We start from the raw sequence: 57671 nt of genomic DNA, 5'->3' as shown, positions 1-57671 counted from the left end.
TTGAGATGGCAATTTTATTTGCTACTGGAGCTGATATAAATCGTGTATATTACGGAACGGATACTAGATTCTTTTCATTAGGTTTAGGTGCAGCTTTGGCAGTCATCTGGCCCATTGAAAATATGAATGAAACTTTAAGAAATCTTAGATCGCGTTCCCTAGATTTGGCTGGATTGATCTCATTATTAGGAATGCTATTGATGTTTTTCAGTTCAGCAATGAATCCTCAATCTAAATTTCCTTATTTTGGTGGAATTTTTATTTTCTCTATTTTTACTACTGTGATGGTTGGAATTGTTGGTCATCCAAATAGTCATTGGAATAAAATTCTTACTAATCCAGTATTTAATTGGATTGGGTCACGTAGTTATGGGATTTATTTATATCAATTTCCTGTAATGGTATTTTTTGAAGATAAGTTAACTAATTTGGCTGCTCACCCAATTTTATATCGGATAATTGAGATCGTAATTATTTTACTAATAAGTGAAATTACTTATAGATTAATTGAAAAACCATTTGGTAAAGTTACTTGGCTTAAGGTTAAAAATTATTGGGCTAATTTATCAAACATTGCAAGTTTTTCAAATGCAAGGAAGTTTAAATTAATCTTTTCAAGTTTGATCATTTTAATTGGAACTGCTGGAATTATATATTCTCCAAGAGCCGTTGCTAAAAAGTCACAGCTTGAACAAACTATTAGCAAAAATCAGAAGAGTCAAGCTAGGGAGAATAAAGAACTAATTAAAAAGTACAAAAAGACAAAAGTGAAGGAAGATACTTCAAGTAAGTATGTAAAAAAGGCTCGGAAAGAGGCCAAGAGCCATCCTGTAAATAAGAGATTTACTAAATATGGAATTTCTCAAGTTGATCTCCAATTAGCACAAAATTTACAATTAACAGCAATTGGAGACTCTATTATGGCAGGAACATATGATAATTTAAAAACTTTAATGCCACATGCAATAATTGATGGTGCAGTTTCTCGTCAAATGAAGGAAGCTTTTCCAATAATTGACGGTTATAAACAAAGACAAGTTTTAGCGAAAAATGTTTTAATTGAGTTAGGAACTAATGGACCTTTTACAATGGATGATGTAGATCATCTAATGGAAGATTTGGGTAAGGGTAAGGATGTATTTTGGATAAATGTTTATGTTCCAAGCCGTCAATGGCAAAATCCAGTTAATGATTTACTAAAAAAGGCATCAAAGAAATATCATAATTTACACGTGATTGATTGGTATCAATATGCCAAAGGACACCCAGATTGGTTTGGAGATGATCATGTACATCCAAATATTTTAGGTTCTAAATATTATAGTGCGTTTGTAGTAAAAAGTATCGTAAATGAAATTTACTTTTAGAATAGGATTTTTATGGAAATACAATTTTTAGGAACAGGTGCGGGACAACCTTCTAAGCAGAGAAATGTTTCAAGTCTTGCTCTTAAGTTACTAGATGAATTAAATGAAATTTGGTTATTTGATGTTGGAGAGGCCACACAACATCAAATTTTGAAGACAAATATTCGTTTGAGAAAGGTTTCGAAAATATTTATCTCACATAATCATGGAGATCATATTTTTGGCTTGCCTGGTCTACTTGCTACTCGTTCTTTCCAGGGCGATGTGGGACCTTTAACTATTTATGGACCAGCTGGAATTGAAAAATTTGTTAGAATCGCATTGAAGGTATCTAAAACTAAAGTTTCTTATCCAATTAAATTTGTTGAATTAACAAAAAGTGGATTAATTTATCAAGGCCAAGGATTTAAAGTTTATACTGATAGACTAGATCATAGAGTTGACAGTTTTGGCTACAGAGTAGTCGAGGATTCTCACCCTGGTGAATTATTAATGGATAAGTTAGCTGAATATCATGTACCTAATGGTCCGTTATTAGGTAAATTAAAAAATGGTGAACAAATCGCCCTGGCAGATGGTACTATATTAGATGGAAAAGACTTTTTAGGTCCTGAAAAACCAGGTAGAATAATTACTATAATATACGATACTAGGGCAACTCCAAGTATTGCTAAATTAGCAAAAAATGCTGATGTCCTAGTTCATGAATCAACTTTTGCTGGAAATGAGGCTAAATTAGCTCATGATTATTTCCATTCAACCGCAGTTGAAGCAGCAGAAGTTGCACGCGATAACAATGTAAAAGAGCTATGTTTAGATCATATCTCTGCAAGATATCTGGGAAGTAATGCTAAAAGATTAGAAAAGCAGGCCCAAAAGGTATTTGAAAATACACATTTGGTAAATGATTTTGATCAGATCAATATTCCCATGAAAGGAACAGAAAAATGAGTGACTCATTAAGAAATAAAGTTGTAGTAGTGACTGGTGCTTCAAGTGGTATCGGTCGTTCAATTGCACTTGAAAGTGCAGGACGTGGAGCAACGGTTGTTTTAATTGCTAGAAATGAACAACGATTAAATGATATTGCTGCTGAAGCAAGAGAGTTATCTGGTGCGGATGCATTTGTTTTCCCAACAGATATGGGTAAGTCAGATGAAATCGAGGCTAGTTTTAAGAAAATAATTTCATCAGTTAAACACATTGATTTTTTAGTAAATTGTGCAGGCTTTGGTAAGTTTGATACTTTTATGGAAAGCAACATGCAAGATGCAATGAACATGTTCCAAGTGAATGTATTAGGGCTAATGTATTTTACTAGACTAATTGGTCGTGTAATGATGGAAGAAAAAACTGGCCAAATTATTAATTTTGGTTCAATAGCTGGGAAAGTTCCAACCGTTAAATCAGCTGTATATAGCGCTTCTAAGGCAGCGGTAATTCAATTTTCAAATGTTTTACGTCTTGAACTAATGCCTTTTGGCGTAAAGGTAATGACTGTTAATCCAGGACCTGTATACACTAATTTTTTCAATATTGCTGATAAGACAGGAAATTATATGGCAAATGTTGAAGAATTTATGCTTGATCCAGATGATGTGGCTTGGCAAGTTGTTCACTACTTCGGTAGCAATAAGCGAGAATTAAATCTACCAATCAGTCTTGCTGTTGCAGCAAAGTTATACAACTTATTCCCAACTATTGGCGATCAAATTTCTTTAAAATTCGCTTCAAGAAAGTAGGCTAACATGAATTCTGAAAAGAAGAGACAAGTTAACTTAGTTGTCAGTTTAATAATTGGATTATTAGCTGTAATATTTATCGTCTTAAATACTAGTCCAGTAAGTATTAATTTTGGCTTCTTTAACGTTAAGTTACCTTTGATTATCATTTTAGTTGTAATGGTTATAATTGGAATTTTATTGGGTTGGTTTATGGCCCAAGATAAGCTTTTTCGTAAAAAGAAAGACTAATAATCTTGATTTATGAGGAATTCAATAGTATCATTTAAACATATGAGTGATTCACCTTACTTAAATGTAAGTGTGAAGCTTAAGACTACAATAAAGGAGATCAAATCAAATGGCAGTACCTGCAAGACATACTTCTAAGCAAAAGAAACGTTCACGTCGTGGTCATATCAAGTTAACTGTACCAGCTATGCATTATGATGCAACTACTGGTGAATACCGTTTAAGCCACCGCGTTTCACCAAAGGGTTATTACAAGGGTCGTCAAGTTGCTAACGAAAACAACTCAAACGGCAATAACTAAAAATAAAGACACCCATTTAGGTGTCTTTTTTTATGCAAAAAATTAGAAAGTAGAAATTATGAAATTAGTTTTTTTACACTCTAGTGATACACATGGCTTCTTATTGCCAACAGATTATCAAGATAAAGGAGATTATAATGCTCCAATTAGTTTGAGTAGAGTAAGTTCTGCAATAAAAGCCGAGAAGGCGAAGTATGGAGTAGAAAATGTGGTTGTCACAGATTCGGGTGATTGTTTACAAGGCTCTCCTTTAGCATCTTATGCACATTCTACTGGAGATTACACCGATTTAGGTATTTTTACAGAGGCTTATAATGCAGTCGGTTATGATGCCCGTTGCCTTGGAAATCACGACTTTAATTTTGGTTTAGATTATTTAGCATATTACATAGATAATAATAAAGCACCTATGATTAATGATAATGTTTTGGATGCCGAAACAAATGTACCTGCATTTGGTCAAGAGTATACAATTATTGAAAAAGCCGGTGTAAAAATTGGTTTGTTAGGTGTTACGACTCAATATATACCTCATTGGGAACCAAAAGAAAATGTTGCTGGTTTGAAATTCGTTTCGGCTTATGAAAAAATCAAACATTATGCAGAGATTTTGCGTCCTCAAGTCGATGTCTTAGCGGTTATGTATCATGGAGGATTTGAAAGTGATCCTAAATCTGGAGTTGCTACAGAACCTCATAGAGGCGAAAATGAAGGATATAAAATTCTTACTGAAATTCCTGAGGTTGATGTATTTTTAACAGGTCATCAACATCGTCGGCTAAACTTAGTGACTAGAAATACGGCTATTGTTCAACCAGGTTATAGAGGTGAAGCAGTTGCAGAAGTAATTTTAGATATTGATGATAAGACTAAAAAAATAAAAAATATGTCTACTAAACTGATCGATACTAAAGATTATGATCCTGATCCCGAAATAGTTAAAATTGTTAGTGATCTAGATCAACGAACTCAAAACTGGTTGGATCAACCACTTGCACAATTGAGTGAGTCAGCACCAATTGAAAATGCTATGAAGGGCAGAATTGAAGGGGCACCGTTTATTAATTTATTGCAACAAATGCAATTGTGGTTCACAGATGCCGATGTTTCAGCGACTGCAGTTATGAGTGAGAAAGCTAAGGGATTTGGAAAAGAGGTCACTATGAGAGATGTACTTTTAAATTACCCTTATGCTAATCAATTATGCAGAGTAAAGCTAACAGGAAGAGAATTAAAACACATTATTGAACATAGTGCTGGTTTCCTGAAAAAAGATACCGATGGAAAGATAAAATTTATTGAACGCTGGATTAAACCTAAGCCAATGCTTTATCATTTTGATGTTTTTTATCCAATTGAATATGAAGTGGACTTATCTAAACCTGTGGGAGAAAGAATTACTAAACTTACACTCGATGGTAAGCCTTTAGAAGATGATAAAATATATCATTTGGCTGTTAATAACTATCGTGCAATGGGTGGAGGATTCTATCCAGAGTATAGTATGGATAAGATTGAGTTCACTTTGGATAAAGATTATGTTCAAATGTTTATAGAATATTTAACCAAGAACCAAGTTAAAGTTGATACTAAAAAGAATTATCATTTTTATTAATAAGAAAAAGGCAACCACTCAAACTAAGTAGTTGCCTTTATTTTATTTAAACCAAATTATTTTAAATTTGAATATTTACTTTTATCTTTGTGAGAGTGAGCAGTAATTGTTGGAATAATTATTGCAAATAAAATACCAAAAACGATACCGATAAGAAGGGCTTCTTTTGGTTCAAAAACACTTTGAGTTAAAGGTGCGGCAATAAATCCAATAACCATCATATAGATGACACTCCAAATAATTGTAACAATATATCGGCCCATAATTAATTCCTTCTTTCATTAAGAGAATTTTATCAAAATCTGAGTATGTTTTCAAACTTGGATTTAACTATTTGGTATACTTTATAAAAGAAAGGTGGCAGAGAATATGAAACTTGCAGCATTACAAAATATGAGTACCTTTAGCTTGTTAGAAAGTCCAACAAGAATTAAAGGTTTATTATCTTCTGCCAAGCAAAAAGGCTATGAAGCTGTAGCTCTGACAGATATTAATGTCACATACGGCTTGGTAGGTTTCTATGAATTAGCTCAAGAAGTAGGAATTAAGGCGCTTCTTGGGATGCAGCTTAGATTAAATGGCTTAATTGATAGCACTAATAAGTATAATCTCATTGTTTTAGCTAAAAGCAATGCAGGCTATAAAAATATTTTGCGAATGTCTAGTGCCGTAAATTTACTAACAAATAATGGTCAAAACGATAAAATCATATCTTTAGAAGAAGTAGCTAAGTATTTTAATGATATAGACATAATAGTTCCAGCAAATAGTAGTAGTGAATTATTAATGCTTTTTGAACAAAATGAATCATTAGGGTCAGATTATCTTCGTGATTTAAAGAAAATGATCCCTGAAAGTAGTTCCTTATATTTAGGTGTCTATGCAAATAAAGAAAAGAGAAGTTATATTAACTATCTCAGAAGTTTATCTAAACAATTTGATATTGATTTGGCAGTGACTGAAGATACACAATATCTTGAACCCGAGGATCATTTTTTGCGTAAAACTTTATTGGCTATAAAAAATGGTGACAAGATTGAAGATGTTGAACTGCTGGCTAAGCAAAAAGGTTCACACTATTTGGCTTCAGGACAAGAAATTCTTTCTAGATACCATGAATATGAATTAGATGATGCAGTAAAAAACACATGGAAGATAGCGGATGAATGTAATGCTAAAGTTATTTTTCAAACGCCAAAACTTCCAAAATATCATCAACATGAATATTCTTCCTCTAAAGAATATTTAAAATATTTGGCCCAAACCGGATTACAGGAAAGATTTAAGAATCATCCTATTCCAAAAAATTATCAAACAAGACTAGATTATGAACTTAACGTAATCAATCAGATGGGATTTGATGATTATTTTCTTATTGTTTGGGATGTGATAAATTATTGTCATCGAATTGGAATAACTACCGGTCCAGGTAGAGGATCTGCCTGTGGTTCACTGGTTTCGTATTCATTGAAAATTACAGAAGTAAATCCTTTAAGATACCATTTGCTTTTTGAACGTTTCTTGAATCCATATCGTCATGAAATGCCAGATATTGACCTAGATATACCCGATAATCGCAGGGATGAAGTTATTAAGTATATGTTCGAAAAATATGGTATGGATCATGCTGCTCAAATTTTGACCTTTGGAACTTTAGCGGCCAAACAAGCTCTACGAGATACGGGTCGTGCATTCGGCTTAAGTACTGTAGAACTAAATAAATGGGCAAATGCAGTACCTTACTCAAAGCAGAAGATGACCTTAGATACTTCCTACAAAGAATCAAGGGAGATGAGATTACTAGTTGATTCAAGTCAATTTAATAAATTGCTGTTTCAAACTGCTCAATCTCTTGAAGGATTACCTAGACACTATTCGATTCATGCAGCCGGATTGGTGATTAGTGATGATTCGATTGCAAGTATTTCCGGTTTACAGGCTGGACAATTAGGTATTCCAGTTACTCAACAAACTAAAAAATACGTTGAGTCATTAGGTCTGCTTAAAATCGATTTTTTAGGCTTGAGAAATCTTACTATTTTGGGGAATACTATTGATCTAATTAGAAGTCAAGGTATTAATATCAATCCGAATAAAATCCCTTTAAATGATCCGAAAACAATTGAACTTTTTAGGAAAGGTAATACTGATGCTGTTTTTCAATTTGAATCTAGTGGGATTAGAAACGTTTTAAGAAAATTACATCCAGATAACTTTGAAGATCTCGTAGCGGTTAATGCATTATATAGACCGGGACCAATGAGAAATATTGATTCATTTATCGCCAGAAAGAAAAAAGAAGAAAAGGTAGTTTATCCTGATAAAAGTTTAGAAAATATTTTAGCTTCAACATACGGTATTTTGGTGTATCAAGAACAGGTTATGCAAACAGCCCAAATATTTGCTGGATTCTCATTGGGAGAGGCCGATATTCTTCGTCGTGCGATGTCTAAAAAAGATCAATCGGTAATTGATCAAGAAAGAGAAAAATTTATTTCAGGGGCCGTATCTAAAGGACATAAAAAAGAAGTTGCTGAAAAAATTTATAACTATATTGAACAGTTCGCAAATTATGGTTTTAATCGATCACATGCAGTTGCATATACGAAAATTGCCTTTTGGTTAGCATATTTGAAAACGCACTTTCCTGCCGCTTTTTATACTGCTTTATTAAACTCATCGGGGGCAAGTAAATTAAAGGTAGAAAGTTATATCATGCAGGCTCAAGAAGCTGGAATTCAGATTTTAACACCAGATATTAACCATAGTAGTGTTGATTTTACTCTTGATAAAGGTAGGATTTTAGTTGGTTTAAAGGCAATTAAAGGTTTGCGTACAGATTTTGTTAAAATAATACCTACTCTGGACAGGCCATTTAAATCTCTTGACGACTTTTTGAGAAGAATTGATCCTAAATATTTACAGTTAGATCCAATAAATAACTTAATTAAGGCGGGCTGCTTTGATACGTTAAATGAAAATCGAAATGAATTATTGGCTAATAGTAAGGACCTAATCGAAAATATTCAGTTAACTGGTCAAAATCTTTCTTTATCTCAAAGTTTAGGTGGGGTGCCAATAAAAGAAGTTGAAATGCCAACAAGTGCGGAGAAAGCAGCAATGGAAGAAGAGGTTTTAGGATTTTCAACCACTGCAAGTCCTCTGATTGCTGTACAAAAATATGCTCAAAAATTTAATGCCAAACCATTAAATGAATTCGCTATTAATGATTCTGGCATTGCAGTTGGAAAGCTAATGAGTTTAAAGCCAATAAAAACCAAAAAAGGAACAACAATGGCTTTTTCAAGTTTTGCTGATTCAACTAGTCAGCAAGAAGTTACAATTTTTCCGAATATTTATGAAAAAATTCATTCATTATTAAAAGAAGGGCAAATCTATATTTTAGGTGTTAGAATTCAAGCCGATCGATACGATCCTAATAAAAAACAGTATTTGTTAACCAATTTAAAATTAGTTAATTTCAAGGAATAAAAAGAAAGTTTGAAAAACTCAGACGTATGAAAGCGATAACATTGAAAAACCTTGATAAAAGCGAAAATAAAAGCATTTTTTATGAGATTTTTCGCTCGAAAAATGGTAATATTTAAGTGATGTGAGAAATTACACAAATAATCATGATGAGGTGAATTCATGAAACGGATTGGTATTTTAACTAGTGGTGGAGACGCCCCTGGTATGAATGCAGCAATCAGAGCCGTTACCAAGACTGCTATCCACCATGGATTAGAAGTTGTTGGTATTCGTTATGGTTTTGCCGGTTTAGTTGCTGGTGATTTTATTCCTCTTACCGCAGAGGATGTAGACCATAAGATTAGTCATGGTGGAACTTTCTTATATTCTGCTCGTTTCCCAGAATTTGCACAAGAAGAAGTGCAAAAGAAGGGTGCAGAACAATTAAGAAAACATGGTATTGATGCCGTTATCGTTATTGGTGGAGACGGTTCATACCATGGTGCTTTAGCCTTGACTCGCCTCGGTATTAATTCAGTAGGTTTACCAGGAACTATCGATAATGATATTCCTTATACTGAATATACTATCGGTTTTGATTCTGCATGTCGTACCGCAATGGACGCAATCGATAAGATTCGTGACACTGCAAGTAGCCACCACCGCGTATTCGTTGTTAATGTAATGGGTCGCGACTGTGGTGATGTTGCTATGCGTGTCGGTGTTGCAAGTGGAGCTGATGCAATTGTTGTTCCAGAACGTCCATACGATATGGAAAAAATTGCTAAAACTCTTAAGCGCGGTTTTGCAGAAGGTAAAGATCATGGCCTTGTAGTATTAGCTGAAGGTGTCATGGACGCTGAAAAATTTAAGAATGAACTCTTGAAGTATGGTGACTTTGACGCTCGTGCAAATGTTCTTGGCCACATGCAACGTGGTGGCTCACCAACTGTTGAAGATAGAGTAAATGCTACTAAGATGGGTAACTTTGCTGTTAACTTACTTCTTGACGGTAAAGGCGGTTTGGCTGTTGGTTTGGAAAATGGTCAACCAAATACTCACGACATTCTTGATTTGTTCGATGGTAAGCACGAAGGTGACTACTCATTGCTAGATGTTAATGAAGAAATGACTAAAGATTAGTCAGTTTTTTGGAGAGGATTTTTTTAATAATGAAGAAAACTAAGATTGTTAGTACTTTAGGACCAGCTTCAAATGATGTTGAAACTATTACTAAGTTAGTAGAAGCTGGTGCAAACGTATTCCGTTTCAACTTCTCACACGGTGACCACGAAGAACACCGTTCACGTATGAACATGGTTCGTGAAGTGGAAAAGAACACTGGTAAGCTTCTTGGTATTGCTCTTGATACTAAGGGTGCTGAAATTAGAACTACTGACCAAGAAGGTGGTAAGTTCACTATTAACACTGGTGATACTATCCGTATCTCAATGGACGCAACTAAGCCAGGTAACAAGGACATGATCCACGTTACTTACGATGGTTTATACGATGATACTCACGTTGGTGGTCACGTATTGATCGATGACGGTTTGGTTGATCTTTTGATCAAGGAAAAGGACGATTCAAAGAGAGAACTTGTTTGTGAAGCTCAAAACACTGGTTTAATCGGTTCTAAGAAGGGTGTTAACGCACCAGGTGTTGAAATTCGCCTCCCAGGTATTACTCAAAAAGATACTGACGACATTAACTTTGGTTTGAAGGAAGGTATCAACTTCATCTTTGCATCATTCGCACGTAAGGCTCAAGATATCTTAGATATTCGTGAACTTTGTGAAAAAGCTGGTGCAGACTATGTTAAGATCTTCCCTAAGATTGAATCACAAGAAGGTATTGACAACGCTGACGAAATTTTACAAGTTTCAGATGGTTTGATGGTTGCTCGTGGTGACATGGGTGTTGAAATTCCATTTATGGAAGTTCCATTTGTACAAAAGAACTTGATCAGAAAGGCCAACGCACTTGGTAAGCCAGTTATTACTGCTACTCAAATGCTTGACTCAATGCAAGAAAACCCACGTCCAACTCGTGCCGAAGTATCTGACGTTGCTAACGCAGTTCTTGATGGTACTGACGCAACTATGCTTTCAGGTGAATCAGCAAACGGTTTATACCCAGTTAACGCTGTTAAGGCAATGGCTGAAATCGATGAACGTACTGAAAAGCAAATGCTTAAGCGTAATACTTTAGCACTTCAAAGATTTGAAGACTACAAGGGTTCAAACGTAACTGAAGCTATCGGTGAATCAGTTGTACGTACTGCTCAAGAATTAGGCGTAAAGACTATTATTGCAGCTACTAAGTCAGGTTACACTGCTCGTATGATTTCTAAGTACCGTCCAAACGCTGATATCGTTGCTATGACTTTCGATGAAAAGATCCAACACTCATTGTCAGTTGTTTGGGGTGTAACTCCAGTCTTGACTGAAAAGCCAAACTCAACTGATGATATGTTTGAAAAGGCAGCAGAAGTTGCTAAGGATAAGGGTCTTGTAAAAGACGGTGACCTTGTAATTATCGTTGCTGGTGTTCCAGTTGGTGAATCTGGTACTACTAATGTTATGAAGTTACAAATCATCGGTAACAAGCTTGCTCAAGGTTTAGGTGTTGGTAACGGTTCTGTTGTTGGTAAGGCAGTTGTTGCTAACTCAGCTGAAGAAGCAAACTCAAAGGTTAAGGAAGGCGACATCTTAGTTTCTAAGGTAACTGACCCTGACTACATGCCAGCAATCAAGAAGGCTTCAGGTTTAGTAGTTGAAGCTTCTGGTTTGACTTCACACGCAGCAGTTGTTGGTTTATCATTAGGTATTCCAGTTGTTGTAGGTACTACTGATGCAACTGAAAAGATTTCTGATGGTTCAACTATTACTGTTGATGCTCGTCGTGGTGCTGTTTACCAAGGCGAAATGGCAAATCTTTAATATAAAGAAATTTAATTAGTAAAAAGGTCAGTGTTTAACACTGACCTTTTTCTTTTATCAAAAATTCTGGTGAAATATGAAATCTATTTTTGAAACTGGAAAAAAGGAAAGTATTCAAGATGTTCTTGAAGGTAAAGACAGAAGAGTAGAATTTCAGCAAAAAGTTTTTGCAGCTTATCCTGAGCAAATTTTAGTTGATATAAAAATGAATATTCCGGGTCCGATAAAGAATAATCAATTTATTAAACGACTTTATGATACAGGAATTAAAAATTTTGAAACTTTGCTGAACAATTCTAAAATTGATTTTCAATTGATCAAAGAGTTGAATAAGGCAAGTGGACCTGAAAATTTTTATTTAATGAATACAACAGATATTCAAGTAATAAAAAAAATCTCCATTAAATTTGAAGATACAACTTCATTAGGGAGATTATTTGATGCTGATGTTTTATCTGCTAATAGAACTGATGCTTTATCTAGAAAAGATTTGAATTTACCTGTAAGAAAATGCTTTATTTGTAATCGGCCAGCGAAAGAATGTGCGAGGTCACGACGACATTCTGTGAAAGAACTACAAGATTATATTTCTGGTATATATTGGAAATATTTTTGTTAAAATTCTTGATTGATTTCAGAAATTATTCTCTTAGCAATTCCTTCATTAATGATTAGGTGAGTAATAATTCCACTTCTTAATGCTCCAAGTAATGCCTTAGTTTTAAATCTATTTTTTACAATAGTAAAACGAACAGGAACATTTTGAATTTCCTCTAAAGAAATTCCACAGATATTTTTATTGAGATCGTCAAAAAAATTACCATTAATATCATAAGGGTGACCATAAATCATTCCAGCAATTTCTTTGGTATTAACATTTTTAAATAAACTTTGTTTATAATTTTCTCTCATATAATTACTGGTAATAAATGAATCGAAAGTTCCAATACTAGAGAAAATCAAATCTAAATTTTTATAATAGTTATCTAGGGTTTGATAAAATGGTTCTTTTTTAATTTCATCCAATAAATGAGAATTTAAAACATATAATGGTGCGGGTAGTGAAAAACTATCTGCGCCATATTTTTTTGCTGCTAGTTGAACAAGGCTGTTTTTTCTTTGATCGGAATTAATTGGTTGTCCTAATAATTGAACAAAAGTTAAATCGGGTTGCTTTACTTCATTAAAGTTATCAATGATATCGCGTAAAAGTGTCCCCCAAGTAGTACCTATGACTTTTGAAGATTGGATATATGTTTGAATTTGCTTGGCAGCATAAGAAACTATTGCCTCATTATCTTGATTGGTTGTTTCAAGATTATTTAATACAATTGCATCTTTCAAGTTAAATTTTTCTTGAAAATATCTCTCCAAATCTTCACGTCTTTGAAGTCCTTTACTAATAGTTATTTTTACTATTTTTCTTTTTTCTGCATTTTCCAAAGCCTTAGTAATTAGATATCTTGAAATATGATATTTTTTTGAAATATCACCAATATTAAGTTTACTTAAGTAAAAATCATGAGCGATATTTGCTAGATCTTCATCAGTTAATTGTGCCATATTTTATTCTTTCCTTTCTCAATAGTTAAATGCAATCAGACATATTTACTTATTATTATATAACTAAGTCAAAATAAATAGACAGTTTAAGCTTATACACTACCTGATTTTTATTCAAAAAAGCAAAATAAAGCGAATAAATTTAATATTTTTTAAAAATGTAACCGTTTTTATACAAAAACGTGTATAATGAAATTGTGCAATAAGTAACAATGTTTTGTATTGAATGGTGATTTAATATGGCGGTAGGAAAAAGAATATTTTTAAAACGCAATCTACCAGATCCTGAAGTTGTAAAAGGATTTTCAAAAATCCCAGCTTCAAATACTGCAGATTGCATGGAACGAAATTGTGCGATGAATCCTCGTGTTAAATTAATGTCGAATCCTGATCATGAGATGGTTGGACCTGCATTTACGGTTCATACAAGGGCCGGTGATAATCTTGCAATTTATGCAGCTTTAAGATATTGCCAAGAAGGCGATGTAATTGTCATTGATGATGAAGGAGATAATACACGTTCACTGATTGGTGAAGTAATGATGTCTTATTTAAGAGATCAAAAGAAAATTGCAGGAATTGTTATTGATGGCCCAATTAGAGACATAGATAATTTACAAACTTGGAATTTACCAATTTACGCAAGAAGTACTACTCCTGGAGGACCTTATAAAGAGGGTCCCGGTGAATTGAATGTACCGGTCTCATGCGGAAATGTGAGTGTGAACCCTGGTGATATAATTTTGGGAGATTCAGATGGTGTAATTTGTATTCCTCGAAAAGATGCTCCGGATATATTACCGAAGGCGCAGGAATTTCATAAAAAAGATAATGAAAAAGCAATTGCTTTCAGTAGAGGTGAAGTAGACCTTAGTTGGGTTGATGAAACCTTAGAAGAAAAGAACTTTGAAATTATCGATGACGTTTATCGTCCATAGTGTGGAAGAGGAAAAAGATAATGAAAACACTAGAAAAAGTAAATTATAAAGGGTTTATCTGGCCATTAATTGTCGGAATTATTTTGTGGTGTATTACACCTTTAAGACCATCAGGATTGTCACCACAAGCTTGGGAGATGTTTGCAATCTTTGTTGCAACAATTGTAGGATGTATTACTAAACCACTTCCAATTGGAGGCACTACCTTAGTTGGGTTGGTTTTTACAGTTTTGCTTGGTTTAGCTCCCATGAAGGATGTTGTAAACGAACAAACTGGTGCAGTAATTAACAAAGGTGTTTTGAGTTCTTTTGGTAATTCTGCAGCATGGTTAATCGCAATGGCATTTATCATGGCCCATGGAATCAGTAAGACTGGTTTAGGAAATCGAATTGCATATCTTATGATTGAACGATTTGGTAAAAAGTCTTTAGGTATTGGATATGCTTTAACTGGACTTGAACTTGTTTTAGGTGCCTTGGTTCCATCAAACTCAGCTCGTACGGGTGGTGTTGTCTGGCCAGTAGTTAAATCAGTTTCTGAAGATGGTTACGATTCAAGTCCTGATGAAAAGAGTCGTAAAAAGATTGGTGCATACTTGGACTTTACTGCTTTCCATGCAAATATCTTGTCAACTGCATTATTCATCACAGGTGCCGCTCCAAACATGGTTGCTCAACAAATGGCTTCTCAAAAAGGATATAACATGACTTGGGCAGGTTGGTTCTTTGCTGCAGTTATTCCTGTATTGGTGGGTGCGATTATCGTACCCTGGGTTATTTACAAAATGTATCCACCTGAAATCAAAGAAACTCCAGATGCTAAGAAGTGGGCAGAAAAAGAATTGGAAGAAATGGGTCCAATGTCTAAACCTGAAAGAATTATGGGTGCAACATTTGTCCTCTCAATTATTCTTTGGGTCTTATCTGGATTCTTTAAGATTCCTCAACTTGATGCAACCTTTGTAGCATTCTTAGCAGTTTCAATTCTATTAGTTACTGGTGTTCTTACAATGCAAGATGCTTTAAAAGAAACCGGAGCTTGGAACATTTTGATCTGGCTTTCAATTTTAATGTTTATGGCAAGTAAGCTTATCTCATATGGCTTTATTGATTGGTTCTCAAAACTTGTTGAAGGCGGACTTCATGGAATTAGCTGGGGGTTAGTATTAGTAATTTTAGTATTATTGATGTTCTATACTCACTACTTCTTTGCAAGTGGTACAGCACATATGACTGCTTTATACTTACCATTTCTTTCAGTTGCAGTAGCAACTGGTGCACCTTTAGGTCTTTCAGCAATGCTTTTAGCCTTTACTGGTGCAATTAACGCCTCAACTACTCACTATGCGAACGGTCCTGCATCAATTCTTGCAACAACAGGGTATGTAAAACAAGGTGAATGGTGGAAGATGAACTTTGTTCTGGGTATCATTTATATGTTAATTTTCGGAATTGTTGGTACTCTTTGGATGAAAGTTATCGGAGTTTGGTAATAAATAGTTAGTGTAGAAAGGATCTAATTTTCAAATATGATTAATTAGATCTTTTTACTTTTAAATTCTTATTAGGAGAAAAATGTACTTTTATACAAAAGATAAAACTAAGTTACATTACACGGATACTGGAGATATAGAAAAAATACCGATTATAGCAATTCCTGGTATCGGTGGTTCCGCAAAAATGTGGCTTAAAATGATTGAATTATTTAAACAAGCTTATCGCGTAATTGTTTTAGATCCAAGAAACCAGGGACGTTCACAACGAACTTATAAAGGTGAGAGAATTAGTACTCATGCTGCAGATGTTGAGGACTTGATAAATTATTTGAAGATCAAGAAATTTATTGCGATTGGTAATTCAATGGGAGCAGCTAATTTTTGGTCTTATCTATCGATTTTTGGTAGCGAAAAGATGCTTGCAATGGTCGATTTAGATCAATCGCCAAAAATGATTTCTGATGATACATGGAAATTCGGTTTTAAAGATTTATCCTGGAACAATTATCCAGAATATTTGAAATTGGATTTTGGCAAAGCTTTTTATGCTCATATTGATGATGAAATGTTTTTGGCAGCAAAACAGGAATATCAAAAATATCCATATGATCCAGAAAAAAATTATAATTGTTTAATTGACCATTCTTTGCAGGACTGGCGAGATATTATCATGGATGTACAAATTCCAATGTTGATAATTGCTGGAAAAGAATCACCATATTTTGACTATCATTTTGTTGATGCAGTTAAGTTACTTAATAATAAGATTGAAACTAGCATAATTTCAAATTGTGGACATTTGATTCAAGCAGAACAGCCTGATGAAATGTACAGAATAGTAATTAAATTTTTGAAGGCTAATTTAAATATTTAAAAAATACCTATAAAATTTGAAATATTTAAAATACCAGAGTACACTGAAAGTGCTTAAATAATTTATATATCAAGCTTAGGAGGTGTTGTATGGACAAGGTTGTAGATCTCTATCTTAACCAAGTATCTACTCGTAAGAAATGGAAGAGCTTTCTTGAAACCAAAGGGATTCATGATTTTTCTGATCGCGAGATAGATGTGATCGATCATACTTTGGGATTGATTGATGATGAAGGTAATCTAGTTGCTACAGGAAGTATAGCAGGCAATGTCTTGAAATATATTGCTGTATCAAATGATGAAGTTATAGCAGGAGCTAGATTTAATAAAATTGTTAGTTCCTTACAACAATATTTATTTAGTAATCAAATATTCCACTGCTTTGTTTTTACAAAAGCAAAATATTCAAGTAGCTTTAAGCATTTGGGATTTAAAGAATTAGCATTAAGTGAGCAAGCAGCATTTTTGGAATATGGAGATCCAAATATTGAAGATTATCTAAATAATTTGCCACAAGTACACGATCAAAAGAATAAAAAGGTTGCAGCAGTAGTAATGAATGCCAATCCTTTTACTCTTGGTCATCGATACTTAGTTGAAAAAGCAAGTAACGAGAATGATTTAGTTTATGTCTTTGTAGTAAAAGAAGATTTATCTTTATTTTCAACAGCTGAAAGAATGAAACTGGTAAAAGAGGGGACCCAAGATTTATCGAATGTTGAGGTAGTAAGTGGAGAAGAATACATGGTTTCTAGTGCAACTTTTCCAGCTTATTTTCTTAAATCTGCAGCTGAGTTGATTGATGTTCAGACAACTATCGATGCAAAAGTTTTCAAAAACTTTGTAGCTCCCAAATTAAATATTAAAAGTCGGTATCTTGGTGAAGAGCCGTTTTCTAGAACAACTAATTCATACAATAAAAAACTTCAAGAAATACTTAGTCCAGAAGTTAAGGTTATTATTATTCCAAGACTGAGAGAAAAAGACAAAATTGTCAATGCGACCGAAGTAAGGAAGTATATAAAAACAGGAAGCTTAGATAAAATAGAGGCTTTTCTGCCTAAGACAACTTATGACTTTATTAAAAATAATCTTCTTGAATTGCAAGATCGAATAAAGAAAGGAACGAATGTTAATGGAAATTAAAAAGACTGGCGTTGCTGGCACATTGGAATCATCCGATATTCAAGTTATGATTTCAAAAGGTTCGAATGGGATTGAAATAGAACTCGATTCTGAAGTGAAAAAGGCTTATGGAGATCAAATAGAAAAAGTTATTACTGAAACTATTAAAAATTATGGCCTTAATGATGTCAAAGTTAAAGCGGTTGATAAAGGGGCTTTGGACTGTGTAATCAAGGCTCGTACTTTAGCTGCAGCGCAAAGAGCTACTGAAACATCTGATCAACCTGATTTGGAGGTGCTATAGATGACTTATATTAAAAACAGAATTAGAAGAACTATGATGTTCGTTCCAGGAAATAATCCTGCCATGATTAAAGATGCGGGAATTTATGGTGCTGATTCAATCATGTTGGATCTTGAAGATTCAGTTTCATTAACTGAAAAAGATGCTGCAAGAATGCTTGTTTATGAAGCAATAAAGACGGTTGATTTTGGTAATTCAGAAATTGTAGTCAGAGTTAATGGTCAAGATACACCTTTTTACGATGAAGATGTTAAAGCGATGGTAAAGGCTGGAGTTGACGTTATTAGATTACCTAAGACTGAATCTGCAGCAATGATTCAAAAACTCGTAAAAGATATTGAACATTGGGAAGATGAATTTGACATCGAAAAGGGATCAATTGGTGTAATGGCAGCTATCGAAAGTGCTAAGGGTGTTCTTCATGCCCCAGAAATTGCGGAAAGTTCATCATTAATGATGGGGTTAGCTGTTTCTGGAGAAGATTACACTGCGGATATGCATACTCACCGTTTCCCAGATGGTAGAGAATTAGAATTTGCCAGAAACATGGTACTTCAAGCAGCTCGTGCAGCAGATGTATATGCTTTTGATACAGTATTTTCAAATATGAAAGATACAGAGGGCTTTTACCGTGAGACTAATTACATTCATGAATTGGGATATGATGGTAAATCATTAGTTAATCCTCGTCAAATCGAAATGGTTAATAAGGTATTCAACCCAACTAAAGAAGAAATTGAAAATGCTCAAAACGTTCAAAATACAATTCGTGAAGCAAAATTAAAGGGCTCAGGAGTTATTTCTATGAATGGTAAAATGGTTGATAAACCAGTTGTAGAAAAAGCTAATAGGGTATTAGAAATTGCCAAGGCTTCAAATTTAATTGATGAGGAGGGTAACTACATTGGAGAATAAAGTAAAACGTAATTTACCAGATGATTTAATGGAAGAAATGGATTTGAAACCATTTGAAAGCGCAAATATTGGACATCCTGAAGTACAACGTGTAGCACCAAAGGTCAGAGTTACTACAGGTCAAAATAAAATTGCAGATTCCTTAGAAGAAGTTATTAAGGAAAATTTGAAAGATGGAATGACAATTTCATTCCACCACCATTTTAGAAATGGTGACTTTGCCTTTAATAAGGTAATGGATTTGATTATTAAATTAGGATACAAAGATTTAACTTTGGCACCATCTTCATTAACTGGAGTAATGAATGACAAAATTATTGAGGCTATCAAGAAGGGAGTAATTACTAATATTACTTCTTCAGGTATGCGTGGTTCATTAGGTGATTTTGTTTCTCATGGTGGATTAAAGAATCCTGTAATTTTCCGCTCACACGGAAATCGTGCGCGTTCAATTGAAGAAGGCGAAATTAAGATTGATATTGCCTTCTTAGGTGTACCAATTAGCGATCCAGCTGGTAATGCAAATGGTCAAGAAGGGGATGCAGTATTCGGCTCTCTAGGATATGCGTTAATGGATGCACAGTATGCTAACAAAGTAGTCCTTTTGACTGATAATGTAGTTCCTTATCCAAATACTCCTGCTTCAATTAAGCAAGACCAAGTTGATTATATAGTTAAAGTAGATCAAATTGGTGATCCCGATAAGATTGGTTCTGGTGCAACAAGATTTACCAAGGATCCTAAAGAATTAAAGATTGCTCAAATGGTAAATCAAGTAATCGTAAATTCACCATACTTTAAGGAAGGTTTTAGCTTCCAAACTGGGTCAGGTGGTGCTGCCCTCGCAGTAACGCGTTATTTACGTCAGGCAATGCTTGATAAAGGTATTACTGCATCATTTGCAGTTGGTGGTATCACTAAGCCTACTACTGATCTTCTTGAAGAAGGATTGGTAAGAAAAGTAATGGATGTACAGGACTTTGATAAAGGTGCTGCCCAATCTATGGCTAAGAATCGTGACCAACAAGAAATTGATGCATCTTGGTATGCTGATCCTCATAACAAGGGTGCTGTAGTTAATAACTTGGATGTATCAATTTTATCAGCTTTGCAAATTGATACAGACTTCAACGTTAATGTAATGACTGGTTCAGATGGTGTGATTAGAGGTGCTGTTGGTGGACACCAAGACTCCGCTGCAGGTGCTAAAATGACAATTATTACCGCACCACTTGTTCGTGGTAGAAATGCTACAGTAGTTCCTAGTGTTGAAACTGTAGTTACTCCAGGTGAATCCATTGACGTTTTGGTAACTGAACGAGGAATTGCTATTAATCCTAAGCGTCAAGATTTAATCGAATCATTCCAAAAGGTTCCAGGTTTAAAGATTTTAGATATTCATGATTTACAAAAGATGGCAGAAAAGCAAGTTGGTGTACCAAAGCCACTTGAATACACGGATAGAACGGTTGCTTTAGTTGAATATAGAGACGGTTCAATTATCGACGTTATTAAACAAGTTAAAGATTAATAAAAATAGTCGGCTTAAAGCTGACTATTTTATTTTGTTCAAATTTTGCGTATACTTATAATCAGAGATATGTAAAGTAGGAGAAAGTTATGCTTGGAACAATTGTAACTGGAAAAGTTATTGATCAAAATGAAAATTCTTTTTATGTCCAAATTGATGGAACAACTTATGAGTTAAAACATCAGGAAATTACGCAAGATGAACCGATAAAGGTTGGCGATGAAGTTACTGGCTTCATTTATGATAATCAAAAACATGAACGTGAAATGACACAATTTCTGCCTTTTGCAGGTCCAGATCAGTATGGCTGGGGAAAAGTAACAGAAGTACGTTATGGCTTAGGTGTATTTATTGATATTGGCTTGCCTGATAAAGATGTAGTTTTGTCGATGGATGATTTACCACTTGATAAGGAGGTTTGGCCAAGAAAAGATGATCGTTTATTAGTTAAACTTGAAACTGATGAAAAAGATCGTATTTGGGCAAAATTAGCTGATGAAAATATATTTGATCAATTATCAAGTAATTTTCCAAATAATATGAAGAATAAAAATGTATTTGCCACCGTTTATGCTAGTCGTTCAATTGGTGCATTTGTAATTACAAATGATTACTATCTTGGCTTTGTTCATGAATCACAAATGGGTAGACGTTTACGTTTAGGAGAACAATTCAAAGGCCGCGTAGTTGGAATTAGTCAATACGGTCGATTGAATTTAAGTAGTTTGCCAAGAGCTTTTGAAGAAATTGATGATGATGCTCAAATGATTCTAATGAGTTTACGTAGAAAAGCAGATAAGACTTTACCATTTTATGATAAGTCTGATGCGCAGGAAATTAAGAATTACTTTGGCATTTCAAAATCTGCTTTTAAGAGAGCAATAGGACATTTACTTAAGGCTAAATTTATTACTGAAGATAAAGAAAACGGTACTATTACTTTAGTGAATGATCCGGAAGAAAATGACAATGAGTAAGTTAAACGAACAAATTGAAGATTATTTACGTTTTGTGCAGTTAGAACGAGGATTAAGTAATAATACGGTTGTTGCTTATCGTCAGGATCTATCAGAATTTTTGGATTTTTTAAATCAAGAGGGTTTTAAGACATGGCCAACTGAAGCAACTGACATTGATGCTTTTCTTGCTAGACAAAAAGACTTACATAAGGCTACTAGCTCAATTAGTAGACTTATTTCGAGTTTACGTAAGTTTTATCAATGGCTTGCTAGACAAAATATTCAAAAGTTAAATCCAATGATTGAGATTGATCCTCCAAAAAAGGAAAAGAGATTACCTGTCGCTTTAACTGAAAAAGAAATTAATGATCTTTTAAGTCAGCCAGATACAGATAAAAAACTTGGAATTCGTGATAAGGCTTTATTGGAAACTTTATATGCTACGGGGATGCGAGTTAGTGAATTAATTAATTTGAAACTTGAGAATATCCATGATGATTTAAGATTGATTAAAGTATTCGGTAAAGGTTCAAAGGAACGGTTGATTCCAATTAGTAATGTCGCTTTAGAGTGGATTAATGTTTATGAAGAAAAGGTTCGAGATCCTTTATTGTTGAAAAAGGGTAAAAGTAATGAATATTTATTCCTCAATAATCGAGGAACTCAATTAACTAGACAAGCAGTATGGCAGATTATCAAGCGCTATTGTTTGCTTGCTGGAATTGAAAAGGATGTTACTCCTCATACTTTAAGACACACATTTGCAACTCATTTATTAGAAAATGGTGCAGATCTAAGAGTTGTACAAGAAATTTTGGGGCACTCGGATATAAGTACTACCCAAATTTACACGAACCTCACTCAAAAGCATATTTTGAAGGTATATCAAGAAACTCATCCAAGAATTTAGGTGAAATAAATGTTAGTTCAATATAAAAAAGATTACGAAAAAACAGCTATGGGATTGTTGTCTTTTTTACCTGATTTTAAAAATATCGATAATTTAAAAGATGAAATAAGGTTGAATCAAGAAGATGACGATTTTCAACTTTATTTGTATAAAGAAGAGGATTCTAATGTTGTAGGAGTTTTAGGGACGCAAATTGATCAAAATTTTGTGATTATCAGATATCTTTCACTTGCACCTGGGTTTAGAGAAGAAAAATATTTGAAAGAAATTTTGACAGATTTGGCAAATGGACATCCCGATAAGAAAGTTACGGCCGTACCTGAGTATACGTATTTAATCAAATTATTAAAAAAAGACAATGACAAATAAAGATGATTTAACATTAGAATTACCTAATTTTGAGGGTCCTTTGGATTTGCTTTTACATCTCATCCAATCTCAAAAAATTGATATCTATGATATTCCAATTTCTCAGATTACAAGTCAATATTTGGATTATTTAAAGAAAATGCAACAACTCAATTTACAAATTGCAGGTGAATATTTTGTAATGTCATCAACTCTTTTACGAGTGAAATCACAATATTTATTACCTCAAAATGACTTCGTAGAAGAAGTTGAGGAAGATCCTCGTGATGAGTTAGTGCAACAATTAGTTCAATATTCGATCTTTAAGAAGATATCTGAATATTTTAAAGAAAAAAATGAGACGGTCCCAATTACTATCGCTAAAGAAGCTAGTGTATCAACTACTAACAAGATTCAACCTCTCCCGATGGGACAAATAACCTCAGAAGAATTGGCAAAGACTTTCTCACTGATTGTGAAAAAAATGAAATTGAAAAAACCAGAAATCGTTTCAATCAAAGTTAAAGAAATTTCTATTAGTGAAATGATTGATTACTTAAAACTTAAATTACACAAGTATAAAGAAATAAGTTTTTTTACTTGTGTCAAAGATATGAACAATCTTTCGGATGTGATTGGACTTTTCTTGGCAACATTGGAATTATGTAAAAATAAAGAAATAAATGTAAAACAAACTCAAGATTTTGGTGATCTGGAGTTAAGAGGAGTAGAAGATGACGTCTAAAACAGCTGAGCTTGAGGCATTGTTATATGTAGCAGGAGACAATGGAATTGAGAGAACTAATTTATTACATCTACTTTCTTTTACTGATAATGAATTAGATTCAGAAATTGATAAGCTAAAGAAAAAGTACAAGTCTGAAGACTCAGGACTACAGGTTATTCATATTAATGATTTGTATAAAATGACAACTAATCCTCAAACAGGCCAAATTATTCAGAAATATTTTTCAAAAGATTTAAGTAAAAATTTGAGTCAATCTGCATTAGAAATTCTATCAATTATTGCATATCATCAGCCGATTACTAGAGTTGAGATTGACGATATTAGAGGAGTGAACTCTTCTGGTGCTATACAAACGCTAATATGGCGTGGTCTGGTTGAAACTAAAGGAAAAAAGGATGCTCCAGGTCATCCCAATTTATATGTAACAACGGAATATTTCTTACAATACTTTAATTTTGAAAGCTTGGCAGATTTACCATTAATTGAAGATTTTGAAGATGATAATTTTGAAACAGAAGATGAGGAAAATTAATAAGAGGAGAACTTTATGGCTTTAGAAAGATTGCAAAAAGTAATTGCTGAGGCGGGAATAGCTTCTCGACGTAAGGCAGAAAAAATGATCGTTGACGGAAGAGTACGCGTAGATGGTAAAGTAGTAACTAAACTTGGAACAAAGGTTGATACTTTCAGTAACATAACTGTTGATGGCGATCCAATTGAAAGAGAAAGTTTACATACATATCTTTTTTATAAACCTCGCGGCATAGTTTCAACTGCCAAAGATGAAAAAGGTAGAAAGACAGTTGTTGATTATTTTGAAGATATCCCATACCGCTTATATCCAGTTGGTAGATTGGATTATGATACTTCAGGATTATTATTAATGACTAACGATGGAAAGCTTGCTAACAAGCTTATGCACCCAAAGAATGAAGTTTCTAAAGTTTATGTAGCCAAGATAAAAGGAATTTTAACTCCTGAAGAGATCATGAGCTTAAAAAAGGGTGTAAAATTTGATAAATATAAAAGCTCACGTGCTAAGGTAAAAATCCTAAAAACTGATAAAAGGAAAAATACGCAAATTGTTCAATTAACAATTCACGAGGGACATTATCATCAAGTTAAGAGAATGTTTAAGGCTGTTGGACATTTAGTAGAGAAATTATCAAGAGAAAGATATGCATTTTTGGAACTTGGTAATTTAGCTTCTGGACAATATCGTGAGTTAACACACGAAGAAATTGACAGGTTAAAACACTTGAATTAGAATGAAACTAGGTTATATAGAGTTTGTTGTCTTCAGGGCAGGGTGTGATTCCCGACCGGCGGTTCAAGTCCGCGAGCTATGAAAGTAGTTGAATTTCGAAAGAATACCGATAGTTAAAGTCTAGATGAGAGAAGACAGGCCAATCTTAAAAGTAATAAAATACTTATCTTTTAAAAGAGTCTGTTGCTGAAGCAATAGACCCTTTTGTGTATAAAAAGGAGAGATAAGTATGGATCGATTAAATAAAAAATCGAGTAATTTATCCAACATTATTGCTTATGCATTAATTGGAGCAATTTCATTTGTAGTAATGAAAATTGAGTTTCCAATTATGCCTGGAGTTGGCTTTTTGAAGTTTGACTTTTCAGATGTTGTGGTTACAGTTGGAACTTTTGTTTTTGGAGCAGGACCAGGTGTTTTTATAACGTTTATCAGAACGTTAATTAGTCTGATTTTTTCTGGGTTCTCACTACCTAGCGTAGTTGGATAGATAGCTGCATTCTTGGCTACATTATCATTTGCTCTGCCATTTTATTACACAGCTCGCGGTATTAATAAATCTAACAGTAAAACTACCAAAGGACGTCTTCTTCCAATCTTAGGTTTATTAATTGGTATCATAGCAATGACGATTGTAATGGCTCTTACAAATGCATTTATCTTAACTCCGGTATATGCTGTAACATCTATAGCTAATGTTCCAAGTATTTCAAGCTACAGTGCTTTATATAACTTTACTGTTAAAATGTATTTAGGACAGTTGCTTCATCTTCCATCAATGGGAGCATATATTTTCGGAATTATAGTTCCATTTAATTTATTAAAAGGGTTAATCAATTCAATTGTTGTATATATTTTATTCCAATCTGTGCTGAAGAGTATTAAACCGTTTGTGGAAAGAAAATTTAATTTAAATAAATAGCAAAAAGAGATGTTAAACATCTCTTTTTTTATGTTACTGTTCATTTATCTATGCTAAAATTTAACTTAGTCAATAAATGGGAGGAATTCAAATGGACAATAATTCAAATGGTCCATATAAACATTATGAACGTCCTGATAAACCAAGAACTTCAAGGACGCCCAAAAATTCAGGTAAGGGCTGGGGTACTGTAATCTGTATCCTTATTTTGGTATTAGTTGTAATGATTCCAGTTGCTCACAAACTATCATCAAATAATCACCAAGAAAAAGCTAAAGAAGTTGAAACTGTAAAAAGTAGCAAAAATTCAACTGAAGTAAAAAGTAGCACAAGCTCCAAGAAAGTGAAGAAGATCAAGAAGAATACCAATAAAAATAAGGTATCTTCAAAGGTGAATACTCAGATTAGTTCATCAAGCTCATCATCTTCTGTAGAAAAAACCTATGTTGTAAAAGAAGGAGATACTCTTTCTGGTATTGCTAATAGTCACGGAATGACTGTAGCTCAATTAGCAGAATTAAATGGTATTAGTGATTCTGAATCAGTTGATGCGGGGCAAACTCTTAAACTTAAATAAATCTCAGGAAAGGTATGGAAATAAAACAAAATATGCAAGTAGCAATTGATGGTCCTGCTTCAGCAGGAAAAAGTACAGTAGCTAAAATTATCGCAAACAAATTATCTTTTGTTTATATTGATACAGGAGCCATGTATCGAGCATGTACTGTTATTGCGAAGAGACATGGAATTGATTATGGTGATGAGGAAAAGATTTTACAAGCCATAAATGAAGACGGTATCGAACTTAAATCGGAAAATGGTGAACAAAAGGTTTATTCGGCTGGAGAGGATATTTCATTAGAAATAAGAACACCTGAAATTTCAGCAAATGTTTCTCAAGTTTCTGCGTTGCCAAAAATTAGGAAAAAAATGGTTGATTTGCAAAGAAAAATGGCAGGAGAAGTAAGTGTCATTATGGATGGCAGAGACATTGGTACAACAGTGCTTCCAAATGCTGAAGTTAAAATTTTCTTAATTGCGTCTGCAAGATCACGAGCTGAAAGAAGAATGTTGGACTTTAAAGAGCGCGGAATTAAAACAGATCAAACAGTAGAAGAGATAGAAGCCGACATTGCTGAGAGAGATTATAAAGATTCTCATCGAAAAATCTCACCATTGAAAAAGGCAAAAGATGCAATTGAAATCGATACAACTAACATGACAATCGACGAAGTTGTAAACGAAATTTTGATGAAAATTCAACGAAAAGAAAAAAGTTTAAAAAAATAGTAGAAAATAGTAGAAAAAAATCTAAATATAATTTAAAATTAGACATGATATTGGGAGGTACATATGTCAGAAAACAGTAATCAATTTTTAGACGCATTAAAGGAAATGCAAGGAGTTGAGGTCGGAGATATTGTCGATGTCGAAGTATTAGACGTTGAAGATGGTCAAATCGATGTTGGTGTTATTAACGCCGGTGTTGAAGGTGTAATTACTCACCGTGAATTTACTTCAGACCGTAACGCAAACTTGCGTGAATTAGTTAAGCCCGGTGATACTTTTAAGGCTTTAGTATTAAGAAGAGCTGGTGGCGATAAGGAAAATGGTGAATTTTTCTTCTCAGTTACTCGCTTGAAGGAAAGAGAAGCATTTGACAAGTTACAAAAGGACTTCGAAGAAGGTAATCCAATTGAAGGTACTGTAACTTCATCAGTACGTGGTGGTTTACTTGTTGATGTCGGTACTAGAGGTTTCTTGCCAGCTTCATTAATTTCAAATCGTTACGTTTCAGATCTTAAGCCATACATTGGTAAGACCATGAAACTTAAGATCACTGAAATTGATCCAAATAAGAACCGTTTGATTCTTTCACACAAAGATTTAGTTGAAGAAGAACGTGAAGAAGCATTCGATAACGTAGCATCACAATTAGTTGTTGGTGACGTTGTTGAAGGTAAGGTTTCTCGTTTAACTAACTTTGGAGCATTTATTGACGTTGGTGGTGTGGATGGTTTAGTTCACATTTCAGAAATTTCTTACAAGCATGTTGACAAGCCAAGCGATGTTTTAAAGGTTGGTCAAGATGTTAAGGTTAAAGTCATTGGTATTGACAATGACAGACATCGTATCTCCTTGTCAATCAAGCAAACAGAACCTTCACCATTTGAACAAGCTACTTCAGGCTTAAATGAAGGTGACATTTTTGAAGGTGAAGTTAAGTCTTTAACTAACTTCGGTGCCTTTGTTGAAGTTACTGACGGTATTCAAGGTTTGGTACACGTTTCAGAAATTTCAACCAAGCATGTTGACAAGCCAAGTGATGTTTTGAAAGTTGGTCAAACTGTTAAGGTTAAGGTATTAAACGTTGACCCTAGCGAAAGAAGAATTTCACTTTCAATCAAGGCTGCTGACTCAAACGCTTCTTCAGAAGAAAGTTCTCGTCCACGTCGTCCACGTAACGATAACTCAGTAAACAAGAAGTACATGAGCAACGATGACAATGGTTTTGCCTTGGGTGACATTATTGGTGACCAATTAAAAGACCGTAAATAATCGTAAGAATTAAAGCCGACTTTGTCGGCTTTTTTTGTTGAGAAGGAGGCTGAAATCTATGGTTTTACCAGTCGTAGCAATTGTGGGTCGACCTAATGTTGGTAAATCGACTCTTTTCAACCGGATAATCAATGAACGATTAGCTATCGTAGAAGATAAACCAGGTGTAACACGAGATCGTAATTATGCCCCAGCAGAGTGGCTTGGACATAAATTTAATTTGATTGATACAGGTGGTATTACCTGGGAAGGCGGAAAGATCGAAGAAGAAATTCGTGCTCAAGCCGAAATAGCTATTGAAGAAGCCGATGTAATTATCATGTTGGCAAGTGTAGTAAATGGAATTACTGACTTAGATGAAAAAGTTGCTCAATTATTATATAGAACAAATAAGCCGGTAATATTAGCAGTAAATAAGGCGGATAATCCAGAACAAAGAGCAAATATTTACGACTTTTATAGTTTGGGCTTAGGTGATCCAATTCCTGTTTCAGGAAGTCACGGTACTGGTATTGGTGATTTGCTTGATAAAGTAGTCGATAGTTTTCCAGATGAAAAAGATAGTAAGACAGATGATACTATTTCTTTCAGTGTAATTGGTCGACCTAATGTTGGTAAATCTTCAATTGTGAATAAGTTGTTAGGTGAAGATAGAGTAATTGTTGCTAATGAAGAAGGAACAACAAGAGACGCAATTGATACTCCGTTCACAGATGATGATGGAGATAAATTTAGATTAATCGATACTGCTGGAATTCGTAGACGTGGAAAAGTATATGAAAAAACTGAAAAATATTCAGTCATGCGTGCTCTAAGTGCTATTGAACGCTCAGATGTGGTTTGTTTGGTTCTCGATGCAAGTACAGGTATTAGAGAGCAAGATAAAAGAGTAGCAGGGTATGCTCATGAAGCAGGTAGAGGAATCATTATTGTTGTAAATAAATGGGATTTACCAAAAAAAGATAGTGGAAGCGCCAAAGACTTTGAACAAGTCATTAGAAGAGAATTTCAATATCTCGATTATGCTCCAATTTTGTTTGTTTCTGCGAAAACTGGTCAAAGATTAGATTCTATACCAAAGATGGTTAAGAAGGTTAATAAAAATCAAACGCAAAGAATTCAGTCTAGTGTTCTCAATGATCTTTTGTTTGAAGCAAGCAAGTTAGTGCCTACTCCAATGATAAAAGGTAAGCGATTGAGAGTTTACTATATGACGCAAGTGGCTATTAATCCACCGACTTTTGTTGTATTTGTAAATGATCCTGAACTAATGCACTTTTCTTATGAGCGATTCCTAATTAATCAATTAAGAGATAATTTTGATTTCGTTGGAACCCCAATTAAAGTTATTGCTAGAAAGAGAAAATAAATTGATAGAAAGCTTGTTGTATCAGGGCTTTTGTGATATTTTATTTTTTAGGAATTAAATAAAGTTCCGTAAAAGTTAGAATTTTAAGTTCAAACTGGAGGTGAAATACAGTGGCAAATAAAGCTGAATTAGTTTCTGATGTAGCTACAAAGACAGAATTAACCAAAAAAGATGTTACTGCTGCAGTTGATGCAATTTTTAGTTCAATTCAAGATGAACTTACTAATGGTAACAAGGTTCAATTAATTGGTTTTGGTACTTTTGAAGTACGTCATCGTGTTGCACGTAAGGGCCGTAACCCACAAACTGGAAAGGAAATTGAAATTCCAGCAAGTGAAGTTCCTGCATTTAAGCCAGGCAAGGCACTTAAGGACGCAATTAAGTAGTTATTGTATCAAAAATGCATTGATCTTTGATCAGTGCATTTTTTTGTGTAGAATAATAATCTGGAGGTTAATATGACTTATTCAGAACAATTATTAGATGCGATTGAAAAACATGATTTTTCACAAGATAAAATTTTATTAAAAAAAGCTTTAGATAATGATGATCCAGATATTCTTGCTTCTTTGGCTGAAAATTTAACAGACTATGGTTTTACTGATCTATCAAAAGAAGTATACCGATTCTTAATTGCTAAGTTCCCTCAGGAAGATATTTTTAAGGTATATTTGGCCGAAATTTTATTAAACGATGGTAATGATGATGATGGTCTTACTTTATTATTTGATATTGATAAGACATCTTCTGCATATATCGATAGTTTGTTAGTCCAAGCAGATTATTATCAAACAAATGGCTTTATTGAGACAGCTAGAGCAAAATTACAACAGGCGCTTAATTTGAATTCTAATGAAGATGCAATTAAATTTGGCTTAGCAGAGTTAGACTATATGAGTGGTGATTATGATGCCGCTTTGGCATTGTATAAAGATCTAATCGAACGTCAAAAGACCTTTGGGGAAGTAAACCTTATTCAGCGATTATTCCAAACGGAAGCAAAATTAGGCCATTACGAGAAAGCTAGTGAAGTAATAAAGGATAATGACACAAGTATTATCGATATAGATAGTAAATATCAGGCTGGTCTTGTCATGCTAGCAGTCGGTGATGTTGACCAAGCAATTAAATATTTGGACGAGGTGATTGATCAGAGTCCGGATTATGTTAATGCATACCCATTACTTGCACAAGCCTATGAACAAAAGAATGATAATGAACAAGTATTACGTTCTGCTCAAGCTGGCTTGGCATATAATGAATTAGACGAAGTTTTATATTCAAAGGGTGCAAAGGCAGCCGCAAATCTTAATCAATTAGATATTGCTGAAGAGCTATTGAAAAAAGGGTTAGAAGTTGCTGGTGATAATAACGATTTAAGACTTCAACTATCAAATTTATACTTACACGAACATAAATATAAAGAAAACCTTGAACTTTTTTCGAATTTAGATGATGAAGATCTTGAACCACAGGTTCACTGGAATTTAGCTTTATCATATCAACATTTGGAGAATGATGAAAAATCTAAGAGTGAATTTTTGCTTGCTTATCCGGAATTTCAAGATAATGAAGATTTTCTTCGTCAAATGGCAATATTCTTTAATACTCAAGCTAAGAGTGATGAGATTGTAAGGCAAATTTTAGATAAATATCTAAAATTAGTTCCAGAAGATGAAGAAATGCAAGAATTGTATAATCAAATAATGTAAAAAGCTTGGAGGATTTATATGTAATTAAACATATAAATCTACTCCAAGCTTTATTTATATGAAAATAAATATCTTTGTTTTAATTGTAATCAAAGACTTCACTAAGTTCTATTAAGGCGATAAATAGTCAAATAAGAAATCATCCCAGTTACCGATAGGAAGAGGTCGTGATCTAAGTCTAATTGCGGTATAATTGATATTAATCGCTAAAATGCTAAGAAAAATGAAAGTGATAAAGTGCCCCACCGGTATAAGCTAGCAGTTTCTTTACCATAAAGCGATAACCTATGAAAACTAAAGGAACAGTAAGGTTTAAAGTGGTTAAACCTATATTAAATTACCCAAAAGTGTCGAAGAGATATTAAGGCTTAATGCATATATAGCATATCCTAAAGCAATCATAAATAATTCGAAAAAAGTAAATAAGTACTTTGTTTCACTTAAATCCTTCCTTCACTTTAAACTACCACAATGAAAATGAGTTGATTAGATTATGAAATTAAAAGAATTACCAGAAGTATTTAAGGCAGCATTGCCAGTATTAGAGAGATTAGAAAATGGCGGATTTGAAGCCTACTTTGTAGGTGGATCCGTCAGAGATATTTTATTAGGTCGTCATATTCATGACGTTGATATTGCTACTAGTGCGTATCCTGAAGAAGTAAAAAAATTATTTGATAAAACCATTGATACAGGTATTCAACATGGAACGGTAACAGTTCTATATGATGGTGAAAGTTATGAAATTACAACTTTTAGAACTGAATCTGGTTATCAAGATTTTCGTCGCCCTGATCATGTGACTTTTGTTCAAAATCTTGATGAGGATTTAAAGAGAAGAGATTTTACAATTAATGCTCTTGCAATGAATACCCAAGGTGAAATTATTGATTTATTTAATGGATTAGAGGATTTAGAAAATAAAGTGATTAGAGCTGTTGGGGATGCGGAAACGCGTTTCCATGAAGATGCTTTAAGAATGATGCGAGCAGTTAGATTTATGAGTCAATTAAAATTTAACTTAGAAGAAAAAACTGAACAAGCTATTTCCGATAATCATCAATTGTTACAAAAAATTTCTGTTGAAAGAGTGCGCGATGAATTCGTCAAGATGGGCTTGGGTCCTAATGCCAGAAAAGCTTTTGATGTTTTCTTAAAGACACACTTAAGTGAAGATGTACCAGAATTTGCTGGGAAAAGAGACTTATTAGAAATATTTCCAAAGCTTAAATTCAGTCCAACGATGGAGACTAGTCTTTGGTCAATTGTTATTATTCTATTGAAAATTCAAAATAATCAAATTGCTAGTTTTATGAAAAAATGGAAAAATTCTAATGCGATGACTAATCAAGTTGAACAAATTATAGCTTGTTTTGATTTATTGGCCGATCGTGTCCCTAGTGATTACGAAATTTTCAAAGTTGGAAAACAGGTTCTTTTTAATACAATTGATGTGGCAAATATTTTAGGTCAACCGATAAATTCGAACGCATTAATTGATCGATACTTTGCTTTGCCGATTAAATCTAATGATGAGCTTGTTATTGATGGAAGATTCTTAATTGAGAAGGGAATTAATCCTGGACCAAAATTAGGAGAAACTTTAGATAAAGTAAAAAAAGAAGTAGTTTCAGGAAATTTAAGAAATAGCCAAGATGCAATTTCTGAGTATTTAGAAAGTTTATAATAAAAAAACTTATCCAGTTGGATAAGTTTTTTTAGACATACAGTAAAACGGAAAAGTACATTAAGATTGAGCCAAGCATTACAAATAGATGCCAGATAACATGAATATAAGGAATTCTTCGCATGGTATACATAAGTGCACCAACTGTATAAGCAATACCTCCACCAACTAAAAGCCAGAATCCAGTTGGGCTTAATCGAAGGTATAAGTAAGGCCCGGATAAAATTACTAACCATCCCATAAATACATACATAATGGTATCAAAGATAGTATGTTTACCACGATTAAAAATATAATACACAATACCGATAACAGTTAATCCCCAGACTAAGCCGAATAAAGTCCATCCCCAGGCACCACCAATTGCTACTAGAGAATATGGTGTATATGATCCAGCAATCAATAAAAATATTGATGAATGATCAAAAATTTGAAAGACATTTCTAGCTTTAGTAAAAATAAGGCTATGATATAGCGTGGAAAATAAATATAATAATACTAAGCATGAACCATAAATGGTAAAAGTTACAACTTTCATTGGACTACCACTTGATGCAGCAGTAACAATTAAAACTACTAATCCAGCTACCGCTAGTCCAAAGCCGATACCATGTGTTATAGCACTAAAAGTATTATCTAAAATTTGATAAGTTTTAGACATTTCATCTGGCTCATGCCATAAATTTAATTTTTTCAATATACAACAGTCCAATCATTCTTTTTTCTTATTAGAATTTTTTGATATACTAACTATATGTTTACTTGTCCATATTTTAACATAAAAAATAAATGGGCATTTTAGAATTGAGGGCGAAAATTTTGTCAAAGATAAAAGTTATGACCGATTCCTCTGTTCAATTGACAGCGGAAGAAGTAAAAAAATATGATATCACAGTTGTACCATTAACTATCACAATTGATGGAAAAACTTATATTGATGGTGAAGATATTTCCCGAAGTGACTTTGTCAAAAAGATGAATGAATCTAAAGAGTTACCTAAAACTAGTCAACCATCAATTGGTCGCTTTGTTGATGTAATTGAAGATTTGACTGGAGACGGAAGTGAAATTATTGGTATCTTTTTAGCGCGTACTTTAAGCGGTACTATTGATGCAGCAAGACAAGCTGCAGAAATTGCCGGAAAAACTAAACAAGTACATATTGTTGATTCAGAACTAACTGACCGTGCAGAAGGTTTACAGGTTTTAGCAGCAGCTAAAGATATTGAAGCAGGAAAAAGTGTAGAAGAAATCTTAGATCATATTGAAACTATCAAAAAGAATCAAAAATTACGTATGATGGTGGTTGATCTTAACAATCTTATTAAAGGTGGACGACTTGGTGCATTGACTGGGAAGGTTGCTACACTTTTAAATATCCGAATTGAACTTCATATGCCTCACGGTAATTTAGAAGTTGCTAAAAAAGGGCGTGGCAAGAAATTTTCTAGAGCATTTGATAGAAGAGTGTTGGAAGATATTGCTAAGAATAAGGATAGAATTTCTGAAGTTGGTATTTCATATGTGGATACACCAGAAGCAATGTTTGAATTAGCAGAAGATATTAAAGATATCGATCCAAGCATCAATGTATTAGTTCAGGAAACAAGTCCAATTATTGCAACCCATGCCGGTAATGGTGCATACGCTATTTTATATTATTTGGAGTAATTATGCCTTATAGAGAAAGTTTTTATCGCTATTTAATGACACAAAGAGATCCAGATTCAACTGACGATGTTGCCCAATTTGCCAATAATGCTCAGAATGATCCAACTTTTCCAAGACAAGAGCAAGACTATGAAAAATTGTCAGAATACCTTGAATTGAATGCTGGATATTTACCTAGTATGACAATTTTTGATCAAGCATATAAAATGTATCAAGAAAAAATGAGTTATTAATTAGTCCCAGTTTTGGGGCTTTTTTGCATAGTAGGGAGATGAGATGTATGAATGCCGTTATCTTAGTTATTAGTCTCTGCTTGTTAGCTAGTTTAGCAATGATTATTCAAAGTGTATTTTTGAGAAAGATCTCTGTCAATTACATTTCTTTAGTTATTGGCTTTATTGGAGTCTTACTGGTTAGGGGAAAAATTATGTCCTTTGAACCAGAGTTGTTTATGGGGCTAATTATAGCTCCTTTACTATTTTTTGAAGGTCAGCAAAATAGGTTATATAATATTGCACGAAGTTGGAAATCAATTGTAAGTATAACTGTTATAATGATTTTGATTGCTACAATTGTAGCTAGTTTTAGTTTAAGGGGTATTTTAGGTTTATCTTTACCGCTTTGCTTTATTTTGGCAGCAATTTCTACTCCTACTGATGCAACTGCGACTGAATCTGTTGTTCATGGTTTAAAAGTACCTAAGAAAATTAGCCGATATTTAAAAAATGAATCATTGTTTAACGATGCTTCTGGTATTATTCTTTTAAATATGGCCATAGGTTGGTATTTGTCGAAAAATTTGCAAATTGGTTATACTTTTGTTCAATTTATTTATTCTGCTTTAGGTGGAATTATTTTTGGATCAGTTTTTTCAATACTTTTAATTTTAATCAGACAAAAGCTCTTAAGAAAAAATTTGCAATTTGTATCAAATAATTATAATCCTACAACAGCAATATTGATTTTTTATTTGTTGACACCAATCTTGCTATATTATTTTGCAGAAGAAATAAATGTTTCAGGAATTATTGCTGTAGTTGTAGCAGGTTTAATTCATAATGCAGAAGCCGAGAGAAGTAAGTTAACAAATGTAGCTTTTATCTACAATAATTTTCAATCTGTTAGAATTTTAAGTGACTTATTGAACTCGATAGTTTTTGTAGGTTTAGGCGCAAGTTTAGTTTTAGTACTAAAAGGAAATTTGTTACCAAATAGAATAGATTTAGCAATTATTATTGGTATAATTTTATATCTAGCCAATGTAATTATTAGATATTTATATAGCTTTTTTGTTTTGAGAATAAACAATAAAGATTCATGGATCTTCGCTTTAGGTGGAATTCATGGTGCTGTAACCTTTGCCTTGGCGTATACTATCGATCAGACCCTAATTAGTAGCAATAACTTTCATCTAATTTTATTTAGTGAAGCTGTTTTAATTATAATTAGTATGATTGTGCCAACCGTGATCTTTCGATTTGTTTTACCAAAAGAAAAGTCCGATGAGGAAAAAGAAGAAGAAATAAATCATATTAAAGAAAATATGGTTAATTATGCATTAAATGAATTAGATAAAATCTATTTACCTAAAAAAATACATAAACAATTAAAATTTGATTTAAAGGCTCAAATTGATGAAACATCTATGAAAGATTTTCTATTTGAATTACGTAAGTCAATTAACATTCCAGAAGGTAGTCCAGATGAACTGGAATTTCGGGATGAGATTTATCGTTATGCTTTTAGATTGGAAAGAAATTATCTAGGACAAATTTCGCAGCAAAAGCAAGAATACAGGGATGAATTTTTATCCTTGTATCGCGAAATTTTACTTGCTGAAGTTTTGTTTTTACATTCAGAGGATTAATAAGTATATTTTTGGAGGAAAAAATGGCAAATATTCAATGGTATCCAGGTCATATGAACAAGGCTAGAAATCAATTAGAAGATAAAATGAATCTAATTGATGTAATAGTCGAAGTACTTGATGCGAGAATTCCTAGATCTTCGAGAAATCCTATGATTGAAGATCTAGTTGGTAATAAGCCTCACCTGATTATATTAAATAAAGCAGATTTAGCGGATCCTGTGCTTACAAAGATGTGGCAAAAAAAATTACAGCAGCCAGGTAAGTTCGTAATGGCAATGGATTCATTGCACAATACAAACATGCAGGCCTTGATTGGATTAATCAAAAAAGCTGCAGCCAAAAAAACTGAAAAGTTAGAATCAAAAGGAGCTTCTAACCCGACTATTAGAATTGCCCTAGCCGGAATTCCAAATTGTGGGAAGTCAACTATTATCAATCGCTTAGTTGGTAGAAATGTTGCTGAGGTTGGTAATAAACCAGGTGTCACTAAAGGCCAAACCTGGTTAAAAACTAACAGTAATATTCAAATTTTGGATACTCCAGGTATTTTATGGCCTAAATTTGAAGATCAAGAAGTTGGATATAAATTGGCAGCATTTGGTGCAATTAAAGATAGTATTTTCCATGCTGATGATGTTGCGCTTTTTGTTCTTAAAGATTTAAGAAAGTATTATCTAAGTGATTTAGTAAAGTTTGCTCATGCTACTAAAGAGCAGATTGAAAATATCAACGATACTGATTTATTATTAGCCATGACAAATCAGTATGGGATGCGTGAAGATTATGATCGTTTTTCTTTATACATGTTACAACGTTTACGTAAAGGAAAAATTGGAAGGATTACATTAGATAGATAATGACCATCAAAGAAATAAAAGAACTTCTTGCCTCTGATGATTTGGATAATGACCGGCTTAATGAACTAAAAAATGATGAGCGAGTAGGCGTTCAGAAGTTAGTAAATTCATATCTTAAACGACAAGAAAAACAAAAGCAAAGAAAAGCGGAGTTTTTGAATCGTTTTTCATATGAACAAAAATTTTGGAAAGAAAATAAAATTGTAGCTGGTGTTGATGAAGTTGGCCGTGGACCACTTGCTGGGCCAGTAGTAACTGCAGCAGTAATTATTGATGACAGTTTTGATTTAATAGAGGTAAATGACTCTAAAAAGTTAACACCCAGTCGTCGTTTAGAGCTATATCCAGAAATATTGGAGAAAGCAGTTAGTGTTGCAGTTGGCGTTAAAAGTTCTCAGATCATCGATCAGGTGAATATTTATGAGGCGGATAGATTGGCTATGGCTGAAGCAGTCATGAATTTAGATCGAAAACCTGATGCCTTATTGGTAGACGCTATGGATGTACCTGTGGACATTCCTCAAGTAAAATTGATTAAAGGGGATGCAAAGTCCAATTCAATTGCTGCAGCATCAATAATTGCAAAGGTCTTTAGGGATAAATTGATGGATGATTATGATACAATTTATCCAGCTTACAAATTTAACAAGAATGCAGGATATGGCACTAAGGATCATCTTTTAGCCTTGGAAAAATATGGTCCTACGCCGATTCATAGAAAGACATTCGAACCAATAAAAAGTATGTTAGAAGCTTAAAAGGGATGCATTTTGCATCCTTTTTAAAATTTTCACGGAAAAATCTCGATTTTTTACGTATATATAAATGGAGGGATTTTTTAATGATGAATAAAACAGACTTTTTATTAAAATTAAAATTGCAAAAAGGTATTGGCTATGTGAAAATGTTGCAGATAGCTAGTAAATTGGATACAGAAGAAATAGATCCGATTCAGATAGATTCAATGGATTTACCGCTTAAGATTCGTGAATTATGTTTAAAGGCTTATAGAAATGATAAATCTGATCTGGCAGTGGAAAGAATTAAAAGTCAGTGTACGATCATTAGTTTCTTTGACGATGAATATCCAGAACAATTACGCCAAATTTATCAGCCACCGTTAGTTTTATTTGCTAGAGGGGATGTTTCTTTGTTGAAACAAAATATCGTTACAATAGTCGGTGCAAGATTGGCAACGACTTACAGTAGGCAAGTTATTAATCAAATTGTCCCAAATCTAATAAATGATAATATTGTTATTGCGAGTGGTTTGGCTAAAGGAGTAGATTCATTTGCTCATCAAGCGGCACTAAAAAATAATGGAAAAACGATTGCTGTAGTTGGTAATGGTTTGAATCATTATTATCCAGTGCAAAATCATACTTTACAAGATGAAATCATTAATAAAGGCCTGTTAATCAGTGAATACTTACCAGATACTCCGCCGCGTCCATTTAGATTTCCTGAAAGAAACAGAATTCTTGCAGGTTTGAGTCAAAGTGTTATAGTTACAGAAGCAAAAGAGAAGTCTGGTTCATTGATAACTGCTAATATTGCTTTACAAGAGAATCGAGATGTTTATGCAGTTCCAGGTCCAATTACTAGTAGACTATCAGATGGACCTAATAAACTCATTGAAATAGGAGCTAGTCCGATTATAAATTTTGAAATTCCGAAAGAAAGATTTGACAACTCCGATCATAATACTTTATTCTCTGATTAGAGTTTTTAAATAAATAATATAAGAGGAGGCAGTCAATGCCTACTAAAGCAAAGACAAAGAAGACAAGAGCGAAAGCTAAAAAGACCTTAGTTATCGTAGAATCACCTGCTAAGGCGAAAACAATTGAAAAATATTTAGGACGCAATTTCCACGTTATTGCATCTAAAGGACATATTAGAGATTTACCAAAATCACAAATGGGAATTGACTTTGAAGATGACTTTAAGCCAAAATATATCTCTATTCGTGGTAAAGGTGAAACCATTAAAGAGCTTAAAAAAGAAGCCAAGAAAGCTAAAGAAGTTTATCTTGCATCCGACCCCGATCGTGAAGGAGAAGCAATTGCTTGGCACGTAGCTCATGTACTTGATTTGGATGAAACTGCTAAGAATCGTGTTACTTTTAACGAAGTTACCAAAGATGCAGTTAAAGAAAGTTTTAAGAATCCAAGAACAATTGATATGGATACTGTTGATGCTCAACAAGCTAGACGTGTATTAGATAGAATTGTTGGATACTCACTTTCCCCAATCCTTTGGGCTAAGGTAAAGAAAGGTCTTAGTGCAGGGCGTGTTCAATCTGTTGCATTAAAGCTTGTAATTGATCGTGAAAAAGAAATCAAGAACTTTAAGCCTGAAGAGTACTGGACAATTGATGCTGAATTTTCACGAGGTAAAGAAAAATTTAAAGCAACATTTTATGGCGTAGATGGTAAGAAGAAAGATTTGCCAAACAATGATGCTGTAAAGGCTGTTCTTGCTAAAATTGATAAAAAATCTGACTTCGAAATTAAAAATGTTGTTACTCGTGAAAGACGTAGACAACCAGCAGCTCCATTTACTACTTCAACAATGCAACAAGAAGCTAACAAGCGCTTAGGCTACAGAACCAGAAGAACTATGAGCATTGCTCAGCAATTATACGAAGGTATTAGTTTGGGTAAAGAAGGAACTGTTGGTTTGATTACTTATATGAGAACTGACTCTAAACGTACTTCACCAGTAGCACAGGCCGAGGCTTCTAAATTCTTACATGAAAAGTATGGTGCAGAATTTGCTGCCAAAAGTCAAAGACACTTTAAAAACCAAGGTGATGCTCAAGATGCCCATGAAGCAATTCGTCCAACTAGCGTCTATCGAACACCTGAATCATTAAAAAGTGTTCTTACAACTGAGCAATATCGTCTATATAAATTAATTTGGTCAAGATTCTTGGCAAGCGAAATGACACCTGCTGTATATGACACAATTAGGGCTGATATTGTTCAAAATGGTGTAAGCTTCAGAACAACTGGATCTAAGTTGAAGTTTGCTGGTTTTACTAAAGTTTATGACAACCAACAAGAAAAATCTGTTGAGTTACCTGACCTTAATGAAGGTGATTTAGTTAAAATGACTAAGTCTGATAACAAGCAACACTTCACTCTTCCACCAGCAAGATATACTGAAGCTAGCTTAGTTAGAGCACTTGAAGAAAATGGTGTTGGACGACCTTCAACTTATGCTCCTACAATTGATACTATTCAAAGAAGATATTATGTGAAGCTTGAGGGTAGATCGATTGTTCCGACTGAATTAGGTGAAATAGTAGATAGTTTAATTGAAAAGTTCTTCCCTGATATTACTGATGTTGATTATACTGCTCGCCTTGAAAGTGAACTTGACGGAGTAGAAGACGGTAAAAAGAATTGGGTTAAAGTAGTTGATGAATACTATCAACCGTTTAAGAAAGAACTGGAAAAAGCAGATAGCCAAATTCAGAAGATTCAAATTAAAGATGAACCCGCTGGTTTTAATTGTGATATCTGTGGGGCTCCAATGGTAATTAAGATGGGACGCTATGGGAAGTTTTATGCTTGTTCTAGATTCCCAGATTGTCGAAATACTAAACCAATTATTAAAGAAATTGGCGTAATTTGTCCAAAATGTGGTAAGGGACAGGTTGTAGAAAAGAAATCTAAACGAAATCGTAAGTTCTACGGCTGTTCACGTTATCCTGAATGTGATTTTGTTTCTTGGGATCAACCGATTGGACGAAATTGTCCAAATGATGGGCATTTCTTGGTACAAAAGAAAACTAAGAAAGGTTTAGTTGTTTTATGTCCTAATGGTGATTACAAAGAGGAACCACAGTCGGACGAAAAGTAAAATATTGATAAATATTAAGTTGTATCATCAAACTTTTATAGGGTTTGATGATATATTTATATGTAGGTTATTTTAAATTAGTAAAGGATGAAATTAATGCCTGAAAATGTAACAGTTATTGGTGGAGGTTTGGCTGGTAGTGAGGCTACTTGGCAATTAGCTAAGCGTGGAATTCACGTTGACTTATATGAAATGCGACCTCAAAAAATGACACCTGCTCATGAAACGAGTGAATTAGCAGAGCTTGTATGTACTAATTCTATGAGATCAAATCAATTATCTAATGCAGTAGGCTTATTAAAAGAAGAAATGCGTAGAATGGATTCTTTAATTATGGAAGCTGCTGATAAGACACAAGTACCTGCTGGTGGAGCCTTAGCAGTTGATCGTGATAGTTTTAGTCAATATGTTACAGATAAGATTCATAGCTTAGACAACGTGACTATTCATGAAGAAGAAATAACTGAACTTCCTAAGGATGGAATTTGTATTATTGCGACTGGTCCATTGACCAGTGAAGCTTTAGCAGAGCAAATTAAAAAGTTCTCAAGTACAGATAGTCTCCATTTCTTTGATGCTGCAGCTCCAATTGTGGCTGCGGATTCAATCAATATGGACGTTGTTTACAAGAAATCTCGCTATGATCGAGGTGAGGCCGCATATCTCAACTGTCCAATGACTAAAGAAGAATATGATAACTTTGCTAAAGAATTAGTAAAAGCTGAAACAGCTGAAATGCATGGTTTTGAAAAGGACGATGTTTTTGAGGGATGTATGCCAATTGAAGTTATGGCTGGACGTGGAGAAAAGACAATGCTCTTTGGTCCATTAAAGCCAGTTGGTTTGGAAGATCCACATACTGGAAAGACACCTTATGCGGTTATTCAACTCCGTCAAGATAATGCTTCTGCATCAATGTATAATATCGTTGGTTTCCAAACTCACTTGAAGTTTGGTGAACAAAAACGTGTATTTTCTATGATTCCAGGTCTTGAGAATGCAAGATTTGTAAGATACGGTAAGATGCATCGAAATACTTATATTGCATCCCCAGAACTTCTTACAGCAAGCTATGAATCAAGAAAGCAAAAAGGTTTATTTTTCGCTGGTCAAATGACTGGAGTTGAAGGATATGTTGAAAGTGCTGGTTCAGGTTTAGTTGCGGGTATTAATGCTGCAAGAGAAGCATTAGGTGAAGACACTGTTGCTTTCCCTAAAGATACCGCATTAGGTTCAATGGCCAACTATATTACCACTACCAGTGCTAAACATTTTCAACCAATGAATGCTAGTTTTGCACTTTTACCACCACTAGAAGGTAAAAAGATTCGTAAAAAACGTGATCGCCACCTTAAGGTGAGTGAAAGAAGTTTGGAAAGCTTAAAAACTTTCGCTGAGTCAGAATTAAACTAATGCCTGAGAAAGAAAAAGATCAGATTTTAGAGCAATTTATTTCCTACTTGCAATTTGAAAGACGTTATAGTGAAAAGACTATTGAGGCTTATCAAAAGGATTTACTTGAGGTAAAATCTTTTTTAAAAGCTAACGGTGGCTTTTCAGGATGGGAAAATGTAGAGGCTCGGGATGTTGAAGTATATCTTCAACAACTTGCTTCGAATAAATTGGCCCAAACAACGCAACTTCGTAAAGCATCTAGTTTAAGATCATTTTTTCGATTTTTAACTAAACGAAAAATTGTCAAAGTTGATCCGACACAAACGATTGCTTTACGAGCATCTGGAAAACGCTTACCGCAGTTTTTCTATGGATCTGAAATTAAACAAGTGATCGAAACTATGAAAGATCAAACTCCTTTAACTATCAGAAATCTCGCATTATTTGAATTGTTTTATACAACAGGAATGCGAGTTAGTGAAGTTAGTTCGTTATTGATCAATCAAATAGATTTTGATTCAAAATTAATTTTGGTTCATGGTAAAGGAAATAAAGATCGCTATACTGCCTTTGATGAAAATACATATAAGGCGTTAAAAGATTATCTAGAAAATAGTAGACCGAAACTCTTAGGGAGAAAAGAAGATCAGAATATTTTATTTTTAAATAATTTTGGGGATCCAATTACTGATCGTGGAATTGAATATGTAATGAAAAAGGTCTTTAATAAGGCTGGGATTAGTGGAAATGTACATCCCCATGAATTAAGACATAGTTTTGCAACTGCGATGTTAAATAATGGTGCTGATTTGAGAACAGTGCAAGAATTATTAGGCCATAGTAACCTATCAACTACTCAAATTTATACGCATGTTACAATGAAGCATTTACAATCAGAATATGAAAAATTTTTCCCAAGAAACACAGAAAAGGAAGATGATTAATAATGACAACTATTTGTTCAGTAAAATTTGATGGAAAAACAGCTATTGCTGGTGATGGTCAAGTTACTTTAGGTGAAAAAGTTATTGCAAAAGCCACTGCAAAAAAGATTCGTAGAATTTATCACGATCGAGTAGTAATTGGCTTCGCTGGCGGTGTTGCAGATGCTGTTAGTTTGCAAGATATGTTAGAAGGTAAGTTAGAAAGCTACAGTGGTGACTTACGTAGAGCAGCCGTTGAAATGGCACAAGCTTGGAGAAAAGATCCAACTTTGCAAAAATTAAACGCAATGCTTATTGCTTTTGATGAAAAAGATTTATTATTAATTTCAGGTAATGGTGAAGTACTTGAACCTGATGAAAATGTAGTTGCTATTGGTTCAGGTGGTAACTTTGCTCAAGCAGCTGCTATTGCGATGACTAGACATGCAGATGGTATGTCAGCCGAAGAAATTGCTCATGAAGCGGTTAAAATTGCTTCTAGCATTGATGTATTTACTGATGATAAAATTCATACAGATGTACTTTAGGAGATAAAAATGGCTATTAAAACCCCAAAAAAAATAGTTGAAATTTTAAATCAATATATTATTGGTCAAGATGAAGCTAAAAAATCAGTTGCCATTGCACTTTATAACAGATACCGTAGAATGCAGCTAAGTAAGGAAATGCAAAAAGATATTACTCCAAAGAATCTTTTGATGGCTGGGCCTACTGGTGTTGGTAAAACTGAAATTGCTCGTCGATTAGCTGATATTGTTGAAGCACCTTTTGTTAAAGTCGAAGCTACCAAGTTTACTGAAGTTGGATATGTTGGTCGTGACGTGGAGTCGATGGTTCGTGATTTAGTAAGTGAAGCTGTTCGTATGGAAGAAAAGGATGAATTTGCTGACATTCGTCCGCAAGCGGCCAAAGAGGCCAATAAAAAACTTGTTCGTCTTTTGGTTCCTGGTGTTAAGCGTGAAAATCGCGAAAGCCAAATGCAAGAGATGATGGGTATGCTTATGGGCGGACTTAATCAACAGGCTCCAAATAATGATAATGAAGAAGTTACTGATGAAATTAGAAATCAACGTTTGAGCGTATCAGAACAACTTGCGAAAGGATTACTTGAAGACCGAGAAGTTACTATTGAAGTTGAACAAGCTCCGAAAGTAAATCCAATGAATGATATGATGGGTCAAATGGGAATGGATATGAGCTCGATGCTTAATAATCTTGTTCCTAAGAAGAAGGTAAAACGTACTTTGGCAGTTAAAGATGCTAGAGAAGTTTTAATTCAGGAAGAATCTCGTAAGTTAGTTGATTACGATTCTTTATATCAAAAGGCAATTGAACGTACTGCTAACAACGGAATTATCTTTATTGACGAAATTGATAAAATTACTGCTGGCAATAAAAAGACTTCAGGAGAAGTTTCTCGTGAGGGTGTTCAACGAGATATTTTACCAATCGTTGAAGGATCAACTGTCCAAACTAAGTACGGTGCAGTATCTACAGATCATATTTTGTTTATTGCTGCAGGTGCATTTGCTGAAAGTAAGCCAAGTGATTTAATTCCAGAATTACAAGGTCGTTTCCCAATTAGAGTTGAACTTAATGCTTTGACAAAGGATGATTTTGTAAAGATTCTCAAGGATCCAGAAAATTCATTATTAAAGCAGTACATTGCATTGATGCATGCCGATGGAATCAAGTTAATCTTTACACAAGAAGCCGTAGATAAGATTGCTCAAATTGCTTTTGATGTAAACCAAGGAACAGATAATATTGGTGCTCGTCGATTATCTACAATTCTTGAAAAACTTTTAGAGGATGTTTTGTATGAAGGTCCAGATATGGAAATGGGCGAAATTACAATTACTGAATCATATGTAGAAGATAAATTGAAAGATATTATTACTAATAAAGACTTAACTAAGTTTATTTTATAATCAAAAAAGGCATTCAATTTGAATGCCTTTTTATTTACATTTTTTAACAATAAAAGCGTATACATTGGTATAATGAATATCAGAAGAATTATGTATTAAAGGAATAATGATATGAATTATACGATTAAAAATAATATGTTAGAAGTAACGATTTCTAGCATGGGAGCAGAAATTCAAAGTGTTAAAGGTGTTCATACTAATCATGAATATATGTGGCAAGCAGATCCAGAAATTTGGGGTCGCCATGCACCGATTCTTTTTCCAATTGTTGGTCGTTTAAAGAATGATGAATACACTTATAAAGGTAAAACTTATCATTTAGGTCAACATGGTTTTGCTAGGGATCAAGAATTTGAAGTTGAAAAGCAAACAAATGAAAGTATTACTTTTCTTCTTAAAGACAACGAAGAAACTCGAAAAGTTTACCCATTCAAGTTTGAACTAAGAGTTAACTACAACTTGATGAATAATTTACTTGAAGAAAACTTTTCGGTAATTAATAAGTCGGATGAAGAAATGATCTTTGGAATTGGTGGACACCCAGGATTTAATGTTCCAGTTTCAGACACTATTAAGAAGTCAGATTATTACTTCAGCTTTCAACCTTCTAAGCCAAGAGTTCGTATTCCACTAAATGGATCATATCTTGCATGGGATGAACGGTCACTTGCATCAACTGATAGCTTAATTGAATTAAGTGATAATCTATTTAAGGATGACGCATTAATTTTTGAATTACGTGGACATGATAATAAGGTTTCTTTGAGGACTGAAGAAAGCAAGTTTCATGTTAACGTATGGACTAGGGATGCTCCTTTTGTGGGTATTTGGTCACAATATCCTAAGACCGCAGATTATGTATGTATTGAACCTTGGTGGGGGATTGCAGATCGAGAGGATGCAAGTGGAAAATTAGAAGAAAAATATGGTATGAATCGTTTGAAGCCAGAAGAAAAGTTTACAGCCGGCTTCAGTATTACATATCATGGTGATGAAAATTAAAAAATTTATAACTCTGCATTTGCAGAGTTATTTTGTTAGGAAAAGGAAAATGAAGAAATTAAAAGTTGGCTATTTTAAAAATTTTGGAAGTAATGAATTAAATCTAACCAAAGAAAAATTTGAACAAAATTTTACAGATTGTACTATTGAGTTAAGAGCATATTCTCAAGCAGGTTTAAAAGATGCTTTGGAAAATCATAAAGTAGATATAGTATACACAGACATTCGTGATGAGTCTTTCTCTGATAAGAAGATAGAACCGATAGTAAATATTGGTTTAATGGCACTATTACAAGCCGGTAATTTTATGTCTGGCCAACAAACAATAGAATTAGAACAATTAGAGAACATCCCTTTACTTTTAGTTTCTGAAGAAGATGATGAGGCCGATGAGTATCATTATTATAAAGATTTATTGCATATTAATAGTCCCTTTCTTGCAGTAAACAGCTTTAATGAAGCTGCGCTTATGGCTCAATCTGGTTCTGGATATTTTATTTTAAATGAACTAGCCGCGAAGCTTATTTATAATGATCAGTTACAAAAGTTATTTTTACTGAGGGATGGTAAACAATTAAGGCAAGAATGTGTATGTGTGTATAATCAAGAAGGTAATAAGTACATTAATGAATTCATTAAATTGCTGAAAGAGAATGTAAAATAAAAACCACATTAATTAATGTGGTTAAAGTCTTTCTTGCGAACTAATGTTTGAAGAGATATAATATTTTTATGTAAAAGCAACGAGTTTGTTGCTTTTATTTATTTTAGCTATTATGATGAGACCTTTTCTTATACCAATATAGAAGCCCGAATGGTACCATGTTTTCTTCATGCTTTTCAATACGTTTAATATTGCTACGATGACTCCAATAGATTAAGATTACCAGTAATCCGCTGATAATACTTAATGCAATATCATGGAAGAAAAATGAGGCAATAAATATTAAGACGATCGAGATTAAACTTGATAAAGATACCATACTGGTAATAAGTAAAGTTGGAATAAAGATAACAGCACATATTAGAAAGAAATGTACATTATAGCCTAATAAGAAACCAGCAGAGGTTGCGACAGCTTTACCACCCTTAAATTTAAGGAAGATTGAAAATGCGTGACCTAAGATTGCTGCCAATCCAAAGACTAGACATAAATAATGCGGCCCAAGTTTAAAGATTACTGGAAGTAATGTAGCAAGTGTTCCTTTAAAGAAATCAATTAAAAATACTACAACTCCAGCTTTTGGTCCTAAAACTCTAAATGTATTGGTTGTTCCGATATTTCCAGAACCGTAGTTTCTAATATCCTTATGAAAAAATATTTTTCCAATTATTACACCGGTAGGAAATGCACCAATCAAATATGCTAAAATAAATAGCGATGCGATTTTTATTGCAGACATGTATAACAACTCCTATTAAGTCTATGGCTATTTTAGCAAAATTTAACTTATAAATATATGGAGTTGCAAAAATAAAGAGTAAGTGGAGGAATTTTAGTGGTTAAGGCTAATACTTATGATGATTCTTCAATTCAAATATTACATGGCCTAGAAGCTGTCCGTAAACGACCTGGTATGTATATCGGTTCAACAGATATACATGGACTAAATCAGCTTGTTTATGAAATTGTCGATAATTCAGTCGATGAAGCAATGGCTGGATATGGTAAAGAAATAGATGTAACTATCCATAAAGATAATAGTGTTACTGTCCGAGACTTTGGTAGAGGTATGCCAACTGGGATGCATAAATCCGGTAAACCAACTATTGAGGTCATTTTGACAGTTCTTCATGCCGGAGGTAAATTTACCGAACAAAATTATAAAACATCTGGTGGCTTACACGGGGTAGGTTCTTCAGTTGTGAATGCTCTTTCCAGTTATATGAAAGTTAGAGTGGTTCGTGATGGAAAAGCTTATGAAGAAGAATTTGAAAATGGTGGACATCCGGTTGGTACTTTAAAATGTGTTGGATCTACAAAAGAAAAGACAGGTACAACAATTACCTTTAAGCCAGATCCAACTGTTTTTTCAACAGTTAAGTACAAATATGAAACTATTCAAGAAAGAATTCGAGAGTCTGCATTTCTATTAAAAGGTGTAGAATTTAATCTGACGGACGAACGTGAACCAGAGCATCATGATACATTTAAGTATGATGACGGTATCAAGTCATTTGTTAAATATTTAAATGAAGGTAAGGGCACTATTAGTGATATTTTTTATTTCCAAGGTGAACAAGATGGAATGGAAATTGAATTTAGTGGTCAATACAGTGATGGATATTCAGAGAATCTAGTTTCGTTTGTAAACAATGTTAGAACTGCAGATGGTGGTAGTCATGAAGCAGGAGCTAGAAGTGGTTTTACGAAGGCTTTTAATGACTATGCTAAAAAACAAGGCTTACTTTCAAAGAAAGATAAAAATATTGATGGTTCGGACTATCGAGAAGGTTTAAGTGCAGTTTTATCAATTAAAATTCCCGAAGAATTGCTTGAATTTGAAGGTCAAACCAAGGGTAAGTTAGGAACTCCTCAAGCTCGTTCAGCAGTAGATTCACTTGTTTATGAGAAGATGTCTTATTACTTGATGGAAAACGGTGAATTAGCTCAAGATCTCGTTAAGAAGGCACAACGTGCTAGGGATGCACGAGAAGCTGCTAAAAAGGCTCGTGATGAAAGTAGAAATGGTAAAAAGCGTCGAAAGAAAGAAGTTCTTTCGGGTAAATTAACACCTGCTCAATCACGTAATCCAAAGAAAAATGAATTATTCCTCGTCGAAGGTGATTCGGCCGGCGGATCTGCTAAGCAAGGAAGAGATCGTCGTTTCCAAGCAATTTTGCCTCTTCGTGGTAAGGTATTGAATACTCAAAAAGCTAAGCTTCAAGATATTTTTAAAAATGAAGAAATTAATACCATGATCTACACAATCGGAGCCGGAGTCGGAACTGAATTCAATGTTGAAGACTCAAATTATGATAAAGTGATCATTATGACGGATGCCGATGATGATGGTGCACACATTCAAATTTTGTTGTTAACTTTCTTTTATAGATATATGAGACCCCTTATTGAACAGGGCAAGGTTTATATCGCGTTGCCACCTTTATATCGTTTGCAAAAGGGTAAAGGCAAGAATACTAAAGTTGAATATGCTTGGACTGATGAAGAATTAGCTGAAGATGAAAAAGCTATGGGTCGTGGATATTCACTCCAAAGATTCAAGGGTTTGGGTGAAATGAATGCTGAACAATTATGGCAAACAACTATGAATCCTGAATCTAGAATGTTGATTCGTGTTCGAATTGATGATGCCGCTCTTGCAGAAAGACGTGTTACTACCTTGATGGGTGATAAGGTTGCTGCAAGAAGAAAATGGATTGAAGAAAATGTTAAATTTAGAATGGGTGAAGATGGTTCACTTTTAGAAGCTGATAACGAATAAAGAGGTTTTATAACTTAATGGCTACAAAAGAACGAATTCGTGAAATGCCACTTGAACAAGTAATGGGAGAACGATTTGGAAGATATTCAAAATATATTATTCAAGAACGTGCCTTACCAGATATTAGAGATGGTTTAAAGCCCGTTCAAAGACGTATTCTCTATGCTATGTATCAAGATGGAAATACATATGATAAAGCATATAAAAAAGCCGCTAAGGCTGTAGGTAATATCATGGGTAACTATCACCCTCACGGTGATAGTTCGATCTATGGTGCTCTTGTTCACTTATCTCAAGATTGGAAGATGCGTGAACCGTTAATTGAAATGCATGGTAACAATGGTTCTATGGACGGTGATGGTCCTGCTGCCATGCGTTATACTGAATCACGTTTAAACAAGATTTCTAATCGATTATTACAAGACATCGATAAAGATACAGTTAATATGGTTCTTAACTTTGATGATACAGAATATGAACCAACTGTATTACCTGCACAGTTTCCTAATCTTTTAGTTAATGGATCAACTGGAATTTCTGCAGGATACGCAACAGAAATTCCACCACATAACTTAGGAGAAGTTATTGATGCAACAATTTATTTATTGAAGTATCCAGATGCTAGTCTTGAAGATTTAATGCAATATATCCAAGGCCCAGATTTTCCAACCGGTGGAATTGTAATGGGCACTAAAGGCATTAAAGAAGCTTATGAAACTGGTAGAGGCAGAATTCAAGTCCGTGCTAAGACTTCAATTAATGAGATTCGCGGCCACCGTCAAGAAATTGTTATTACAGAGATTCCATTTGAAGTTAACAAAGCAATGCTCGTTAAGAAAATAGATGAAATCCGTTTGAATCGTGAAATTGATGGAATTGCGGAAGTTCGTGATGAAACAGATAGACACGGATTATCTATTGTTGTTGAATTAAAAAAAGATGCTGATGCACAAAATATCTTAAATTACCTCTTTAAGAATACAGATTTGCAGGTTTCTTATAACTTTAATATGGTTGCAATTGATCATATGACTCCTGTTCAAGTTGGATTGAAGCGGATTTTATCTTCATACTTGGAACATGACGAAGATGTTATTACGAAGCGTACTAAGTACGACTTGAATAAGGCTGAAACTAGACTTGAAATTATTCAAGGATTGATTCATGCAATGGATATTCTTGATCAAGTTATTAAGACTATTCGTTCTTCTAAAAATAAAGCGGATGCCAAGAAGAACTTGATGCAAGAATACAAGTTTACTGAACGCCAGGCAGAAGCAATTGTTTCCTTGCAACTTTATCGTTTAACTAATACGGATGTTGATGCATTAGTAGCAGAACAAACTGATTTAAATAAAAAAGTCGCAATTTATAAAGAACTTTTATCAAACAGAAGTGCCTTAGAAAAGCAAATTATTAAAGAGTTGAGATCCGTTAAGAAGGAATTTGAAAATCCTCGTCGTACACAAATTTCAACTCAAAGCGCGAAAGTACAAATTGATGAAAAAGCTCTTGTAGCAGATGAGCAAGTTCGCGTGTTAGTAAGTAAAGATGGCTATTTAAAGCGTTCTTCTTTACGTTCCTATCAATCAACTGATAATGGTGAAAATGGGCTTCCAGATGGTGATAAGATTGTTTATGAACAGACTTTATCTACATTAACTAATTTGTACTTGTTTACTAATTATGGAAATGTAATTTATCGTCCGGTTCATGAATTAGTAGAAACCAAATGGAAAGAAACGGGTCAACACTTATCACAAGAACTTGGTTTAGAGAATAACGAAAAGATCATTAGAGTCTTTGCGTTTGACGATTTAGATGCTGATATCAATTTCTTACTTGCCACAAATGATGGTTATATTAAACAATTGAAATTAGCTAATATTCAACCAACTAGAACTTATAAATCTAGGGCTATGACTGCTATGAAGATGAAAACTGCAAATAGCCGAGTTTTAAATGTTGACATTCTTAAACCAGATTCAAATAAGGAAATTATTTTATTTACTAATCAAGCATATGCACTTAGATATGACGTTGCTGAGATCCCTGAATCTGGTTCTAAAGCTGTTGGAGTTAAGGCAGTTAACTTAAAGGACGAAGATTTTGTTGTTAACTACGTTCTTGTTGCACCTGAAAATATTGATTTGATTAAAGTTGGTATTATAACTCAACGTGGTGCATTTAAGCAATTTGAAGTTAAGTTGGTTAATAAAGTATCTAGAGCTAAGCGAGGAGTCCTAGTGTTAAGAGAACTTAAAGCTAACCCTCATAGAATTGCTGCATTGGTGGCATATGGTCAAAACCATATCTTGAAGGTAACAACTACTAGCGATCGTCATATGAATATCAAGACTAATGAATTCCCATTAGGTGATAGATATTCAAATGGATCATTTGTGATTGATCCTAAAGTGGATGGTACTCCTATTTCTCTAGAATTAGGTAAGCCTTTAAGTGATTCAAGAGACGACGTTACTAATTTATTTGAATAATTAATTCTATATAAGAGTGTTAAATATATACATGCGTATATTTTGACACTCTTATTTTTTAGGTAGATAATGAGATACAACTTATTATTGAATAATTATTAGAAAGAAGATAATTATCATGCCCAGAACAGATATAATACTTTCGGCAAAATCATTGAGGTATTTTCTCCAATTAATTGATACTATGAATTACACTCAGGCAGCTCAAATTTTTGGAATTACTCAGCCCGCTCTAACTCAACAAATAAAGAAGTTGGAAAAAGCAATTGGAGCCCCGCTGTTTGGTCAAATGGGTAAGAAACTATATTTAACAGAAGCAGGTAAACAAATGCAATCAGCAGCTATTGTTTTACTTGATACAACTAATTCTGTGGTAAATAACATTCAAGAATTTACACAGATAGATAAAGGACATATTTCGATTGGATGTTTAAGAAGCATTGATTTAAATATTGTCACTGATTTTTTGATTGCATTCAATGAAAAGTACCCTAATATTACTATTGATGTTAAAAGCTTTGATAGAAAAGATTTATGGCACCAGCTTGATAATAATTTGATCGATGTTGCAATCATGTATTTACCAGATAATACTAGCAGTCAAACTTCAGGCCTTCAAAAGCAATATGGGCATATCGATCTTTATGAAGATAGATTGGTAGTTTTAACCCATAAAGATGATTTCGAATCTGAGCAAGAATATCTTGTGTCAAAGTTCGCTAATAATGAGTGGGTTTTATATCCAGATGGGTATTATGCAACCGATATGTTGAGAGAGGTTATGGCAACAAAGAGGAGTTTAAATGTACCAATTAGAATATCTTCAGATAGACAGTTGGTAAATATAGCGGAAAACACCAATTATGATACCTGTGTTACTAAATCTTTTTATGATAAAAATAAATCTAAGATAACACTAAAACCAATCTATCTTAAAAATGATAAGAAATTCACAGCATCTATAGTATACAGAAAGGGAAAGTTGGAAATTCCAAGAATCGAAAATTTCTTAACAAACTGGAAGAGCTTTTTGACTGAAAGGGCTAGTATAAATTAAATTATTTTAGTAGACTATAATAAGAAATAATTTAATAGAAAGAAGAATATGAATGAAAAAAGAACTAGTTTTTGGTCACCAAAATCCAGATACTGATGCAATTGGTACCGCAATTGCGTATTCATACTTCCAAAACCAAAATGGTTTTGATACTGAAGCTGTAGCTTTAGGTGAACCAAATGATGAAACTTCATATGCATTAAACAAATTTGGTTTTAAGGCACCTCGTGTCATTGAAACTGCTGCAAATGAAGTAGACAGTGTCATGCTTGTTGACCACAATGAACCACAACAAAGTGTTTCTGATATTGATAAAGTTAAGGTATCTCATGTTGTAGATCACCACCGTATTATGAACTTTAATACTGCTGATCCTTTGTACTACCGTGCTGAACCTGTTGGTTGTACCAGTACCATTATGTGGGAAATGTTTAATGAAGCAGGAAAGGAAATTCCTAAGAATTTAGCAGGCTTAATGCTTTCTGCAATTATTTCAGATACTTTATTGCTTAAGTCACCAACTACTACAGATAAGGATAAAGCAGCAGTTGAAGCTTTAGCTAAGATTGCGGGTGTCGACTACAATGAATATGGTTTAGCTTTACTTAAGGCTGGTACTAATATTGCCGACAAGTCTGAAGAAGAATTAATTGATTTGGATGCTAAGAGTTTTGACCTAAATGGTCACAATGTACGTATTGCTCAAATCAATACTGTTGATTTACCAGAAGCAATGGCAAGAAAAGCTGCTTTTATTAAGGCCATGGAAGATGCAAGTAAAGCAAATGGCTATGATATGTTTATGCTTGTAATTACTAATGTTTTGGATTCAGATTCAGAGGCTATTGTTGTAGGTAGTGATGAAGCTAAAGCAATTTTTGAAAAAGCCTTTGATAAGAAACTTGAAGATTCAAGTGTAGCTCTTCCAGGTGTTGTATCACGTAAGAAACAAGTGGTTCCTCCATTGACAGAAGCTTTTGAAGGTTAATAATACTTTTAAACATCCCATATGGGGTGTTTTTTTTGATTCGAGGAAAATATGATGAACCAATTAGCTTTGATGTTGATCCTTCAGCAATGATTAAGGATTATGAAAAACAAGGTTATGTCTTGGTAAGTAATAATTATACAAATGATAGTATATATACAACTACTCCTTCGTCGTTTGAAGTTCACTTAAAGCATGGCGTAATTAAGGTTGATCCAGAAAATCCAGGAAAACCAGATCAACCAATTAATCCTGGTGATCCTAATAAACTTGATGAACTAAAAATTCCGCCATTGTTATGGGAACCAATCAAGAATTCTGGAGATTGGTTCCAAACAAAATAAATTTCACTTTATCTTCAAAGCCATATTTTTAAATATGGCTTTTTATTATGACTAAAAGACTCTTATAATAATAACCAGTGTTAGAATGTTTAGTGAGAGAAAAGTAGAAAGTGGAGGAGAAACTATGAACTTACCTCAATTAGATTTAGAAAATATTCAGGGGCCAAAGGCAATAATCGAAACTAATCATGGAAAAATTGTGGTCCAATTATTTGAAAAACAGGCTCCTAAAACCGTAGAAAACTTTATCGGTTTGGCTAAAGAGGGTTACTATAACGGAACTATTTTTCATCGCGTAATTAGTGATTTCATGATTCAAGGCGGAGATCCTAATGGTGACGGAACTGGTGGTGAAAGTATTTGGGGCGGCAATTTTGAAGATGAATTTTCAGATGAGCTCTTTAATATTCGTGGTGCGCTTTCAATGGCCAATGCAGGTCCTAACACTAATGGAAGTCAATTCTTTATTGTGCAAAATAAAAATATGCCTAAACGCTATATTCGTGAAATGGCACCAGCTGGTTATCCTAAAGAAATTATTAAACGTTACAAACAAGGTGGTACTCCTTGGCTCGATCAAAAACATACTGTTTTCGGTCAGGTTATTGAAGGAATGGATGTAGTTGACGAAATAGCGAAAGTGCCGCGTAATAAATTAAATGACAAACCAAAAGAAGATGTCATTGTTGAAAAAGTAACGATTGAAGATAACTAAGGATTAAAAGTGGATTTAAAAAAATTATTTAATGAAAATAAACCTTCAGAATCACGAATTTTAGCTAGTGCTTTAACTTTTTCAGGTGGATTTGTTGATGCGTATACTTACATCCAACGTGGACATACTTTGTCTGCTGGACAAACCGGTAACGTGATTTTTTTTGCTAATTCACTAGCTCAAGGTAATGTTCGCGGTATGCTCACACGTGGGACAACATTTTTGGCTTTTTCTTTGGGATTACTAGTAGTTGGATTATTTCATAAATACGTCAAAAATAATTATTGGCGTGTCTTTTGTCTTTTTCCAATTTTGCTAATTTGTGGGATTGTAGGCTTTTTACCAAAAGAATTTCCTAACTACTATATTGTGCCAGCGATAGCATTTTGTATGGCCATTCAAAATGCCTCCTTCAGCAAAATTGAGGGACTAGGTTATAACAATGTTTTTACAACGGGTAATTTAAAGAAGTCAATGGTTGCTTGGTCAGCCTACTTTTTTGGTGAAGATAAGACGAAGTATAATGCAGCAGTTAACTATATGTGGCTGGTTATTTCTTTTGCTTTAGGTGCTATTGTCTCGGCGTTACTGCAGAACTATTTTTATTTAAGAACTATTTGGTTTGGCGTAGTACTCTTGGGAGTCATAAATATAGTTTATGTGTACTTATTAGTACAAAGGCATAAAATGTAGTTTTGAAAATAGCAGTACTTGCAAAATGATGGAAGGAATATCGTAGAATTTATAAGATTCTTGATGATTTTTGGTATTTGAATAATAAAGAAACTGAAATGAAAAGATAATTTCGATTTAAGATGACAAATTTTAAGGTCATAGCACTTGATAAAAGTGGATGAGTTAATGTAATTAAGCAGTCTGTTAAGGCTGCTTTTTTATTGAATAAATTGTATTGTGGTAAAGATGTAGGTCAAGTAATTTTACGTTTTGAAGTTCAAGAAGGTATTATTGTCTTTCCTAAATCAGTCCATGAAGCACGCATTAAATCTAATTTAAACATTTTTGATTATATGCTAACTTCTGATGAAATGGCTGTAATTCGTGCCTTAGATAAAGGCAAAGTTCAAGATACAGCTGGAAGGTGCAGAGATGCTTTTAAACGCCTTTGATGTTCATGCTAATGATTAAGGAAAATAGTATGGATTGCGCAAAAGTAATTGTAGATATGTATGTTTCTATCGATGGTAAGATTGATGAAAAACATAGTAGTATGCCCGGAGCAGCATTTTCAGGTAATTACTATATACTGCAAACGGAGTTAAATATGAAGATTATATTCCTAATGTAAATAGAGACAGTAATAATAAGTCAAGCTTTGATACTAGGGGAAAATTTATTCCCGATAAGTTTAGAATTAAAACAGTTAATAAATTGAAAGATGGTAGCGTTCAGTTCATCTTTACAAAAGAAAACTAATAATAAAAAGCATCCCAGGTAGGATTAGTCGACCTAGGATGCTTTTATTTTTCATCATATTCTGTAATTATATACAAGTATAAAAATAAGGAGTAACTTTATCACTGTGAGTTACCAAGTACCATATATCATTAACTGGCTTAAACTTTAAGTTTGAGAATAATTACTACTAGTAGTAGATTCATAGCACCTGGATAAAAGAATGATCATTATTATAATCCGTCTAGAAGCTGTTTACATTTAAGCGGTAAAAGAATTAGATTTGCATAAAAGAGAAGAGAATTTTCTTCATAATATATCTTCGTATAATATATATTATGTAAAGTTTATTAGCGGAAATAAAATTATCTTATGATTAGGTATGGTTAGCAAATGATTTATACAAGACAGTAAAACATTTGCTCAGTAGCAATTTAACTTTTTAGTTTTAAAGTTTAAGTTTTCTGTTTTAAACAGTTAAATAATATTAATTGCTTTTATTATCTAGTCAAACACTTATTTCCTTCTTTATTGAGAAATTTATATATTTCTTGAAACATTTTAAAATTTGGAGATAATTAATAAAAATAGAATGCTGAGAGCACGATTCTATGAACTGAAAATGTAGTTTAAATGATAACTTAATCATTTAAAGCAATAAAGATAAAATATAAAGAATTGCTGAAGCTGAGTATGTTTGAGACTGTCAAATCTTTTGTGTAAATAGTTCTTTCTCGCAAATTGATTTTTTAATTATTTATTTAATCAAAATAGG

At 33.7% G+C, this 57671-nt stretch carries 54 protein-coding genes, 3 pseudogenes and 1 riboswitch (1 of these 58 running past the window's edge); of the genes and pseudogenes, 52 read left to right on the top strand and 5 right to left on the bottom strand.

Annotation, left to right across the window (positions count from 1 at the left end; all coding sequences use genetic code 11):
• From NFR82_RS04175 to NFR82_RS04150, 6 genes are all read left to right on the top strand, one after another.
• On the top strand, positions 1-1367 hold the 3' portion of the coding sequence (locus NFR82_RS04175; RefSeq protein ID WP_251717029.1) for an acyltransferase family protein. The gene continues 550 nt to the left of window position 1, outside the view; 1367 of the gene's 1917 nt are visible here — the last part of the coding sequence; its start codon lies beyond the left edge, outside the window; the stop codon is at positions 1365-1367.
• Positions 1368-1379: 12 nt separating this feature from the next.
• Positions 1380-2318 carry a ribonuclease Z gene (gene rnz / locus NFR82_RS04170; RefSeq protein ID WP_251717028.1) on the top strand — a complete coding sequence of 313 codons (939 nt, stop codon included), beginning with the start codon at positions 1380-1382 and terminating at the stop codon, positions 2316-2318.
• Entirely contained in the window at positions 2315-3109 is a 795-nt protein-coding gene (locus tag NFR82_RS04165) for an SDR family NAD(P)-dependent oxidoreductase (protein ID WP_251717027.1), read from the top strand. The genes rnz and NFR82_RS04165 overlap by 4 nt, the downstream gene beginning before the upstream one ends.
• Positions 3110-3115: 6 nt before the next feature.
• The gene (locus NFR82_RS04160) at positions 3116-3340 is read left to right on the top strand and encodes a lipopolysaccharide assembly protein LapA domain-containing protein (protein WP_251717026.1); all 225 of its coding nucleotides are present in this window, start codon (positions 3116-3118) and stop codon (positions 3338-3340) included.
• Between the two features lie 109 nt (positions 3341-3449).
• Positions 3450-3641 (top strand): 50S ribosomal protein L32, encoded by a 192-nt coding sequence (rpmF, locus tag NFR82_RS04155; protein ID WP_251717025.1) that lies wholly within the window; start codon positions 3450-3452, stop codon positions 3639-3641.
• A gap of 58 nt (positions 3642-3699) precedes the next feature.
• Positions 3700-5256 carry a bifunctional metallophosphatase/5'-nucleotidase gene (locus NFR82_RS04150; protein WP_251717024.1) on the top strand — a complete coding sequence of 519 codons (1557 nt, stop codon included), beginning with the start codon at positions 3700-3702 and terminating at the stop codon, positions 5254-5256.
• Between the two features lie 56 nt (positions 5257-5312).
• Here NFR82_RS04150 and NFR82_RS04145 read toward each other — a convergent pair whose 3' ends face one another.
• The gene (locus NFR82_RS04145; protein ID WP_251717023.1) at positions 5313-5519 is read right to left on the bottom strand and encodes a YjzD family protein; all 207 of its coding nucleotides are present in this window, start codon (positions 5517-5519) and stop codon (positions 5313-5315) included.
• 106 nt (positions 5520-5625) lie between these two features.
• Between NFR82_RS04145 and NFR82_RS04140 the strand changes: the two genes are divergently transcribed.
• From NFR82_RS04140 to citX, 4 genes are all read left to right on the top strand, one after another.
• The gene (locus NFR82_RS04140) at positions 5626-8748 is read left to right on the top strand and encodes a DNA polymerase III subunit alpha (RefSeq protein ID WP_251717022.1); all 3123 of its coding nucleotides are present in this window, start codon (positions 5626-5628) and stop codon (positions 8746-8748) included.
• Between the two features lie 159 nt (positions 8749-8907).
• On the top strand, positions 8908-9870 hold the full coding sequence (gene pfkA / locus NFR82_RS04135) for a 6-phosphofructokinase (RefSeq protein ID WP_251717021.1): 963 nt from the start codon (positions 8908-8910) through the stop codon (positions 9868-9870).
• Between the two features lie 29 nt (positions 9871-9899).
• Entirely contained in the window at positions 9900-11669 is a 1770-nt protein-coding gene (gene pyk / locus NFR82_RS04130; RefSeq protein WP_251717020.1) for a pyruvate kinase, read from the top strand.
• A gap of 76 nt (positions 11670-11745) precedes the next feature.
• A complete protein-coding gene (citX, locus tag NFR82_RS04125; RefSeq protein WP_251717019.1) occupies positions 11746-12288 on the top strand; it encodes a citrate lyase holo-[acyl-carrier protein] synthase in 543 nt (180 codons plus the stop codon).
• Here the strand turns inward: citX and NFR82_RS04120 are convergent.
• A complete protein-coding gene (locus NFR82_RS04120) occupies positions 12285-13232 on the bottom strand; it encodes a sugar-binding transcriptional regulator (RefSeq protein ID WP_251717018.1) in 948 nt (315 codons plus the stop codon). The genes citX and NFR82_RS04120 overlap by 4 nt on opposite strands.
• Positions 13233-13471: 239 nt before the next feature.
• Between NFR82_RS04120 and NFR82_RS04115 the strand changes: the two genes are divergently transcribed.
• From NFR82_RS04115 to NFR82_RS04020, 20 genes and pseudogenes are all read left to right on the top strand, one after another.
• Positions 13472-14170, top strand: a complete 699-nt coding sequence (locus tag NFR82_RS04115) for an RraA family protein (protein WP_251717017.1) — start codon at positions 13472-13474, stop codon at positions 14168-14170.
• A 20-nt stretch (positions 14171-14190) separates the two neighbouring features.
• Positions 14191-15663 (top strand): DASS family sodium-coupled anion symporter, encoded by a 1473-nt coding sequence (locus tag NFR82_RS04110; RefSeq protein ID WP_251717016.1) that lies wholly within the window; start codon positions 14191-14193, stop codon positions 15661-15663.
• 82 nt (positions 15664-15745) lie between these two features.
• Positions 15746-16540, top strand: coding sequence for an alpha/beta fold hydrolase (locus NFR82_RS04105; RefSeq protein ID WP_251717015.1), 795 nt, complete (start codon positions 15746-15748; stop codon positions 16538-16540).
• An 89-nt stretch (positions 16541-16629) separates the two neighbouring features.
• Positions 16630-17685 carry a [citrate (pro-3S)-lyase] ligase gene (gene citC / locus NFR82_RS04100; protein WP_251717014.1) on the top strand — a complete coding sequence of 352 codons (1056 nt, stop codon included), beginning with the start codon at positions 16630-16632 and terminating at the stop codon, positions 17683-17685.
• Positions 17675-17968 (top strand): citrate lyase acyl carrier protein, encoded by a 294-nt coding sequence (gene citD / locus NFR82_RS04095; RefSeq protein WP_251717013.1) that lies wholly within the window; start codon positions 17675-17677, stop codon positions 17966-17968. The genes citC and citD overlap by 11 nt, the downstream gene beginning before the upstream one ends.
• Positions 17969-18883, top strand: coding sequence for an aldolase/citrate lyase family protein (locus tag NFR82_RS04090; RefSeq protein ID WP_251717012.1), 915 nt, complete (start codon positions 17969-17971; stop codon positions 18881-18883).
• A complete protein-coding gene (citF, locus tag NFR82_RS04085) occupies positions 18873-20414 on the top strand; it encodes a citrate lyase subunit alpha (RefSeq protein WP_338146995.1) in 1542 nt (513 codons plus the stop codon). The genes NFR82_RS04090 and citF overlap by 11 nt, the downstream gene beginning before the upstream one ends.
• Positions 20415-20503: 89 nt before the next feature.
• Positions 20504-21391, top strand: coding sequence for a CvfB family protein (locus NFR82_RS04080; protein ID WP_251717011.1), 888 nt, complete (start codon positions 20504-20506; stop codon positions 21389-21391).
• Positions 21384-22283: a site-specific tyrosine recombinase XerD gene (xerD, locus tag NFR82_RS04075; protein WP_251717010.1), complete on the top strand. Its 900-nt coding sequence runs from the start codon at positions 21384-21386 to the stop codon at positions 22281-22283. The genes NFR82_RS04080 and xerD overlap by 8 nt, the downstream gene beginning before the upstream one ends.
• A 9-nt stretch (positions 22284-22292) precedes the next feature.
• Positions 22293-22652, top strand: coding sequence for a reductase (locus NFR82_RS04070; protein WP_251717009.1), 360 nt, complete (start codon positions 22293-22295; stop codon positions 22650-22652).
• The gene (locus tag NFR82_RS04065; protein WP_251717008.1) at positions 22642-23376 is read left to right on the top strand and encodes a segregation and condensation protein A; all 735 of its coding nucleotides are present in this window, start codon (positions 22642-22644) and stop codon (positions 23374-23376) included. The genes NFR82_RS04070 and NFR82_RS04065 overlap by 11 nt, the downstream gene beginning before the upstream one ends.
• Positions 23366-23911 carry an SMC-Scp complex subunit ScpB gene (gene scpB, locus NFR82_RS04060; RefSeq protein ID WP_251717007.1) on the top strand — a complete coding sequence of 182 codons (546 nt, stop codon included), beginning with the start codon at positions 23366-23368 and terminating at the stop codon, positions 23909-23911. Before NFR82_RS04065 ends, scpB begins: the two co-directional genes overlap by 11 nt.
• Before the next feature lie 15 nt (positions 23912-23926).
• The gene (locus tag NFR82_RS04055; RefSeq protein WP_251717006.1) at positions 23927-24646 is read left to right on the top strand and encodes a pseudouridine synthase; all 720 of its coding nucleotides are present in this window, start codon (positions 23927-23929) and stop codon (positions 24644-24646) included.
• A gap of 24 nt (positions 24647-24670) precedes the next feature.
• Positions 24671-24786, top strand: a riboswitch (FMN riboswitch).
• 89 nt (positions 24787-24875) lie between these two features.
• Positions 24876-25568, top strand: a pseudogene (locus NFR82_RS04050) (ECF transporter S component).
• A 91-nt stretch (positions 25569-25659) separates the two neighbouring features.
• Complete coding sequence (locus NFR82_RS04045) at positions 25660-26145, top strand: SAG1386/EF1546 family surface-associated protein (RefSeq protein ID WP_251717005.1); 486 nt, start codon at positions 25660-25662, stop codon at positions 26143-26145.
• A 32-nt stretch (positions 26146-26177) separates the two neighbouring features.
• On the top strand, positions 26178-26858 hold the full coding sequence (gene cmk, locus NFR82_RS04040) for a (d)CMP kinase (protein WP_251717055.1): 681 nt from the start codon (positions 26178-26180) through the stop codon (positions 26856-26858).
• Positions 26859-26921: 63 nt separating this feature from the next.
• The gene (gene rpsA, locus NFR82_RS04035) at positions 26922-28127 is read left to right on the top strand and encodes a 30S ribosomal protein S1 (protein ID WP_251717004.1); all 1206 of its coding nucleotides are present in this window, start codon (positions 26922-26924) and stop codon (positions 28125-28127) included.
• A gap of 58 nt (positions 28128-28185) precedes the next feature.
• Entirely contained in the window at positions 28186-29496 is a 1311-nt protein-coding gene (der, locus tag NFR82_RS04030; RefSeq protein WP_251717003.1) for a ribosome biogenesis GTPase Der, read from the top strand.
• Between the two features lie 110 nt (positions 29497-29606).
• Positions 29607-29882, top strand: coding sequence for an HU family DNA-binding protein (locus tag NFR82_RS04025; protein ID WP_251717002.1), 276 nt, complete (start codon positions 29607-29609; stop codon positions 29880-29882).
• A gap of 72 nt (positions 29883-29954) precedes the next feature.
• Positions 29955-31208: a tetratricopeptide repeat protein gene (locus NFR82_RS04020; RefSeq protein ID WP_251717001.1), complete on the top strand. Its 1254-nt coding sequence runs from the start codon at positions 29955-29957 to the stop codon at positions 31206-31208.
• Between the two features lie 104 nt (positions 31209-31312).
• On the opposite strand, the pseudogene NFR82_RS04015 reads toward NFR82_RS04020, so the two are convergent.
• Positions 31313-31610 (bottom strand): annotated as a pseudogene (locus tag NFR82_RS04015) (YitT family protein); the annotation flags it as partial.
• Positions 31611-31701: 91 nt separating this feature from the next.
• Here NFR82_RS04015 and NFR82_RS04010 point away from each other — a divergent pair.
• Positions 31702-32895 (top strand): CCA tRNA nucleotidyltransferase, encoded by a 1194-nt coding sequence (locus NFR82_RS04010; protein ID WP_420908733.1) that lies wholly within the window; start codon positions 31702-31704, stop codon positions 32893-32895.
• A 31-nt stretch (positions 32896-32926) separates the two neighbouring features.
• On the opposite strand, the gene trhA is transcribed toward NFR82_RS04010, so the two are convergent.
• Positions 32927-33556: a PAQR family membrane homeostasis protein TrhA gene (gene trhA / locus NFR82_RS04005; protein WP_420908736.1), complete on the bottom strand. Its 630-nt coding sequence runs from the start codon at positions 33554-33556 to the stop codon at positions 32927-32929.
• Positions 33557-33714: 158 nt separating this feature from the next.
• Between trhA and NFR82_RS04000 the strand changes: the two genes are divergently transcribed.
• From NFR82_RS04000 to NFR82_RS03940, 13 genes are all read left to right on the top strand, one after another.
• Positions 33715-34566, top strand: a complete 852-nt coding sequence (locus NFR82_RS04000; RefSeq protein ID WP_251716999.1) for a DegV family protein — start codon at positions 33715-33717, stop codon at positions 34564-34566.
• A 2-nt stretch (positions 34567-34568) separates the two neighbouring features.
• On the top strand, positions 34569-34799 hold the full coding sequence (locus NFR82_RS03995) for a YozE family protein (RefSeq protein ID WP_251716998.1): 231 nt from the start codon (positions 34569-34571) through the stop codon (positions 34797-34799).
• A 47-nt stretch (positions 34800-34846) separates the two neighbouring features.
• The gene (locus NFR82_RS03990) at positions 34847-36433 is read left to right on the top strand and encodes a cation:proton antiporter (RefSeq protein WP_251716997.1); all 1587 of its coding nucleotides are present in this window, start codon (positions 34847-34849) and stop codon (positions 36431-36433) included.
• Positions 36434-36456: 23 nt separating this feature from the next.
• Positions 36457-37293, top strand: coding sequence for a ribosome biogenesis GTPase YlqF (gene ylqF / locus NFR82_RS03985; protein WP_251716996.1), 837 nt, complete (start codon positions 36457-36459; stop codon positions 37291-37293).
• Positions 37293-38051: a ribonuclease HII gene (locus NFR82_RS03980; RefSeq protein ID WP_251716995.1), complete on the top strand. Its 759-nt coding sequence runs from the start codon at positions 37293-37295 to the stop codon at positions 38049-38051. The genes ylqF and NFR82_RS03980 overlap by 1 nt, the downstream gene beginning before the upstream one ends.
• Before the next feature lie 86 nt (positions 38052-38137).
• Positions 38138-39016, top strand: a complete 879-nt coding sequence (gene dprA, locus NFR82_RS03975) for a DNA-processing protein DprA (RefSeq protein ID WP_251717053.1) — start codon at positions 38138-38140, stop codon at positions 39014-39016.
• Between the two features lie 35 nt (positions 39017-39051).
• Positions 39052-41163 (top strand): type I DNA topoisomerase, encoded by a 2112-nt coding sequence (gene topA, locus NFR82_RS03970; RefSeq protein WP_251716994.1) that lies wholly within the window; start codon positions 39052-39054, stop codon positions 41161-41163.
• Between the two features lie 96 nt (positions 41164-41259).
• Complete coding sequence (trmFO, locus tag NFR82_RS03965; RefSeq protein ID WP_251716993.1) at positions 41260-42576, top strand: methylenetetrahydrofolate--tRNA-(uracil(54)-C(5))-methyltransferase (FADH(2)-oxidizing) TrmFO; 1317 nt, start codon at positions 41260-41262, stop codon at positions 42574-42576.
• Positions 42576-43502, top strand: coding sequence for a tyrosine recombinase XerC (xerC, locus tag NFR82_RS03960; RefSeq protein ID WP_251716992.1), 927 nt, complete (start codon positions 42576-42578; stop codon positions 43500-43502). Before trmFO ends, xerC begins: the two co-directional genes overlap by 1 nt.
• A gap of 2 nt (positions 43503-43504) precedes the next feature.
• Positions 43505-44029: an ATP-dependent protease subunit HslV gene (gene hslV, locus NFR82_RS03955; RefSeq protein ID WP_251716991.1), complete on the top strand. Its 525-nt coding sequence runs from the start codon at positions 43505-43507 to the stop codon at positions 44027-44029.
• A gap of 9 nt (positions 44030-44038) precedes the next feature.
• On the top strand, positions 44039-45433 hold the full coding sequence (gene hslU / locus NFR82_RS03950; RefSeq protein WP_251716990.1) for an ATP-dependent protease ATPase subunit HslU: 1395 nt from the start codon (positions 44039-44041) through the stop codon (positions 45431-45433).
• 111 nt (positions 45434-45544) lie between these two features.
• A complete protein-coding gene (locus NFR82_RS03945) occupies positions 45545-46435 on the top strand; it encodes an aldose 1-epimerase family protein (RefSeq protein WP_251716989.1) in 891 nt (296 codons plus the stop codon).
• 49 nt (positions 46436-46484) lie between these two features.
• Positions 46485-47099 carry a LysR substrate-binding domain-containing protein gene (locus NFR82_RS03940; RefSeq protein ID WP_251716988.1) on the top strand — a complete coding sequence of 205 codons (615 nt, stop codon included), beginning with the start codon at positions 46485-46487 and terminating at the stop codon, positions 47097-47099.
• A gap of 103 nt (positions 47100-47202) precedes the next feature.
• On the opposite strand, the gene plsY is transcribed toward NFR82_RS03940, so the two are convergent.
• Positions 47203-47838: a glycerol-3-phosphate 1-O-acyltransferase PlsY gene (plsY, locus tag NFR82_RS03935; RefSeq protein ID WP_251716987.1), complete on the bottom strand. Its 636-nt coding sequence runs from the start codon at positions 47836-47838 to the stop codon at positions 47203-47205.
• Positions 47839-47934: 96 nt separating this feature from the next.
• Here plsY and parE point away from each other — a divergent pair, with 96 nt between their 5' ends.
• The 8 genes and pseudogenes from parE to NFR82_RS03895 form a co-directional block, all read left to right on the top strand.
• On the top strand, positions 47935-49881 hold the full coding sequence (gene parE, locus NFR82_RS03930; protein ID WP_251716986.1) for a DNA topoisomerase IV subunit B: 1947 nt from the start codon (positions 47935-47937) through the stop codon (positions 49879-49881).
• A gap of 17 nt (positions 49882-49898) precedes the next feature.
• Entirely contained in the window at positions 49899-52379 is a 2481-nt protein-coding gene (parC, locus tag NFR82_RS03925) for a DNA topoisomerase IV subunit A (protein ID WP_251716985.1), read from the top strand.
• 118 nt (positions 52380-52497) lie between these two features.
• Positions 52498-53436 carry a LysR family transcriptional regulator gene (locus tag NFR82_RS03920; protein ID WP_251716984.1) on the top strand — a complete coding sequence of 313 codons (939 nt, stop codon included), beginning with the start codon at positions 52498-52500 and terminating at the stop codon, positions 53434-53436.
• A 52-nt stretch (positions 53437-53488) separates the two neighbouring features.
• On the top strand, positions 53489-54424 hold the full coding sequence (locus NFR82_RS03915; RefSeq protein ID WP_251716983.1) for a manganese-dependent inorganic pyrophosphatase: 936 nt from the start codon (positions 53489-53491) through the stop codon (positions 54422-54424).
• A 35-nt stretch (positions 54425-54459) separates the two neighbouring features.
• Entirely contained in the window at positions 54460-54768 is a 309-nt protein-coding gene (locus NFR82_RS03910) for a mucin-binding protein (protein WP_251716982.1), read from the top strand.
• A gap of 124 nt (positions 54769-54892) precedes the next feature.
• Positions 54893-55483 carry a peptidylprolyl isomerase gene (locus tag NFR82_RS03905; RefSeq protein WP_251716981.1) on the top strand — a complete coding sequence of 197 codons (591 nt, stop codon included), beginning with the start codon at positions 54893-54895 and terminating at the stop codon, positions 55481-55483.
• A gap of 9 nt (positions 55484-55492) precedes the next feature.
• A complete protein-coding gene (locus NFR82_RS03900) occupies positions 55493-56176 on the top strand; it encodes a YoaK family protein (RefSeq protein WP_251716980.1) in 684 nt (227 codons plus the stop codon).
• A gap of 224 nt (positions 56177-56400) precedes the next feature.
• Positions 56401-56629, top strand: a pseudogene (locus NFR82_RS03895) (aldo/keto reductase); the annotation flags it as partial.
• Between the last annotated feature and the right edge of the window lie 1042 nt (positions 56630-57671).

Origin of the sequence: Lactobacillus agrestimuris (assembly GCF_943193025.1) — a bacterium.
Classification (GTDB): domain Bacteria; phylum Bacillota; class Bacilli; order Lactobacillales; family Lactobacillaceae; genus Lactobacillus; species Lactobacillus agrestimuris.
This window is presented reverse-complemented; position numbering and strand designations above follow the sequence as displayed.

Bases quoted from the DNA above. Each gene is read 5' to 3' on its own strand.
- dprA (WP_251717053.1), top strand. From the start codon at position 38,138: ATGAATAAAACAGACTTTTTATTAAAATTAAAATTGCAAAAAGGTATT.
- NFR82_RS04080 (WP_251717011.1), top strand. From the start codon at position 20,504: ATGCTTGGAACAATTGTAACTGGAAAAGTTATTGATCAAAATGAAAAT.
- NFR82_RS04070 (WP_251717009.1), top strand. From the start codon at position 22,293: ATGTTAGTTCAATATAAAAAAGATTACGAAAAAACAGCTATGGGATTG.
- ylqF (WP_251716996.1), top strand. From the start codon at position 36,457: ATGGCAAATATTCAATGGTATCCAGGTCATATGAACAAGGCTAGAAAT.
- NFR82_RS04150 (WP_251717024.1), top strand. From the start codon at position 3,700: ATGAAATTAGTTTTTTTACACTCTAGTGATACACATGGCTTCTTATTG.
- cmk (WP_251717055.1), top strand. From the start codon at position 26,178: ATGCAAGTAGCAATTGATGGTCCTGCTTCAGCAGGAAAAAGTACAGTA.
- hslV (WP_251716991.1), top strand. From the start codon at position 43,505: ATGACAACTATTTGTTCAGTAAAATTTGATGGAAAAACAGCTATTGCT.
- NFR82_RS04160 (WP_251717026.1), top strand. From the start codon at position 3,116: ATGAATTCTGAAAAGAAGAGACAAGTTAACTTAGTTGTCAGTTTAATA.
- NFR82_RS04090 (WP_251717012.1), top strand. From the start codon at position 17,969: ATGACTTATATTAAAAACAGAATTAGAAGAACTATGATGTTCGTTCCA.
- NFR82_RS03980 (WP_251716995.1), top strand. From the start codon at position 37,293: ATGACCATCAAAGAAATAAAAGAACTTCTTGCCTCTGATGATTTGGAT.
- pyk (WP_251717020.1), top strand. From the start codon at position 9,900: ATGAAGAAAACTAAGATTGTTAGTACTTTAGGACCAGCTTCAAATGAT.
- NFR82_RS04110 (WP_251717016.1), top strand. From the start codon at position 14,191: ATGAAAACACTAGAAAAAGTAAATTATAAAGGGTTTATCTGGCCATTA.
- NFR82_RS04010 (WP_420908733.1), top strand. From the start codon at position 31,702: ATGAAATTAAAAGAATTACCAGAAGTATTTAAGGCAGCATTGCCAGTA.
- trmFO (WP_251716993.1), top strand. From the start codon at position 41,260: ATGCCTGAAAATGTAACAGTTATTGGTGGAGGTTTGGCTGGTAGTGAG.
- xerD (WP_251717010.1), top strand. From the start codon at position 21,384: ATGAGTAAGTTAAACGAACAAATTGAAGATTATTTACGTTTTGTGCAG.
- NFR82_RS03920 (WP_251716984.1), top strand. From the start codon at position 52,498: ATGCCCAGAACAGATATAATACTTTCGGCAAAATCATTGAGGTATTTT.
- trhA (WP_420908736.1), bottom strand. From the start codon at position 33,556: ATGTCTAAAACTTATCAAATTTTAGATAATACTTTTAGTGCTATAACA.
- NFR82_RS03940 (WP_251716988.1), top strand. From the start codon at position 46,485: ATGAAGAAATTAAAAGTTGGCTATTTTAAAAATTTTGGAAGTAATGAA.
- citX (WP_251717019.1), top strand. From the start codon at position 11,746: ATGAAATCTATTTTTGAAACTGGAAAAAAGGAAAGTATTCAAGATGTT.
- xerC (WP_251716992.1), top strand. From the start codon at position 42,576: ATGCCTGAGAAAGAAAAAGATCAGATTTTAGAGCAATTTATTTCCTAC.
- NFR82_RS03915 (WP_251716983.1), top strand. From the start codon at position 53,489: ATGAAAAAAGAACTAGTTTTTGGTCACCAAAATCCAGATACTGATGCA.
- NFR82_RS04145 (WP_251717023.1), bottom strand. From the start codon at position 5,519: ATGGGCCGATATATTGTTACAATTATTTGGAGTGTCATCTATATGATG.
- citD (WP_251717013.1), top strand. From the start codon at position 17,675: ATGGAAATTAAAAAGACTGGCGTTGCTGGCACATTGGAATCATCCGAT.
- rnz (WP_251717028.1), top strand. From the start codon at position 1,380: ATGGAAATACAATTTTTAGGAACAGGTGCGGGACAACCTTCTAAGCAG.
- NFR82_RS04105 (WP_251717015.1), top strand. From the start codon at position 15,746: ATGTACTTTTATACAAAAGATAAAACTAAGTTACATTACACGGATACT.
- hslU (WP_251716990.1), top strand. From the start codon at position 44,039: ATGGCTATTAAAACCCCAAAAAAAATAGTTGAAATTTTAAATCAATAT.
- NFR82_RS04020 (WP_251717001.1), top strand. From the start codon at position 29,955: ATGACTTATTCAGAACAATTATTAGATGCGATTGAAAAACATGATTTT.
- rpsA (WP_251717004.1), top strand. From the start codon at position 26,922: ATGTCAGAAAACAGTAATCAATTTTTAGACGCATTAAAGGAAATGCAA.
- NFR82_RS04065 (WP_251717008.1), top strand. From the start codon at position 22,642: ATGACAAATAAAGATGATTTAACATTAGAATTACCTAATTTTGAGGGT.
- NFR82_RS03990 (WP_251716997.1), top strand. From the start codon at position 34,847: ATGAATGCCGTTATCTTAGTTATTAGTCTCTGCTTGTTAGCTAGTTTA.
- parC (WP_251716985.1), top strand. From the start codon at position 49,899: ATGGCTACAAAAGAACGAATTCGTGAAATGCCACTTGAACAAGTAATG.
- NFR82_RS04045 (WP_251717005.1), top strand. From the start codon at position 25,660: ATGGACAATAATTCAAATGGTCCATATAAACATTATGAACGTCCTGAT.
- pfkA (WP_251717021.1), top strand. From the start codon at position 8,908: ATGAAACGGATTGGTATTTTAACTAGTGGTGGAGACGCCCCTGGTATG.
- NFR82_RS04115 (WP_251717017.1), top strand. From the start codon at position 13,472: ATGGCGGTAGGAAAAAGAATATTTTTAAAACGCAATCTACCAGATCCT.
- NFR82_RS04165 (WP_251717027.1), top strand. From the start codon at position 2,315: ATGAGTGACTCATTAAGAAATAAAGTTGTAGTAGTGACTGGTGCTTCA.
- plsY (WP_251716987.1), bottom strand. From the start codon at position 47,838: ATGTCTGCAATAAAAATCGCATCGCTATTTATTTTAGCATATTTGATT.
- NFR82_RS03995 (WP_251716998.1), top strand. From the start codon at position 34,569: ATGCCTTATAGAGAAAGTTTTTATCGCTATTTAATGACACAAAGAGAT.
- NFR82_RS03905 (WP_251716981.1), top strand. From the start codon at position 54,893: ATGAACTTACCTCAATTAGATTTAGAAAATATTCAGGGGCCAAAGGCA.
- NFR82_RS04055 (WP_251717006.1), top strand. From the start codon at position 23,927: ATGGCTTTAGAAAGATTGCAAAAAGTAATTGCTGAGGCGGGAATAGCT.
- NFR82_RS04120 (WP_251717018.1), bottom strand. From the start codon at position 13,232: ATGGCACAATTAACTGATGAAGATCTAGCAAATATCGCTCATGATTTT.
- rpmF (WP_251717025.1), top strand. From the start codon at position 3,450: ATGGCAGTACCTGCAAGACATACTTCTAAGCAAAAGAAACGTTCACGT.
- scpB (WP_251717007.1), top strand. From the start codon at position 23,366: ATGACGTCTAAAACAGCTGAGCTTGAGGCATTGTTATATGTAGCAGGA.
- NFR82_RS04140 (WP_251717022.1), top strand. From the start codon at position 5,626: ATGAAACTTGCAGCATTACAAAATATGAGTACCTTTAGCTTGTTAGAA.
- der (WP_251717003.1), top strand. From the start codon at position 28,186: ATGGTTTTACCAGTCGTAGCAATTGTGGGTCGACCTAATGTTGGTAAA.
- citC (WP_251717014.1), top strand. From the start codon at position 16,630: ATGGACAAGGTTGTAGATCTCTATCTTAACCAAGTATCTACTCGTAAG.
- NFR82_RS03945 (WP_251716989.1), top strand. From the start codon at position 45,545: ATGAATTATACGATTAAAAATAATATGTTAGAAGTAACGATTTCTAGC.
- topA (WP_251716994.1), top strand. From the start codon at position 39,052: ATGCCTACTAAAGCAAAGACAAAGAAGACAAGAGCGAAAGCTAAAAAG.